The 56826-nt window shown below is 71.4% G+C and carries 50 protein-coding genes and 1 pseudogene (1 of these 51 only partly in view); 25 read left to right on the top strand and 26 right to left on the bottom strand.

Going from position 1 to position 56826, the window contains the following annotated elements; all coding sequences use genetic code 11:
- Positions 1-474, bottom strand: the 5' end (the start) of a protein-coding gene (locus tag ACFUNE_RS04915; protein ID WP_383562290.1) for an acetate/propionate family kinase. The gene continues 639 nt to the left of window position 1, outside the view; only the first 474 of its 1113 coding nucleotides appear in the window; it begins with the start codon at positions 472-474; the stop codon falls past the left edge of the window.
- 1098 nt (positions 475-1572) lie between these two features.
- Here ACFUNE_RS04915 and ACFUNE_RS04910 point away from each other — a divergent pair.
- Positions 1573-2706 (top strand): hypothetical protein, encoded by a 1134-nt coding sequence (locus tag ACFUNE_RS04910; protein WP_383562288.1) that lies wholly within the window; start codon positions 1573-1575, stop codon positions 2704-2706.
- Between the two features lie 56 nt (positions 2707-2762).
- On the opposite strand, the pseudogene ACFUNE_RS04905 reads toward ACFUNE_RS04910, so the two are convergent.
- A pseudogene (locus ACFUNE_RS04905) lies at positions 2763-3525 on the bottom strand (transposase).
- Between the two features lie 360 nt (positions 3526-3885).
- Here ACFUNE_RS04905 and ACFUNE_RS04900 point away from each other — a divergent pair.
- A complete protein-coding gene (locus ACFUNE_RS04900; protein WP_383562286.1) occupies positions 3886-5061 on the top strand; it encodes a glutathione-independent formaldehyde dehydrogenase in 1176 nt (391 codons plus the stop codon).
- 519 nt (positions 5062-5580) lie between these two features.
- Here the strand turns inward: ACFUNE_RS04900 and ACFUNE_RS04895 are convergent.
- A complete protein-coding gene (locus ACFUNE_RS04895; RefSeq protein ID WP_383562284.1) occupies positions 5581-6546 on the bottom strand; it encodes a pirin family protein in 966 nt (321 codons plus the stop codon).
- A 121-nt stretch (positions 6547-6667) separates the two neighbouring features.
- Here ACFUNE_RS04895 and ACFUNE_RS04890 point away from each other — a divergent pair, with 121 nt between their 5' ends.
- Entirely contained in the window at positions 6668-7090 is a 423-nt protein-coding gene (locus ACFUNE_RS04890) for a tetratricopeptide repeat protein (protein ID WP_383562282.1), read from the top strand.
- A 72-nt stretch (positions 7091-7162) separates the two neighbouring features.
- Here ACFUNE_RS04890 and ACFUNE_RS04885 read toward each other — a convergent pair whose 3' ends face one another.
- The 4 genes from ACFUNE_RS04885 to ACFUNE_RS04870 all read right to left on the bottom strand — a co-directional run bounded on the left by ACFUNE_RS04885 (position 7163) and on the right by ACFUNE_RS04870 (position 10562).
- Positions 7163-7858, bottom strand: coding sequence for a TetR/AcrR family transcriptional regulator (locus tag ACFUNE_RS04885; protein ID WP_383562280.1), 696 nt, complete (start codon positions 7856-7858; stop codon positions 7163-7165).
- Positions 7859-8023: 165 nt separating this feature from the next.
- Positions 8024-8773: an SDR family oxidoreductase gene (locus ACFUNE_RS04880; RefSeq protein WP_383562278.1), complete on the bottom strand. Its 750-nt coding sequence runs from the start codon at positions 8771-8773 to the stop codon at positions 8024-8026.
- Positions 8774-8994: 221 nt separating this feature from the next.
- Positions 8995-9666 carry a 4'-phosphopantetheinyl transferase gene (locus ACFUNE_RS04875; RefSeq protein WP_383562276.1) on the bottom strand — a complete coding sequence of 224 codons (672 nt, stop codon included), beginning with the start codon at positions 9664-9666 and terminating at the stop codon, positions 8995-8997.
- Positions 9663-10562 carry a metallophosphoesterase family protein gene (locus ACFUNE_RS04870; RefSeq protein WP_383562274.1) on the bottom strand — a complete coding sequence of 300 codons (900 nt, stop codon included), beginning with the start codon at positions 10560-10562 and terminating at the stop codon, positions 9663-9665. Before ACFUNE_RS04870 ends, ACFUNE_RS04875 begins: the two co-directional genes overlap by 4 nt.
- A 258-nt stretch (positions 10563-10820) precedes the next feature.
- Between ACFUNE_RS04870 and ACFUNE_RS04865 the strand changes: the two genes are divergently transcribed.
- The 3 genes from ACFUNE_RS04865 to ACFUNE_RS04855 all read left to right on the top strand — a co-directional run bounded on the left by ACFUNE_RS04865 (position 10821) and on the right by ACFUNE_RS04855 (position 13451).
- Positions 10821-11192: a VOC family protein gene (locus ACFUNE_RS04865; protein WP_383562272.1), complete on the top strand. Its 372-nt coding sequence runs from the start codon at positions 10821-10823 to the stop codon at positions 11190-11192.
- A gap of 118 nt (positions 11193-11310) precedes the next feature.
- Positions 11311-11862, top strand: coding sequence for a cysteine hydrolase family protein (locus ACFUNE_RS04860; RefSeq protein ID WP_383562270.1), 552 nt, complete (start codon positions 11311-11313; stop codon positions 11860-11862).
- A 212-nt stretch (positions 11863-12074) separates the two neighbouring features.
- Positions 12075-13451, top strand: a complete 1377-nt coding sequence (locus ACFUNE_RS04855; RefSeq protein ID WP_383562268.1) for an MFS transporter — start codon at positions 12075-12077, stop codon at positions 13449-13451.
- 12 nt (positions 13452-13463) lie between these two features.
- Here the strand turns inward: ACFUNE_RS04855 and ACFUNE_RS04850 are convergent, their stop codons facing one another.
- The 4 genes from ACFUNE_RS04850 to ACFUNE_RS04835 form a co-directional block, all read right to left on the bottom strand.
- Complete coding sequence (locus ACFUNE_RS04850) at positions 13464-13856, bottom strand: SgcJ/EcaC family oxidoreductase (protein WP_383562266.1); 393 nt, start codon at positions 13854-13856, stop codon at positions 13464-13466.
- A 164-nt stretch (positions 13857-14020) separates the two neighbouring features.
- Entirely contained in the window at positions 14021-14740 is a 720-nt protein-coding gene (locus ACFUNE_RS04845; RefSeq protein WP_383562264.1) for a sigma-70 family RNA polymerase sigma factor, read from the bottom strand.
- A gap of 135 nt (positions 14741-14875) precedes the next feature.
- On the bottom strand, positions 14876-15679 hold the full coding sequence (locus ACFUNE_RS04840) for a hypothetical protein (protein WP_383562262.1): 804 nt from the start codon (positions 15677-15679) through the stop codon (positions 14876-14878).
- Between the two features lie 158 nt (positions 15680-15837).
- Positions 15838-17253, bottom strand: coding sequence for a PepSY-associated TM helix domain-containing protein (locus tag ACFUNE_RS04835; RefSeq protein WP_383562260.1), 1416 nt, complete (start codon positions 17251-17253; stop codon positions 15838-15840).
- Positions 17254-17640: 387 nt separating this feature from the next.
- On the opposite strand from ACFUNE_RS04835, the gene ACFUNE_RS04830 reads away from it, so the two are divergent.
- Together ACFUNE_RS04830 and ACFUNE_RS04825 are read left to right on the top strand one after the other, a co-directional pair.
- Positions 17641-18801, top strand: a complete 1161-nt coding sequence (locus tag ACFUNE_RS04830) for a phosphatidylserine/phosphatidylglycerophosphate/cardiolipin synthase family protein (protein WP_383562258.1) — start codon at positions 17641-17643, stop codon at positions 18799-18801.
- A 139-nt stretch (positions 18802-18940) separates the two neighbouring features.
- The gene (locus tag ACFUNE_RS04825) at positions 18941-19369 is read left to right on the top strand and encodes a hypothetical protein (RefSeq protein ID WP_383562256.1); all 429 of its coding nucleotides are present in this window, start codon (positions 18941-18943) and stop codon (positions 19367-19369) included.
- 157 nt (positions 19370-19526) lie between these two features.
- Here the strand turns inward: ACFUNE_RS04825 and ACFUNE_RS04820 are convergent, their stop codons facing one another.
- Positions 19527-20492 carry a MerR family transcriptional regulator gene (locus tag ACFUNE_RS04820; protein ID WP_383562254.1) on the bottom strand — a complete coding sequence of 322 codons (966 nt, stop codon included), beginning with the start codon at positions 20490-20492 and terminating at the stop codon, positions 19527-19529.
- Between the two features lie 92 nt (positions 20493-20584).
- Here ACFUNE_RS04820 and ACFUNE_RS04815 point away from each other — a divergent pair, with 92 nt between their 5' ends.
- The 6 genes from ACFUNE_RS04815 (at position 20585) to ACFUNE_RS04790 (ending at position 27472) form a co-directional block, all read left to right on the top strand.
- Entirely contained in the window at positions 20585-22114 is a 1530-nt protein-coding gene (locus tag ACFUNE_RS04815) for an alpha/beta fold hydrolase (protein ID WP_383562252.1), read from the top strand.
- A 67-nt stretch (positions 22115-22181) separates the two neighbouring features.
- Complete coding sequence (locus tag ACFUNE_RS04810) at positions 22182-22544, top strand: hypothetical protein (protein ID WP_383562250.1); 363 nt, start codon at positions 22182-22184, stop codon at positions 22542-22544.
- Between the two features lie 137 nt (positions 22545-22681).
- Positions 22682-23947 carry an NAD(P)/FAD-dependent oxidoreductase gene (locus ACFUNE_RS04805; RefSeq protein WP_383562248.1) on the top strand — a complete coding sequence of 422 codons (1266 nt, stop codon included), beginning with the start codon at positions 22682-22684 and terminating at the stop codon, positions 23945-23947.
- Entirely contained in the window at positions 23944-25182 is a 1239-nt protein-coding gene (locus tag ACFUNE_RS04800; protein WP_383562246.1) for a lycopene cyclase family protein, read from the top strand. The genes ACFUNE_RS04805 and ACFUNE_RS04800 overlap by 4 nt, the downstream gene beginning before the upstream one ends.
- Complete coding sequence (locus tag ACFUNE_RS04795; protein WP_383562244.1) at positions 25179-25913, top strand: class I SAM-dependent methyltransferase; 735 nt, start codon at positions 25179-25181, stop codon at positions 25911-25913. The genes ACFUNE_RS04800 and ACFUNE_RS04795 overlap by 4 nt, the downstream gene beginning before the upstream one ends.
- Positions 25910-27472 (top strand): FAD-dependent oxidoreductase, encoded by a 1563-nt coding sequence (locus tag ACFUNE_RS04790; RefSeq protein ID WP_383562242.1) that lies wholly within the window; start codon positions 25910-25912, stop codon positions 27470-27472. The genes ACFUNE_RS04795 and ACFUNE_RS04790 overlap by 4 nt, the downstream gene beginning before the upstream one ends.
- Before the next feature lie 3 nt (positions 27473-27475).
- Here ACFUNE_RS04790 and ACFUNE_RS04785 read toward each other — a convergent pair whose 3' ends face one another.
- The 5 genes from ACFUNE_RS04785 to ACFUNE_RS04765 all read right to left on the bottom strand — a co-directional run bounded on the left by ACFUNE_RS04785 (position 27476) and on the right by ACFUNE_RS04765 (position 32916).
- The gene (locus tag ACFUNE_RS04785; RefSeq protein ID WP_383562240.1) at positions 27476-28483 is read right to left on the bottom strand and encodes a DUF5914 domain-containing protein; all 1008 of its coding nucleotides are present in this window, start codon (positions 28481-28483) and stop codon (positions 27476-27478) included.
- On the bottom strand, positions 28480-29466 hold the full coding sequence (locus ACFUNE_RS04780; RefSeq protein WP_383562238.1) for a phytoene/squalene synthase family protein: 987 nt from the start codon (positions 29464-29466) through the stop codon (positions 28480-28482). Before ACFUNE_RS04780 ends, ACFUNE_RS04785 begins: the two co-directional genes overlap by 4 nt.
- A complete protein-coding gene (gene crtI / locus ACFUNE_RS04775; RefSeq protein ID WP_383562236.1) occupies positions 29463-30998 on the bottom strand; it encodes a phytoene desaturase family protein in 1536 nt (511 codons plus the stop codon). Before crtI ends, ACFUNE_RS04780 begins: the two co-directional genes overlap by 4 nt.
- On the bottom strand, positions 30995-32137 hold the full coding sequence (locus ACFUNE_RS04770; protein ID WP_383562235.1) for a polyprenyl synthetase family protein: 1143 nt from the start codon (positions 32135-32137) through the stop codon (positions 30995-30997). Before ACFUNE_RS04770 ends, crtI begins: the two co-directional genes overlap by 4 nt.
- A 221-nt stretch (positions 32138-32358) precedes the next feature.
- Positions 32359-32916 carry a carboxymuconolactone decarboxylase family protein gene (locus ACFUNE_RS04765; protein WP_383562233.1) on the bottom strand — a complete coding sequence of 186 codons (558 nt, stop codon included), beginning with the start codon at positions 32914-32916 and terminating at the stop codon, positions 32359-32361.
- Positions 32917-32968: 52 nt separating this feature from the next.
- Here ACFUNE_RS04765 and ACFUNE_RS04760 point away from each other — a divergent pair, with 52 nt between their 5' ends.
- Together ACFUNE_RS04760 and ACFUNE_RS04755 are read left to right on the top strand one after the other, a co-directional pair.
- Positions 32969-33970 carry a pirin family protein gene (locus ACFUNE_RS04760; RefSeq protein WP_383562231.1) on the top strand — a complete coding sequence of 334 codons (1002 nt, stop codon included), beginning with the start codon at positions 32969-32971 and terminating at the stop codon, positions 33968-33970.
- A complete protein-coding gene (locus ACFUNE_RS04755) occupies positions 33967-34305 on the top strand; it encodes a GNAT family N-acetyltransferase (protein WP_383562229.1) in 339 nt (112 codons plus the stop codon). The genes ACFUNE_RS04760 and ACFUNE_RS04755 overlap by 4 nt, the downstream gene beginning before the upstream one ends.
- A gap of 56 nt (positions 34306-34361) precedes the next feature.
- Here the strand turns inward: ACFUNE_RS04755 and ACFUNE_RS04750 are convergent, their stop codons facing one another.
- Complete coding sequence (locus tag ACFUNE_RS04750) at positions 34362-35900, bottom strand: glycoside hydrolase family 43 protein (protein WP_383562227.1); 1539 nt, start codon at positions 35898-35900, stop codon at positions 34362-34364.
- Between the two features lie 443 nt (positions 35901-36343).
- Here ACFUNE_RS04750 and ACFUNE_RS04745 point away from each other — a divergent pair, with 443 nt between their 5' ends.
- On the top strand, positions 36344-38233 hold the full coding sequence (locus ACFUNE_RS04745) for an ATP-binding cassette domain-containing protein (RefSeq protein ID WP_383562225.1): 1890 nt from the start codon (positions 36344-36346) through the stop codon (positions 38231-38233).
- Positions 38234-38480: 247 nt separating this feature from the next.
- Here ACFUNE_RS04745 and ACFUNE_RS04740 read toward each other — a convergent pair whose 3' ends face one another.
- Positions 38481-38951, bottom strand: coding sequence for a GNAT family N-acetyltransferase (locus ACFUNE_RS04740; protein ID WP_383562223.1), 471 nt, complete (start codon positions 38949-38951; stop codon positions 38481-38483).
- A 148-nt stretch (positions 38952-39099) separates the two neighbouring features.
- On the opposite strand from ACFUNE_RS04740, the gene ACFUNE_RS04735 reads away from it, so the two are divergent.
- The 3 genes from ACFUNE_RS04735 to ACFUNE_RS04725 all read left to right on the top strand — a co-directional run bounded on the left by ACFUNE_RS04735 (position 39100) and on the right by ACFUNE_RS04725 (position 42606).
- Positions 39100-40041: a polysaccharide deacetylase family protein gene (locus tag ACFUNE_RS04735; RefSeq protein ID WP_383562221.1), complete on the top strand. Its 942-nt coding sequence runs from the start codon at positions 39100-39102 to the stop codon at positions 40039-40041.
- A 222-nt stretch (positions 40042-40263) separates the two neighbouring features.
- A complete protein-coding gene (locus tag ACFUNE_RS04730; RefSeq protein WP_383562219.1) occupies positions 40264-41679 on the top strand; it encodes an NAD-dependent succinate-semialdehyde dehydrogenase in 1416 nt (471 codons plus the stop codon).
- 99 nt (positions 41680-41778) lie between these two features.
- On the top strand, positions 41779-42606 hold the full coding sequence (locus ACFUNE_RS04725; RefSeq protein WP_383562217.1) for an aldo/keto reductase: 828 nt from the start codon (positions 41779-41781) through the stop codon (positions 42604-42606).
- Between the two features lie 81 nt (positions 42607-42687).
- Here ACFUNE_RS04725 and ACFUNE_RS04720 read toward each other — a convergent pair whose 3' ends face one another.
- A complete protein-coding gene (locus ACFUNE_RS04720) occupies positions 42688-45036 on the bottom strand; it encodes a GH92 family glycosyl hydrolase (protein WP_383562215.1) in 2349 nt (782 codons plus the stop codon).
- A 341-nt stretch (positions 45037-45377) separates the two neighbouring features.
- Between ACFUNE_RS04720 and ACFUNE_RS04715 the strand changes: the two genes are divergently transcribed.
- Entirely contained in the window at positions 45378-46553 is a 1176-nt protein-coding gene (locus ACFUNE_RS04715; protein WP_383562213.1) for a PP2C family protein-serine/threonine phosphatase, read from the top strand.
- 96 nt (positions 46554-46649) lie between these two features.
- On the opposite strand, the gene ACFUNE_RS04710 is transcribed toward ACFUNE_RS04715, so the two are convergent.
- The 5 genes from ACFUNE_RS04710 to ACFUNE_RS04690 all read right to left on the bottom strand — a co-directional run bounded on the left by ACFUNE_RS04710 (position 46650) and on the right by ACFUNE_RS04690 (position 51112).
- Positions 46650-47249, bottom strand: a complete 600-nt coding sequence (locus tag ACFUNE_RS04710; protein ID WP_383562211.1) for a class F sortase — start codon at positions 47247-47249, stop codon at positions 46650-46652.
- A gap of 97 nt (positions 47250-47346) precedes the next feature.
- The gene (locus ACFUNE_RS04705) at positions 47347-47745 is read right to left on the bottom strand and encodes a hypothetical protein (RefSeq protein ID WP_383562209.1); all 399 of its coding nucleotides are present in this window, start codon (positions 47743-47745) and stop codon (positions 47347-47349) included.
- A gap of 101 nt (positions 47746-47846) precedes the next feature.
- Entirely contained in the window at positions 47847-49865 is a 2019-nt protein-coding gene (locus ACFUNE_RS04700; protein ID WP_383562207.1) for a sensor histidine kinase, read from the bottom strand.
- On the bottom strand, positions 49849-50577 hold the full coding sequence (locus ACFUNE_RS04695; protein ID WP_383562205.1) for a response regulator transcription factor: 729 nt from the start codon (positions 50575-50577) through the stop codon (positions 49849-49851). The genes ACFUNE_RS04700 and ACFUNE_RS04695 overlap by 17 nt, the downstream gene beginning before the upstream one ends.
- A gap of 142 nt (positions 50578-50719) precedes the next feature.
- Positions 50720-51112, bottom strand: a complete 393-nt coding sequence (locus tag ACFUNE_RS04690; protein WP_383562203.1) for a hypothetical protein — start codon at positions 51110-51112, stop codon at positions 50720-50722.
- A 575-nt stretch (positions 51113-51687) separates the two neighbouring features.
- Here ACFUNE_RS04690 and ACFUNE_RS04685 point away from each other — a divergent pair.
- The 4 genes from ACFUNE_RS04685 to ACFUNE_RS04670 all read left to right on the top strand — a co-directional run bounded on the left by ACFUNE_RS04685 (position 51688) and on the right by ACFUNE_RS04670 (position 55005).
- On the top strand, positions 51688-51966 hold the full coding sequence (locus ACFUNE_RS04685; RefSeq protein ID WP_383562201.1) for a polyprenyl synthetase: 279 nt from the start codon (positions 51688-51690) through the stop codon (positions 51964-51966).
- The gene (locus tag ACFUNE_RS04680) at positions 51956-53011 is read left to right on the top strand and encodes a polyprenyl synthetase family protein (RefSeq protein WP_383562199.1); all 1056 of its coding nucleotides are present in this window, start codon (positions 51956-51958) and stop codon (positions 53009-53011) included. Before ACFUNE_RS04685 ends, ACFUNE_RS04680 begins: the two co-directional genes overlap by 11 nt.
- A 121-nt stretch (positions 53012-53132) precedes the next feature.
- Positions 53133-54293, top strand: a complete 1161-nt coding sequence (locus tag ACFUNE_RS04675; protein ID WP_383562197.1) for an oxygenase MpaB family protein — start codon at positions 53133-53135, stop codon at positions 54291-54293.
- A gap of 466 nt (positions 54294-54759) precedes the next feature.
- A complete protein-coding gene (locus tag ACFUNE_RS04670) occupies positions 54760-55005 on the top strand; it encodes a DUF2283 domain-containing protein (protein ID WP_383562195.1) in 246 nt (81 codons plus the stop codon).
- A 67-nt stretch (positions 55006-55072) separates the two neighbouring features.
- On the opposite strand, the gene ACFUNE_RS04665 is transcribed toward ACFUNE_RS04670, so the two are convergent.
- On the bottom strand, positions 55073-56476 hold the full coding sequence (locus tag ACFUNE_RS04665) for a glycoside hydrolase family 43 protein (RefSeq protein ID WP_383562193.1): 1404 nt from the start codon (positions 56474-56476) through the stop codon (positions 55073-55075).
- Positions 56477-56826: the final 350 nt, after the last annotated feature.

The raw sequence follows: 56826 nt of genomic DNA, 5'->3' as shown, positions 1-56826 counted from the left end.
CCAGGCGTAGGACAGGCCATGAAAGCCGTAGCGGCGCAGTCCGTACTTCTCGCGCCAGCTGGAAGGTACCGCGTACTCCCGTGCCGCAACGGGTAAGCCGGCGTGGAAGACGGTGTCGAAGCAGGCGACGTGCGGAACTCCCGGCAGTTGCTCCCGAGCCGCATCCAGAACGGTCAGTGCTTGGGGGACGTGCAACGGCGCGAGGTCTGCCACCCGGTCCAGGCGGGCACGCACGGCGTCGTCCAGCAGGGTGTGGCTGCGCAGCTCCGATCCGCCGTGGACGATGCGGTGACCTACAGCTGCAGGAGCCGGCCCTTCCTTCAGCAACTGCCGCAGCGAGCCGGTTACCCCCTCGCCTGGCGGAGAGTCACTGTGATGTTCGTTGAGGACTTGACCACCGCCCCCGAAGACCGTCAGACGCAAGCTCGATGACCCTGCGTCAGTCACCAGCACCGGGCTGGTTCGTGGGCGCACACACTGATCCTCTCTCTGGTTCCGCGAGCATCCCTCGAAAGAGGATTCATGGCTTTCCAAGCGGGCTTTCACGCCCCGGCGCTGAGTACCCGATCCGACCACACTGAAAACAGAACGGTCCGCTGAGCGAGCCCGGAAGACCAGCGCAATCGGCCTGGCGATCAACAGGCGCTCAGGATCACTGGCAACTTCCACTCGCCGCTACGGCCGAGGTAGGACAGCGAACCGGAGGGCAATCCACCCGGCCACGCCGTCGTCCAGGGAACGCCCACTCCGCGGTGCGGTCTTCGATCGAGGTGCCGAAGAGCGCGGCGGACGCGGGCTGGTGTGAGCCTGTCAGGGGCCGGTTACTTCCAAGGCCTGCGGAGGTCTGCCGCCAGGGGCGGGCAAAGCCGCAGCTGGGTGAAAACCGTCTCCGAGATGTCCCCTACCAAGCGAGGGTAGGTTCATCTGTCGTCGCCGCGGACTGGTAGGTAAATGGGCTGAGGCGGAGCTTCCAGGCCCCACACGGTGCGGCTGCGGAACCCCGTCTCCTCCAGCCTCACACCGGTCGACTCACCTAGGGCTGGGTGTCAGGCCCGGGGCCAGCCCCTCTGCGCATGTCGTGCTCCACGTCGGGGCGGGGCCTACCGGTCTCTTTCGCGTACTGGACGACTGCGCTCTGCATATCGCGTACCAGATCACGGCACGCCCGCAACGCTGTTTCCTGAGCCACAGCCTGCACCGGGGTCAACAACTCACCCGCAGGCGGACCAAACCGCTCCCGGAGCTCCTCGACGTGCCCTTGCGCCTCATCCACCGCGCGCTGCTTCTCGATCAACTCTTCCAAGGTGTATCCCACAGCGACGAACACTAGCCACGGCCCGCCGTACGACAGCGCTCATCGCCAGCGACAGCAAACGCGGCGCCCCGCTGACACAGAAGTGGAAAGACTGGCCCCGCGGCGATGCCTTGAAGCCTCCGCTTCCAGCCCACGGCTCAGAGAAGCAGCCGACTCGTAGATCCCCGTATGCCCGCACCCGCTGGCGGGGCACGTGCCTGCGGAGACATCCTGGGGACACCTGTGATCGAGGGGCAGTCGACGCGAAGGGTCCAGTCATGCGCGGATCGGCTCAGGACGTTACGGTGGTCGCCCTCCTGGCGGACCCGGAGGCTCCGACAGAGATTGCCCACCGCGCGGCCCGGGCCCTTCCTGATCGGCTCGCCGAGAAGGCGGGCCAGGGACACCGATTCGATGTGCAGGTGGTCAGTGAGCCCTTCACCGCGGAGACCGAGGACCTGCCCACGTTGATGCAGCGGATCGCCGACCGCAGAAGTTCGGAGAACTGGGACGTCGTCGTGGCCCTCACCGACCTCCCCCTGCATACGCACGGGCGCAAGCTCGCGGTGAATCTGAGTCACGAAGACGGCGCAGCACTGCTGTCCCTCCCCTCGCTGGGGGGCTTGCGCCTGCAGAGGAGAGCCCGGCAGGCCGTTGAAGAAGCCGTACTCAGCCTGTTGGCGGCCCCACAGGCGGCGGGAGGTGAGGGGGCTGGAGGGCGTCCGCGGAGTAAGCCACTGCGGGGGCCCTTCGCTGACCCTCTCACTCCCATCCATCCGGGCCAGGTCGGTGAGGAAGAGGCCGCTGATCGCCGGTATGTCGTCAGCGGGCCGCGCGGTTACCTGCGGGTCCTGGCCGGTATGGTACGCGCCAACCGGCCGTGGCGGCTGGTACCTGGCCTCTCGAAGGCGTTGGCGGCCGCCCTTGCCACCGGGGCCATCGCCACCGTGAACTCCACCGTCTGGAGCCTGGCCGCCTCCCTGAGCACCCCGCGCCTTGTGGTCGCCATGATCGGGTCCATCGCGCTCATGATCGGCTGGCTGATCGTGGACGCGAACCTGTGGCATCAAACGGCAGGGCACTCGCCGGAGGAGAGGAAGAGGACGGCCCTCTACAACGCCTCGACGGTCCTGACCGTGGGTATCGGGGTGCTCGTCTGCTACGTGGGTCTGCTGATCATCAACTTCGTATGGGCGCTGTTCATCCTGAACGATCAAGTGTTCGCTTCCATGACACGGAACTCGTTGAGCGCAACGGAATACTGGACGTTGTCCTGGTTCGTCGCTTCGACGGCCACCGTGGGAGGCGCATTGGGTTCGGGCCTGGAGAGCGACGAAGCGATCCGGGCATCCGCATACTCCAAGCGCGAACAGGAACGCCGCCAGATGCTCCAGGACGACCACGACGCCTAAAGGTTGTTGCAGAAGGGTGGGTGTGGGCAGGCCGGGAAGGCGTTTGACCTGCTGGTTCAGCCTGTCATGGCGAGGTTGTGCATGGTGGCGACGGCTTGGACGGCGTGGTGGAGGCCGTCTCCTTTCTGGCGGCAGTCGCGGAGGATTTTCCAGTTCTTCATGCGGGCGAAGGTGTGCTCGACGCGGGCGCGGACGCGTCGGTGTTCGGCGTTGTCCTCCTCCTGGCCGCGCAGGAGTGGGCGTCCGGCTCTTCTGCGGTGCGGGACGATCAAGCCGGTTCCCAGGTAGGCACCGTCTGCGATGACCGTTGTCCCGGCCGCGACGGCGGGCAGGTCCGATTCTCGCCAGGCGTGGGCGTCGGCCTTGTTCCCGGGGACGGGGCGGGCTGAGGCGATCACCAGGCGGCTGTCCGCGTCGATGATGACCTGCACGTTCGCCGAGGCCGATAGTTGCGGGAGGATGCGGCAACCGTGCGGTCGCGGACCGCGACCAGGGTTGCGTCCACGATCCACAACCGTTCGACATCCGCGACGGGCCGCGGCGCCGGCTCCAGCGCGATAAGCGGCCGCAGGCGATGGATGACCGGCAGATGGTGGCTGGGGAGATCCCGAAGAGCGGGGCAAGCTGGCGCATCGTGAGGTTGGTCCGGTAGTAGACGGCCGCCAGGAGGACCCGGTCCGCCAGCGGCGGGCACCACGGGCGCCCTCCACCGGGACCGTTTCCTCCCCGCTCCGTTATGCCTTCACCAACTTCGCGAACCGGCCCATGCGCAAGCAGTGAACGTCTCCACCCACAACAGATCAGCCCGCAACACCCCACCCATACAAGAGGAATGCCCTATCCCAGACGTTCTGCAACAACTTTTGGCAGGTGACCCGAACCGGCGAGGTGCGCCAGATGGCCGCCCGGACCCGCAGAATCCCCTGCGCTGACCGGCCGGCGCACAGTCGTTTAGCAAGGGTTTCTATGGGTATGGGAAAAATGTGCATGGCTAGGGTCGCCTGGGCTCCTTCTGTCGGCCCGGCCGTGGCGCCACCGCGCACCTGAACCGGGTGGACGGCCCGCCGAGGCGTGCCGGAGCCGAAGACTCCGTCGTACCACCGCGCGAGAGTCGGGCTGCGTGCTGCGCCTCCATCGCAGCCGCGCTGCGGTCATGCCGCGGCGCCGAAAGAAGCGATCATGAAAGCAGCGGTATATGAGAGCCCGCGTACGGTCACGGTGAAGGACGTGCCGGACGCGAAGATCGAGCACCCCTGCGACATCGTCGTCAAGATCACCGCCACCAACATCTGCGGCTCGGACCTGCACATGTACGAGGGCCGCACCTCGTTCGAGTCCGGCCGCACCCTGGGCCACGAGAACATGGGCCAGGTCGTCGAGGTCGGGTCGGCCGTGAGCAAGGTCCAGGTCGGCGAGTACGTGGTCCTGCCCTTCAACATCGCCTGCGGCTTCTGCAAGCAGTGCGAGCGGGGCCTGACGAACTACTGCCTGACCATGCAGCCGGAACCGGCCCTCGCCGGAGCCGCCTACGGATTCGCCGAGATGGGCCCCTACCAGGGCGGCCAGGCGGAACTGCTGCGCGTGCCCTACGGCGACTTCAACGCGCTGCGCCTGGGTGAGGACGCCGCCGAGCGGCAGAGCGACTACGTGATGCTCGCCGACATCTTCCCCACCGGCTACCACGCCACCGAGATGGCCCACGTCAAACCCGGCGACCAGACGGTCGTCTTCGGAGCCGGCCCGGTCGGCCTGATGGCGGCCTACTCCGCCCTCATCAAGGGCGCCGGCCGCGTCTGGGTAGCCGACCACCAGCCCGACCGGCTGAGCAAGGCCGAGGAGATCGGCGCCATCCCCATCAACACCGCCGAGCAGGACCCGGCAGAAGTCGTCAAGGAAGCCACCCTCGGCCTGGGCGCCGACAACGGCTGCGAATGCGTCGGCTACCAGGCACACGACCCCCAGGGACACGAGGACGCCAGCCTCACACTCAACGGCCTGATCGACTCCGTCAGGTTCACTGGCGACCTCGGCGTCGTGGGCGTGTTCCTGCCCGAGGACCCCGGCGGCGAAAAAGCCCAAGGGAAGCTGGAGGCACAGGGCAAGGTCCCCATCGACTTCGGCATGATGTGGTTCAAGGGCCAGCACATGGGGACCGGACAAGCACCCGTGAAGAGGTACAACCGGGCGCTGCGCGACCTCATCGCCGGCGACAAGGCAAAGCCGAGCTTCATCGTTTCCCACGAACTCGGCCTCGACGAAGCACCCACCGCCTACAAGCACTTCGACGCCCGGGACGAGGGCTGGACCAAGGTAGTCCTGCACCCCAACGGACACGGCAACGGTCACAAGCGGTAAGGCTCCCGGGGCTGCCATCCCGCCCGTATCCTCCGAACCGAACCGGCCGAGGCAGTTGTTCAGGGGGTAGGGAGGCGACAACCCCACGACGCAGGTTGGACGGCGCGAACGAGCGCGCGGTCCACACGCCGACGTCCCCTCTTCCCAGCCAAGTCAATTTGTGGGATTCCTTCAAACGAACCTCGCTCTCAACCTGGTTCCGGCCTGGCTCCCTGGCAGAGCGCAGGAAGCCGGCCGGACACAACTCATTGCCCCGACAAGTCTGCCGCTCCAGGACTGGTCGGTGTGGGGTCGGGAGCACGCCTGGACGAATGGCAATTAACTGACCACCCGTCAGCAAAGTCAGCATTGGGTCAGCATTGGCCCGACTAGACCTGCCCACACACGGCGACACCTCCGCCTGACAGCCAGCCCCGGGCGGTACCGCTGAGCAAACTTGCAGCAGCAAGTCACGCCTGACAGTCAGGTGCGATCCACGCCCCCACTTCCGCTAGCCCCCAGATCCCCATAAGTCCCTGCTCAGCGAATACGACCCCGCGACTTCAAGCGCCCCGGCGGTAGCTCCGGGGCGGAGAGCCGCGCCCCTGCGTACCCGTTCACATCCCCAAACCTCATCCCCTTCACCCAGTCCTCGCGCGCCCTGCTGATATCGTCGTGGGATCTAGCGATGAAGTTCCACCACATGATGATCTCCTCCTCGAACGGTTCGCCGCCGAGGAGCATCAGCCCCGCGTCGGAGGCAGCGCGCAGCGGCAGCTCGGTGCGGCCGCAGCCGAGGTAGAGCATCGAGCCCGCCTGGACCGGGACGCCGTCGACCTCCGCCTCGCCGGACATCGACAACACCGCGTACTCGAAGTCGGGATCCAGCGGCAGCCGGGCCTCGGCGCCGCCCGTCAGGGCCAGGTCCGCCCCGACGATCGGGGTGTAGGCCCTGCCGGGTGACGCGGCACCGTCGAGTTCGCCGAGGATCACGGTCGCCACGAGGCCGGGCGCCGTCACGACGGGCAGGTCGGTGTGGTGCTGGAAGTGCGGCTCGACATGCCGGTCGGCATCGGGGAGGGCCACCCAGAGCTGGGCGCCGTGCAGAATCCTCCCGTGCGGCTTCGGGCTCTCCTCGGAGTGGCTGATGGCCCTTCCGGAGGTCATCAGACCCAGCTCCCGCGGACGGATCCGCTGGAGGCTGCCCAGGCTGTCGCGGTGCAGGACTTCCCCGTCGTGCAGCCAGCTGACCGTCTGCAGGCCCATGTGAGGGTGCGGCGGCACCTGCATCCCGGGCTCGTCGGCGATGTCGTCGGGGCCGTAGTGGTCCACGAACGCCCAGGCACCGACCATGCGGCGCCCCAGGTTGGGCAGGAGCCTGCGCACCTCGGTGGACTCGCCGAGCTGGACGTGGCGCGGGGTGAGGAGTTCACGTACCGGTTCGGCGACGACGAACCCACGTCCGCCGCAGACGGAGGGAGCGGCATGGCGATCGAGATTGCTCATGGCGCACAACCTATTCCCGTGCGGTCGGTGAGCACCGGTCCCCACGCCCAAAATTTAGTGGAATGTTTAACTACCTCATTGTGTTGACGCGACTGCAAGACATTCCGGCCGAGGAGGAGAAGTGGACGACACCTACTACGAGTTCGGCACACCCGCCGACCGCTGGGACCGGGCTCAGATGTTCTTCGAGGCCAAGGAGTACGTGACGGCGGCCCGGATCCTGGGAGGCCTGGTGCAGGAGGTGCCGGAGCAGGTGGGACCGCGGTTGCTGCTGGCACGCGCCTACTACCACTCGGCCCGGCTCACCAAGGCCGAAACGGAGTTGCGCGAGGTGCTGGAGCGCGACCCTGTCGAGGACTACGCCCGGCTGATGCTCGGGCGCACCCTCGAACGCCAGGGGCGGCACGCGGAGGCGGCTCCCCATCTGCGCATGGCTCACACGATGGCAGGGGACGTCGCAGCTCCCGAGACTCTCGCGCAGGAGCAGCAGGAGCAGCAGGAGCAGCAGGAGCAGCAGGAGCAGCAGGAGCAGCAGCAGGGGTGACAACCACGCCGGCCGACGGCGCCGGGAGGGCGGAGCAGCAGCGCCGCTCCCCCGGCACCGGCCTGGGCCGGTTCACCGTTCCGCGTTCGACACCCGGTCGAGCCATTCCGTCATCAGTGCCGACTCGGCCGTACTCAGCCCGGATCCGTGCGACCGGCGCAGGAGAGCGCCCAGTCTGGCCGCGGCGGAGGGGATTCCGGATTCCGCCGGCTCACGCGCCTGCACGTCAGGGGTGAAGACCGCAGCGTGCACGGCGTCGCGGACGCGCGCCGACACTCCGGCGTCCACGAAGGTCGTGGGGCGGGAGACGAGCATCAGCGCGACGCCGGTCGTCGCCGACATGATCATCTGCGCGGCCAGTGCGGGTGCCACACGGAGCTTCCCCTGCTCGGCCGCCCGCTCGAGGTCCCGCGTCAGGATGCGGTGCGACTCGAGGGCGGCCTCCGGCGGCATGCGCATCGCCGGCGAGTTCATCAGCCGGTACAGGTTGGGGTTCCGGAGAGCGAAATCGACATGGCTGTCCCAGCCGTTGCGGAGGTCCTCGATGGGATCCGTGCTCTCGCCCCGCTCCCGCTTGGTCGCCAGGTAGGCGTCGAAGCCGTGATCGACCACTGCCGACAGCAGCCCTTCCTTGTCCCCGAAGTGCCGGTAGAGGGCCGGCGCCCCGACCTGTGCGGCCTCGCACACGGCCCGCGTGGAGATGTCCCCGTCCGGGGACTCCGCGACCAGCCGGGCCGCGACGTCGAGGATGCGCGCTCGTGTACTCATCGGACGGACGGTATCAAGGGGCACGCCCGGTGAATCCGAGCGCGGCAGCGGGAAGCTCCGCCCCGCGAAGGCCTCCCCCACGGCCGCCCGGTCCCACCACTCATGACGTCGCCCATGGCCATCACCCGCGTCGGCTGCGGAATCGGGGTGCCGGGGCGGCCGCGGTCAGACGATGCCGCCGTTGGCACGCAGCACCTGTCCGTTGACCCAGCGGGCGGGTCCGGCGAGGAAGGAGACGACCTCCGCGATGTCCTGGGGTGCCCCCAGCCGCTCCAGGGGCGGCTGGGCGGCCATCCGCGCGACGGTCTCCTCGTCCTTGCCGTCCAGGAACAGGGCGGTGGCGGTCGGCCCCGGCGCGACGGCGTTGACCGTGATGTCCCGGCCACGCAGCTCGCGGGCGAGGATCAGCGTCATCGCCTCGACGGCCCCCTTGGTCGCGGCGTACGCCGTGTACCCGGGGATGGCCAGCCCCAGCACCGAGCTCGAGAAGTTGATGATCGCCCCGCCGTCGCGAAGGCGACGGGCCGCCTGCTGGCCGACGACGAAGGTACCGCGGACGTTGGTGCGGAACATCCGGTCCAGGGCGTCCAGGTCGAGGTCCACCAGCGGGGAGAGCGACATGACCCCCGCGGCGTGAACGACCACGTCGATGCCGCCGAAGGCCTCCTCCGCGGCGTCGAAGAGTGCGGAGACCGCTACCTCGTCCGCGACATCCGCCTGGTGCGCGAAGGCCTTGCCGCCAGCGGCGACGACTGCCGCGACCGCCGCGTCGGCCTCGGTCCTGTTTCCCGCGTAGTTGACGACGACCGCGAACCCGTCCGCCGCCAGCCGTTCGGCGCTCTCACGGCCGATCCCTCGCGAGCCCCCGGTGACCAGAGCGACCCTGTGTGTGGCGGCGGTGTGCTGTTCGGTCATGACGCTGCTCCTGTGGCAATGGGACTGCCGACGGTTCCACGAACCCTGACGTGATCAACGCTAACATCTCGTCGTTAGCAACGCTACGAAAAAGTGGTAGCGGCGTTTCCGGCGCCGCTCCCCTCCGCGCCCCGACCGAGACGAACCCGACCGGACCGAACCGGCCATGGATGCGTCAGGAGCATGCAGAAGTCCGCCCGCATCGACACGCCCCGCCCGACTCAGGCGGGACGGCCTGCGGGGAGCGCGATCGCGGTCACCGCGAAGCCGTCGTCGACCAGCCATCTTCCCTCGTACGTGTCCGGCATCCCGGGCGCGGACTGCGAGAGCTCCGCGGTGAACGTGCCTTCGACGGCACTTCCCGGGCTCCGGTCGAATCTCACGTCCGCCTCGTCGAAGTCGAGTTCGATCCGCGTGAGCGGAAACCAGGTCTTGAAGACGCTCTCCTTGGCACTGAACAGCAGCCGGTCCCAGTGGACAGCCGTGTCGTGCGCGCCCGTGGACAGCCTCGCTCGTTCCGAAGGCAGCGAGATCATCTCCCACACGTCGGGCGGTAGGGGCTCGTTCGGCTCGGCGTCGATACCGACCGCGCGTATCTCGGATGCCCTGGCCAGGGCTGCCGCGCGGTACCCGTCGCAGTGCGTCATGCTGCCGACTGTGCCGTCGGGCCACAGCGGTATCCCCCGGTGGCCGCGCAGCACCGGCGCCGGGGGGAGCCCCAGGGCGCCCATGGCCCGTCTCGCGCAGGCGCGCACCGCCGCGAATTCGTGTCTGCGCCGGTCCACGCTGGCGGCCACGAGCCGTGCCTCCTCCGGATAGAGGCTGCCCGCCGGAGCATCGTCCTCATGGGTGTCCGCACACGCGACGTTCGGAGGAAGGATCCGTTCGATCACGAGGTGCCTCCCTCGGCCGGCTCGGGCTGCCGGCCCTCGTAGGGGAGGATCTGGCGCAACAGCCCGCGCGGGTGCCCTCTCTTGCGCCACTCCCTCGGATAACCGATCGAGACCTCCTCGAACCGGACGCCGTCGTGCCAGGTCGTCCGGGGGATGTGGAGGTGCCCGTAGACGACGGCCGCGACGTTGAACCGGCGGTGCCAGTCGGCGGTGAGTTCCGTGCCGCACCACTGGGCGAACTCCGGGTACCACATCACCGAGGTGGGCTCGCGCAGCAGGGGCCAGTGCCCGGCGACCACGAGCGGGATGTCCGGGTCGTGTGCCGCCAGGCGCTGCTCGGTGACTTCCACCCGGGCACGGCACCAGTCGTCCCGGGACGGATAGGGGTCGGGGTGCAGCAGGTACTCGTCGGTGCAGACGACGCCTGCCTCGTGGGCGCGGGCCAGGGACTCCTCCTTGGTCGCGGTTCCCGGGACCCTGAAGGTGTAGTCGTACAGAAGGAACACCGGGGCCACGGCCACCGGACCGTCCGCACCCTGCCACCGGGGGTAGGGGTCCTCGGGCGTGGTCACTCCGAGCTCACGGCACACCTGGACGAGGTGCTCGTACCGTGCGAGGCCACGAAGCCGTACGGGGTCCTTGTCCACGGTCCACAGCTCGTGGTTGCCGGGGGTCCAGACCACGTGGGCGAATCGCCCCGCGAGCAGTTCGAGCGCGCGCTCCACCTCCTCCGCCTGCTCCGCCACGTCCCCCGCGACGATGAGCCAGTCCTCGTCGGACGACGGGTGCAGCCCCTCGGCGATGGGACGGTTGTCGGCGATCCCGACGTGGAGATCACTGACTGCGAGGAGACGGCCGTTCGTCGGAGAAGCGGCAGATCCGGTCGTGGAACTCATTGTTCGAATTTAGCCTCTCCGAGGCGCGATCCGGGGCGCATCGCTCGACGTGCCCCGTCGTTCAGCTGCCAGGAACCGCTCCGGAGGTACGCGACGGCGGACGGCCGACGTGCCCGCAGCCGGCTGACGCGCTGTGCGTTCCAGATCCGGCGTGTCCATCCCCTGCGGACGGTCCGTGCCGGGGTGGACGGTGAGACCCTTGGGGCATGACCCGGGGGGTACGAGAACGTCGCACGGCACACGACGAGAGGACCGGACATGCCCGTCGCCACCTACAGCCTTGTCGCCCTCGACTGCCCCGATCCCCCGTCCCTGGCCGCTTTCTACCGGGCCGTCCTGGGCGGCGAGATCAAGCAGTACAACGAGGACTGGTACGACCTCTACGCCCCGGGCGGCGCACGCATCGCCTTCCAGAGGGCGGCGGACCACCGGCCGCCGGAGTGGCCCCGGGGGGACAGCAATTCCCAGCAGGCGCACCTGGACTTCGACGTGACGGACATCGAGCACGCGCAGGAGCAGGTGCTGACGCTCGGTGCGACACCTCTCGATCTCGACGACCGGGGCGGCGAGCGGGGATTCCGTGTGTACGCCGACCCGGCGGGCCACCCGTTCTGCCTCTGCTGGGAGTGACCTCCGCGGCCCGCGGTGAGGCCGCGCCCACCTGCCGGATGCGTCCTCCCTCGCGCGACGGATCCGACGGCCGTGCCGTCTCCGTGCCGCGCGAGGCAGGCGGGGAGAATGCGGATCCATGAGCAGAAGTGCCCTCATCGTCATCGACATGCTCAACACCTACGGCCATCCGGACGCGGAGATCCTCATTCCCTCCGTGCGCGAGGCACTCCCCCACGTCGTCGGGCTCATCGAACGGGCTCGCGATGGCGGTGTGCCGGTGATCCATGTGAACGACAACTTCGGTGAATGGCGATCCCATCACGGCGAGATCATCGAGAAGACGATGGCGGGGCCGCACAGCGACTTGGTGGAACCGGTCCTGCCGGACGCCGATTCGCTGTTCGTCGTGAAGGCCAGGCACTCGATCTTCTACGAGACACCGCTCAACTATCTCCTGTCGCAGCTGGACGTCGGTCATGTGGTCCTCTGCGGCCAGGTCACCGAGCAGTGCGTCCTGTACTCGGCCCTCGACGGGCATGTCCGCCACCTCCGGGTGACCGTTCCCGACGACGCCGTCGCCCACATCCACAAGGACTTGGCAGAGGCGTCCCTCGGGATGATGGAGCGCAACATGAACGCGTCCGTCCAACAGGCCCGGACCGTCGAGTTCACGCTCGGGGCGTCCTGACCATGGACAGATGCCTCCGGCAACGCTCCGAGGCCCGGGACCGAGACCGGGAAGCCTGGTCGTCGCTGCCGACTTGCGCGTAGTGTCGTCATCCTCTTCTCGTTCACGTTCCTCGATCTCAGCACTCAACGCATCTGCCGGCGCCGGAGCCGACACGGACGCGGGCTTCGGCTCCCGTCCGCGTCACCTTGGACGACTCCAGGCGGTTGGGCGTGGTGCCCGCCACGGGCATCGCGCTCCTGACCGTCCCACCGCGCAGCGGAAGGTTCGCCGTGACACCGCGGCACCTGTTCCGTCGTACCGCGCGGGGGTCCCGCAGCCCCCTTCCGGCCCGGACGGAGACCGGCTCCTACCGTTCAGCCCTGCGGACCCCCGGGGCGGCGGCCTTCTTCCTGGCCTCGGCCCCGGCCAGGATCGGAGTGGCCATGGCCGGCCTCGGCATCGTCTGGCTGGTCCATGCCGAGACCGGCTCCTTCGGGGTGGCCGGGCTGGTCACCGGCTCGTTCGCCGTCGCGGAGAGCGTGGTCGGCCCGCTGGTGGCCCGTCTCATGGACCGTTTCGGACAGCCGCGTGTCCTCGTCCCCCTCCTGTGCGCCCACGCCGGAGCGATCGCCTCCCTGATCGCGTCGGCACTGACGGGGGCGCACCCGGTGCCGCTGGTGGCGGCCGGGCTCGCCGCCGGGGCAACAGTCCCTCAGTTCGGCGCTCTCTCCTCGGCCCGCTGGTCAGCCCTGCTGCACGACAGGGCCGAGCTCACCCAGGCCTTCGCGCTCGAGACGATCAGCAATGAGATCGCCTTCCTCCTCGGGCCCGCCCTGGCGGTGCTGATGGCCGATCAGGTACACCCGGCCGCCGGGACGGCGCTGGCGGGAACGCTCGTCGTCGGGGCCGGACTGGTCTTCGCGGCACTGCGTCGTACGGCCCCGACGCCCGCCACGAGGCCCGTCCCGGACCGTGCGACCGCCCGGGGCGCACGGACTCTTCTGACCCGGGAGTTCGCCACCCTGCTGGCCGTCAATCTGGCACTGGGCGTCTTCTTCGGCTCCACACAGGTCTCGGTCAGCGCCTTCGCGGGCGCTCACCACGCCGCCGGCGCAGCCGGGTTCCTGTACGGACTGATGAGCGCGGCGAGCCTGTCGGCCGGACTGGCCTACGGGCGACTCCGCCGGCACACCCCGCCGGCCGTACAACTTCCTCTGATCCTGACCTTTCTGGCCTGCGCGTCGCTGCTGCCCCTGCTGGCCGAGTCGCCCTGGCAACTCGGCCTCGCCCTCCTGCTCCCCGGTGCGGGCATCGCTCCGTGCGTCATCGTCTCCTCGACGCTCGTCGAGTCGGTCGCGGACAGGTCGGTCCTGACCCAGGCCTTCACCTGGACGAACTCCGCGACCGCGGCGGGCATCGCCGCCTCCGCCGCCGCGGTCGGCCGGCTCGTGGACGGTCCGGACGGCGCCCGCGCCGGCTTCGCCGTCCCGCTCCTCGTCCTGACCGCGACGGCGGCCCTGGCCTGGTCGAGCCGTCACACCCCCCGTACGGGCACCACGGCATCCGGGTCACCGCGGGAGGCCGAGCCGAGCGAGCGCCGCCCCTGACCCCCGGCCGCGTCAGGCGGCCCGGACCTCGGTGTTCTGGCAGGCGTGGAGCAGCCATGCCCCGTCGTCGCGTTTCGTCATGACGTAGAGCGGGGCGCCCTCCGATTCACCCTCTGGGGAGCGGTAAACCTGACGGACCTTGACTGCCGCCACGTCAGGACGCAGGAGTTGTGTGTGAACGACCTCGTAGGTGACGTCTCCGTCCCAGTCGGAGCGGGGCAGGACGGCGCGGGTGAACTCGGCGATCGCGTCGAAGCCGATCAGGACCTTGCCGTGAGCAGTCGTCCAGAGGGCATCGGGGTGGAAGAGTGCGAGGAATCCTTCGGCGTCCTTGGCTCGCTGGCTGCGCTCCACGGTGGCGACCACCTGTTCGATGGCCTTGATGTCTGCGGCTTCGGTGTTCATGGGCACCACTCTGATAGCTCAAGCACGCTTGAGGTCAAGGCCTTGTCCGGGACCACGGGCCCGGACTGGTTCACCCGCCGGGTTCGGAGGCGGTGCCCGCCCCGTCCGGCATCTGTGGACGGGGCGGGGATCCGGTGCCTCGTGGGGCGTCCGCCGTCACGGACTCACGCGGGTACCAGCCTGATCCGGACGGGCGGGCCGGACGGCCGGTCCTGCCGGGCCGGTGGCTGCACGGTTTCCGCGTCCGCGTCCACGGCCATGAGCAGGGCCATCAGTGAATGGCGTGCGCGTGCCACGCGTGAACGCACGGTCCCGACGGGACAGCCGATGGCCGTGGCGGCTTCGGCGTAGGGAAGACCGAGGAACTGGGTGAGCACGAACGCCTCACGGCGTTCCGCGGGGATCACCGACAACAGTTCGGCGAGGGCGACTCCTTCCTCGAAGCCGGGGAGGCCGTGGGGCTGGCGCTGTTCCGCCGCGCGCTGCCAGTCGTCCCGGTCCGCGAGCCTGGGACGGGCCGCGGCGTGCCGGAGGCTGTCCGCCACGGTGCGGCGGGCGATGGAGAGGAGCCATGTACGCGCGGACGAGCGGCCTTCGAATCCGGGCAGCCCGGTGAGCGCCCGGAGGAAGACGTCCTGCGTGAGGTCGTCGGCCGCCTGGGGGTCCGCGCCGAGAAAGGCGACGTACCGCCAGACGTCACGGTGGAGCGCGCGCACGAAGCGGTCCGCCTTCGCGGGGTCTCCGTCCCGTGCCGCCAACGCGAGCCGTGTCACCGCCTCGTCGGCCGCCGGGGAGTGGCCTCTCGGTTTTCTCGTGCCGCCGGGAGACGGATGGTGGGCGTGGAACGGGGTCTGGGCATGAATCGGCTGCAGGGCGTGAGTCATCGCCACAAGGTCCTTACGGGCGCGTGGGATCCGGCGACGCGCGAAGCGTCCCGGTGGGGGAACGGCCTGCCGCGAGGCAGCGCCGGTGCCCGAGCCGCCACGGAGTGTTCCGCACGCTCGGGGAAGCCGCTGTCGCTACGCGACAGCCGTCCCCGTCGGCGGACCCCGCGAGGTGATGCTGTGAACGAGAAGGAGCCGCACGGGCGCGCGACCGGGGCGCCCGCGCCGCACGCGCGGGCGTGGACGCCGTGGGCGCGCGGTGAGACCGAGCAGGAGCTGCAACGGCGTCCAGAGTCGCACCGCGAGGGCGCGCAGCACGCGGAAGAGCGCTCGTTCCCCGTACGCGAGCCACAGCCCGCACAGCACGGCGGCCAGCAGGTGTGCCGCGAGCATCCCGGCCGACGACGCGGAGGCCATGCCATGGCCGCCGTGCACGGCCGGTTCCACGTGGGAGGCGGCCTCCGCGGTCATCCCGTGCACCACGTGGGTGCTGTGACCGCCCGCCTCCGCCGACGCGGTGGCGAGAGTGCCCGGAGGCGGTCGGGAGATCAGGTCGCCCAGCCCGGCGTCCGTGACGATTCGGGCCGCTTCCCGGTCGGAGAGTGCGGCTGCCCCGTCCCCGCAGAGCAGCTTTCCGGCCCACTGGCGGGCGTAGGAGACCGGTGTGGGCGGGGAAGACCGGGCGAAGGACTGCGCGAGCGTGAATCCCGTGTGCAGCGCGGTCTGCGCCACGACGGCAGCCGAAGTGACGGTGAGCAGTCCCCTCTCGCGGCCTGCGAGCGCCCAGGCCGCGGCAGCCGTGGCGACGAGCGCCAGGGACATCGCCCGCCCGGAGACCGGCGTTCCCGACATGAGGACGTGGCCCGTCGCCGCGAGCAGCACGCAGACGACTGCGAAGAGCGCAGCCCGCACAGCTCGGGAACACCGGCCTGGAATCATGGCGGCCCATCCTCGCACCGACGGTCGGCCCGGCGCAGGCGAGTACGCGGGAGGACCGGAGGGCGGGCGCCGCCCTCCGGTCCTCCCACGCGGACGGTCTCGCGACCACCCCAGGACTCCTGACGCCTCCTCGCTCCGAGGACGGCCGGGATGTCCTGTCAGCCGACGGGAGCGTACGTGCGCCGCCCTCGACGGTGGGCGACCTCGCCCAGCACGATGTCCACGGCGATGAAGGCTGCCAGGGGGATGCCGAGGAGCGGTACGAAGTACCCCACGACCGCGACGCCCGCCATCAGCGGTACCAGGACGTGGGGCGGTACCTTCTGCCACGCCCCGCGCTGCATCGGGCGGCCGAACGCGGAACCGCGGCCGCGCCGCCACCACATGCGGTAGCCCAGGACGATCAGCGCGATGAGGGCGGCGGTGAGGACGGCGAGCACGAGCTGGTTGGCAAGCCCGAACAGGACGCCGGTGTGTGCGTCGATGCCCCAGCGGGACAGCTTGGCGAGCAGCGGGTAGTCGGCGAACCTCACCACGTCGGTCACCGCGCCGGTGGACGGATCGACGGCGACCGCGTCCTGCTTCTCCGGCCAGCTCCGCTGGATCTGGCGCACGACGTAGGCGGAGGCCGGGTCGGCCGGAGGCACGATCTCCACCGGGTCCGAGAGGCGCTCGGCGCGGGCCGCACCGAGCACGGCGTCCAGGCCGACGCCCGGACCGGGTGCGCCGTCCTGCCCGCCCGACCGCGCGTGCTCGGCGTGCTCGCCCCCGGACACGATTCCCGCGGAGACGGCCGGCGTCGTCTGGCCGACGGCCTCACGCAGGTCGGAGACGTTCTGTCCGGCGTACGTCGACCAGGTCAGACCTGTCGCGGCCAGGAAGAAGAGCCCGATCGCCGCCCACACGCCCACCGTGCCGTGCAGGGAGAGCGTGCGCCGTCGGCCCGTGGTTCCACGGACCCTCCTGCGGGCCCTCCGGCGGCCGAACCACAGCACGAGGCCTCCCCCGGCTATCACCCACAGCCAGCTGGCGGCGAGCTCGCTGTAGAGGCGCCCTGTCTGGCCGAGATGGAGATCGCGGTGGAGCTCGTCGATCCAGGTGCGCAGCGGCAACGCGCCCGTGGAGCCGTACTGTTCCAGCGTTCCGGTCAGCTCACCGGTGTACGGGTTCACGAACACGGCGAGCGTGTGGTCCGGGTCCACCCCGGGCACGCCGGAGAGCAGCACCCGCGTCGTCGCGCCGTCCTCCGGCGACGGCCTGACGGCGCTGACGGTTCCCTCGGGATGTGCCTCGCGGGCTGCCGCGACCTGCCGTGAGACCGGCAGTTCGTCCGCGCCGACGGGGACGCGCAGCTCATCCGCGTACACGATCTTCTCGGCCTGGTACGAACCGGCGTAGAGGAGACCCGTCGTGGCCGCGACCAACAGGAACGGGGCGATCAGCACGCCGGCGTAGAAGTGCAGTCTCAGCACCAGCGGCCGGAGCGACGCCCATGCGGTGCGCGCGCCGGGTGGTTCGGGCTGCCGGGTCTCCCGCGCATCATCGGAAGCGCGTACCGCTGGCTCGACGGACATGGCTGGTCTCCTCATGCGCGGGACAGGGGCGGGCAGACCGTGGTCGGCCGGTCGAGTAGTCGGAGCGGGGTGCGTGGGAGTTCCCCGCGTTCCGTGTGCTCTACGTCACTTCCGTCCGGGAGGGCCCCCGTCCACCCGGCGCGTCAGGGCCGCACCGCCGCCGTCGGCGTCACGGAGTCCGCGGCACCTGCCGTGTCCTACGGGGGCGCCGGCCGGCGGACGGGCGCCCCCGGCCACCTCGCCCGGGCCGGAGCCATACCGGCGGCTCCTGGGGGTAGAGGGCCACGAGAGTAGGGTCGCCATGCCCGTCTGCCCACAAGTCACCAGGTGAGAAATTTGTCCAGCCACATAGATGAGAGATCCACGCTCGACAGACCCGAGGAAGCCTTGCACGAGAAGCGCGCGAAGCGGCTGCGGCGGCGGCTGGAGCGCCTGATCGGCATCGCCGCGACCGAGGGCAACAAGCTCGTCCCGCTCCGCAACGGGGACGAGATCTTCCCCGCGATGCTGGCCTCCATCCGTGGTGCCGAACACACCGTGGACATGATGACGTTCGTCTACTGGCGCGGGGACATCGCCTCCGAGTTCGCCGAGGCACTGGCCGAGCGGGCTCGCGCCGGAGTACGGGTGCGACTGCTGCTGGACGGCTTCGGGTCCCGGCTGATCGAGAAGGACCAGCTGGCGCTGATGGACGAGGCCGGGGTGGAGGTCGCGTGGTTCCGGAAGCCGCTGTACCTCTCTCCGCTCAAGCAGAACCACCGCTGCCACCGCAAGGTCCTGATCACCGACGAGGAGACCGCGTACACCGGCGGGGTGGGGATCGCCGAGGAGTGGTGCGGCGACGCCCGTAACAAGAACGAGTGGCGGGACACCCATGTGCGGGTGCAGGGCCCCGCGGTGGACGGTCTGGCCGCCGCGTTCGCACAGAACTGGGCCGAGTGCCACGACGAGCTCTTCACCGACCGCGACAGGTTCGTGGACGCCACACGGCAGGGCGACTCGGTCGTCCAGGTGGTGCGCGGATCGTCCAGCTTCGGCTGGCAGGACATGCAGACCCTGCTCCGCGTCGTGCTGGAGTCCGCGGAGGAGCGGGTCCGGCTCACCACGGCGTACTTCTCGCCCGATGCCTACTTCGTCGAGGTGCTGTGCGCCGCCGCCCGCCGGGGTGTGTCGGTGGAGATACTGCTCCCCGGGCCGCACACGGACAAGCGGGTGTGCCAGCTGGCAGGCCAGAACTTCTACGAGGACCTGACCGCTTGCGGCGTGAAGATCTACCAGTACCAGCCGACCATGATGCACACCAAGGTGCTGACGGTGGACGGTATCGGCTCGCTGATCGGATCGACGAACTTCAACCGCCGCTCGCTGGAGCACGACGAGGAAGTGATGCTCGCGGTGCTGGACCCGGAGTTCACCGCCACGCTGGACGGCCACTTCGAAGAGGACATGAAGAAGAGCACCCTGATCGACGGGAGCCGGTGGAGGCGCCGCTCAGTCGTGCAGCGGGCGCGCGAAGCAGCGGTCGTGCCGATCCGGCGCTGGCTGTGACACCCGTGTTCGTGTGTGCGGTGAGTCAAGGGGCCGCCCTCGCCCATCTCCCCGTCACTCGGTTGTCCGGGGGTGTGACGGCCCCGGCAGGGGGCATACGGGCTGTCACCTGCCGCTTGTCAGACGAAGGGAGTGGTCCATGAGCGAGTCTGTCGGGACACCGCCGGAAACGACCGCGGTGATGACGGAGCCCGTGCCCGATCTCCAGCTGCAGTTGCTGATCCAGCTGCTGGACAGAGAGCTGCGCTCCAGTCTGCCGATCACCCTCGCCATGGCCGGTGGCGTTCTGCACGGAGACGTGATCGGCCACGAGGCGTGGAAGGCGGACTGGGCACGAAGCCTCCGCCAGGTGGAGGGCGAGGGCGCGAACCTGATCGCGGAGTTCCCGGAGACGGTGGACCAGGGCATCAGGGAGCTGGGGGCCGGCGAGGACGTCGCGCACCTTCCGCGCTGGATCCACCTCAGAGACGCCACACTGGTCTTCGGCGGTACGGGATCGCTGCGGCTGCCCCTGTGGCGTGGACGCCTGGCCGATGTGTCGGGATGGGCGCTGGGACGCCCGCAATGACGTAGGGACGTACGGGAGAGCCGACGGGCGCGGATTGCCGGCCCGTCGGCTCCCTGCTGTCCGCCCGCGGTCCGAGGCGGGCGGACAGCCGGTCGAAGCGTTTCCACCGACGTCCTGGCGTGCGGGTGAACGGAGGTGCGGCGGCGCCGGCACCGTCCTACGCGGGCAGCGACGCTCCCGACTCGGCGTCCAGCGCGGCGAGAAGCCAGTCGTGCGCCGACCCGGGAGTCGGCTGGGGCGGACCGGCCGGCGGGCGGGTCAGCTCGGACGTGAGCTCCCAGTACCGGTCGATGCGCGGGTCAGCCGTGAGCTGACGGGCCAGCGCCCGGCGGAAGCCGGGCGTGTCCGCGGTGTTGCGGGCGCTCGCGTACGCGTCCACGAAGCCGTCCAGCGCCTCCCCCGGACACGGCTCCCTGTCCCGGCGCATCTCGGTCGCCGCCAGGTCGTACGCCTCGGCCAGACCCGCGTAGAGCACGGCCGAGTCCCGGGGTCCCGCAGCCCTGTGCGCATGGGGCTGGGTGGGCCCGGCAGACGCGTCGCAGGTGCGGGACACCATGGCGCACAGATGAGCGAACGCGAGCACCTGGTTCGGCTCGGGATCCTCGGGTGGCTGCGGCACGGCGATCTCGAGGAACGCGGTGACCGACCGGGCGGGCATGCGCGGCGGCAGCCAGCCGCGCCAGAACCGGGCCAGGGGCGCGGTGTCGGGCGGCGCGGTCACCGCGCCGATCAGGCGCAGCCGGCCGGGGCGTTCGGCCGCCGGACACTCCTGGACCGAGCGGAGCGCCGCCTCTCTCCAGCGCAGCGCGCGCAGTTGGGATCCGAGCGTGCGCAACTGCCCGGCGACGGCCTCCTCCAGAGCACCGCCCGCACGCCCCGCCGTGTCCTCCTCCTCGTCGAGGACGCGGCGCACCGCGGCGACCGGCAGGTCCATGGAGCGCAGGGAGCGGATCATCCGCAGCCGATCGAGGGATCCGGGGCCGTATCTGCGGTGCCCGCCGGCGCTGCGGGCCGCTTCGGGCAGCAGGCCGCTGTCGGAGTAGAAGCGGACCGTCTTGACGCTGACCGCCGCACGCTCGGCGAGCTCACCGATGCCCCACAGACCGTCGTACGACGAGGACACTTGAACCTCCCTCAGGGGGAGTTCCTACGGTACCCGCGCAGGGACCGGGTGTCCGGTCCCGTCCGCGGTCGACGGCGTATCGAGGAGAGACCATGAGCACGTTCATCCTGGTGTCCGGAATGTTCACCGGCCCACACGTCTGGGACGAGACAGCCGCGCGGCTCACCGCGACGGGTGCCGACGTCCACGCGGTGACCCTGACCGGACTCGGAGGAACCCGCCCTCCCGCCGGTACGGACATCGGCCTGGAGACACACGTCGCGGACGTCCTCGCGGTGATCGACTCGGTCCAACGGACCGCGGGTGAGGGGATCGTGCTGGTCGGCCACGACTACGGCATCCACCCGGCCGTCGGCGCCGCCGACCGGCGGGTGGAGTCGGTCGCCCGGATCATCCACCTGGACTCCGGACTGCCCCAGGACGGTGTCCCGGCCCTGGCGGCGGTGGCCGACCGGGGCCTGCGCGAGGAGGCGGTGCGTGCCGCCGGAGGCGGGGCGCAGGGGGCGGGCGCGTCGCTGCCGCCCCCGGCCCGCGACGGGTGGCGGCTCTGGGGCAGCACCGCGGACGTCCCCGGCGCCGCGCTCGACCGGCTCACCGCCCTCGCCTCGCCGCAGCCGCTGGGCACGCTGCTCCAGCCGCTGCGACTGACCGGTGCGGTGGCCGCGGTGCCCAGGACGGGAGTGCTGTGCACCGGTAACGGGGCGAGCATCGCGATGGTCCAGGCCCGTGCTGACCTGGGCGAACCCACGCTCCGGGCGCTGGCCGACGCCCGGGTGGCCTTCTTCGAGCTGCCCACGGGGCACTGGCCGATGCTGTCCAGCCCCACCGCTCTCGCCGTGACGCTGCTGAAGGCCTCGGCGGGCGAAGGACACCGGCTGGCCCCGGTGGACGCGGCCCAGCCGCCGGCCCATCTGCGGCCGTTCCTGCTGGACGTGCCCGACATCCCCCGCGAGCGGGCCGGCGACGTCGACCTGTACGTGCCGTCCTCCGCCCAGGAGCCCTCCCCTGCCGTGGTCTTCGTCCATGGCGGTCCTGTTCCCGCCGGGGCCCGCCCGACCCCCCGGGACTGGCCGCTGCTGACCGGTTACGCCAGGTTCGCCGCCGCCCACGGCGTGGTGGGCGTGACTCTCGACCACGGTCTGCACTCCGTGGACGACTACGAGCAGGCCGCCGCCGACGTGGCGGACGCGGTGGAACAGGTCCGGGCCCATCCGCGGGTGGACGCGGACCGCGTCGCCCTGTGGTTCTTCTCCGGCAGTGGCCCGCTCACCGCGGACTGGATGGGAGAGCCCCCGCCGTGGCTGCGCTGTCTGGCGGCCAACTACCCGATCATGGCGCCGCTGCCGAACTGGGGCCGGCTCGGCAGCCGCTTCAGCCCGGCGGAGGCGGTCGCCCGGGCGGGTTCCCTGCCGCTCGTGCTGGTCCGGGCCGGGCTGGAGACGGCCGACATCTCGGCCACCGTGGAGGATTTCCTGACCGCGGCACACGCCTGCGGGGCGGACGTCGAGGTGGTCGACGTGCCGGACGGCCACCACACGTTCGAGGCGGTCGACCCGACCGACGCGTCGCGTGACGCCGTTCACCGTGCGATGCGTATCGTGCTGGGCCATCTCACGAACTGAGCGGCTCCGGCCGTACGCCTCGTGGGAACGCCTCGCGGGGCTCGCCTTCCCACGGCACAATGGCCGCATGAAGCAGCGTCCCTCCCGTGCGGCCTCGGGCTCCTCGTATTCCCTGTGGTCGCGGGACTCACTCCTGTCGATCGGCTCCGTGGGCTCCGTGCTGTCCATCGGTTCGGTGGGCAGCGCGCTGTCCGTCGGCTCCATCGGGTCCTCGTTGTCCGTGGGCTCGATCGGCTCCGGCATGTCCGTGCTGTCGGCCGGGTCCCTGCAGAGCACCGGGAGCGTCCTGTCCGTACAGTCACGGTGGTCCCTGATGGCCGCGGGCCCGTACCGGCCGTTCTCCTCGCGCGGGACGCTCACGGCGCTCGGTCTGGGCGCCCTCGCCGTGGCCGGGGCATTCGCCCTGCGCACGCGGGGCTCCGGACGCTGACCCGGCCGGAGCGGACGGCGTGGGTCCGTACGGGGCACCCGAAGGGGCGGTCCTGGGGGCGGCTGCTGGCTTCGGCGCCCGGAACGTGATCGGGTTGACAGCCCGTCAGTCGTACGGGACCGAGCCGAGGGACACGGATGACGAACCGACAGCACCCGCCGGCGCCGGACGTCGTGGTCGTGGGCGCGGGCCTGGCTGGACTGGCCTGCGCACTCGACCTCAGCGGCGCCGGCCTCCGCGTCGAACTGCTGGAGGCCTCCGACGGGGTGGGCGGCCGGATGCGCACGGACCGCAAGGACGGCTTCCTCCTGGACCGCGGCTTCCAGGTCTTCAACACCTCCTACCCGCAGGTGAAGAAGCGCGTCGACCTGCGCGCGCTGCGCCTGCGGCCGTTCACCCCGGGCCTGATCGCCCGGACGGCCTCGGGCCGCGTGCGCGTCACCGACCCCACCAGGCGCCCGGAGGACGCGGCCCAGCTGCTTCCGGGACGTGTACTCTCCGCACGCGACCTCGCCGCCGTCGCCGCACTGACCGCCCGCGACGTCCTGCTCCCGGCGAAGCGACTGGGGCGCATGCCCGACCGCACCGCGTCGGACGCGCTCGTCCGCGCCGGGCTGTCACCACGCGCGGTCGAGGACCTCATGCGGCCGTTCCTGTCCGGGGTGTTCCTCGAGGAAGGACTGGAGACCTCGGCACGCTTCCTGCATCTGGTGTGGCGGAGCATGGCGCGCGGCACGCTCTGTCTGCCAGCCCTCGGCATCGGCGCCGTGCCGGCGCAGCTCGCCGCCCGGCTCCCGGACGGCGCCCTCCGCCTCGGTTCTCCCGTCGCCGAGGTCACGGACGCGGGGGTGCTCCTGGCCGACGGCGCGGAGCGGCCCGCCGCCTCCGTGGTCGTGGCCACGGACGCCGTCACGGCCGCCCGCCTGCTGCCGGGTCTGGCGGTTCCGGACAGCCGCACGGTGACGACGTATTACCACGCGGCCGCACGGTCACCGCTGACCGAGCCGACCCTGGTCGTGGACAGCGGGCTCGCCGTCCTGAACAGCTGTGTGCTCACCGAGGTCGTGCCCGGCTACGCTCCCCCGGGCACGGCCCTGGTGTCGACGTCCGTACTCGGCGAAGGCCCGCCCGACGGGGAGAGGACGGTCCGGGCACGCCTGGCGGAGCTCTACGACACGGACACGGACACCTGGGAGCCGGTCGCCGCCTACACCGTGAAGGGAGCCCTGCCCGCCATGCGGCCCCCCTGGCCGCTGAGCCGTACGACCCGCTTCGCCCGGGGCCGTTACGTCTGCGGGGACCACCGGGCGACCGGATCGGTGCAGGGCGCGCTCGCCTCCGGCAGCAGGGCCGCACGCGAGGTGCTGGCCGACCGCGCGGCCGCGCGGACCCCCAGGACGTGACGGGACGGCGCGCGACGGGGCAGGCCGCGGCCGACGGCGCGCGGGGGCGGGCGGAGGACGCCGTGATCGTGGGCGGCGGCGCGGCCGGACTCTGCCTGGCCCACTGGCTCACCAGGACCGGCACGGGTGTGACGCTGGTCGAGGCCCCCGACGGCCCGTTGCGCCCTGCGGAGCGCACCTGGTGCTACTGGGAGGCGGGCGACGGCGTGTTCGAGGAGGCCGTCACCGCCACGTGGCAGCGGCTGCGCGTGCGCGGGCCGGACGGATTCGTGATCGAGTCGGACCCCGCGCCGCTGCGTTACCGCATGGTGCGTTCGGGCCCCTTCGAACAGCTGGTCCACTCCCGCCTGGCGGCTTCCCCCGCCGGCCGCCTGGTGCGCGCCACGGCCCACGAGGTGCGCGAAGCGCCGTACGGCGGCGAGGTGCGCTGCACGACGCCCGACGGACGACCACTCGTGCTGCGCGGCAGATACGTCTTCGACTCGCGTCCCGTGCGGGACACCCCGCCGCACCGCACGCTGCTGCTGCAGCACTTCCGGGGCTGGTTCGTCCGCACCGCCTCCCCCGCCTTCGATCCCGGGGTGGCCGACCTCATGGACTTCCGGGTCCCGCAGCCCCGCCACGGGCTCGCGTTCGGCTACGTCCTGCCGCTCGCACCGGACCGGGCTCTGGTGGAGTACACCGAGTTCTCCCGTGCCCCCCTGACGACGGCCGCGTACGAAACCGCCCTGCGGCAGTACACGGGGAACGTCCTGCGGCTCGGCGGGTTCGCCGTGGAGTCGGCCGAGCAGGGCGTCATCCCCATGACCGACGCGCGGTTCCCCCGCAGGACGGGCCGCAGCGTCTTCCGTATCGGGGCTGCCGGGGGTGCCACCCGCCCGGCGACCGGTTACACCTTCGCGGCCGTACAGCGCCAGAGCCGCGCCATCGCGGCGGCACTCCACCGGGGCCGCCCGGGCGTGCCGCCGCCGCACGGCCGCCGTGCTCTCGCCATGGACGCCGTGCTGCTGCGTGCCCTGGACACCGGGCGGGTGGACGGCCCGCGCTTCTTCACCGACCTCTTCCGACGCGTTCCCATGGAACGGATGCTGCGCTTCCTCGACGGCGGGAGCACGCCGTGGGAGGAGTTCGGCATCGGCCTGCGGACGCCAGTGGGCCCGATGCTGCGCACCGCGGCCGAACTCCCCTTCCTCGCCCGCCGGGCCACCGGCCGATCCGAAGAGAGCCCCCGATGACCCTGCTGCGGGACCACGACCTGGCACGCGCCTTCGATCAGGCGTCGCACAGCTACGACCGGCTCACGGCGCTGAACCCGGGCTACCGCTCGGACCTGTTCCGCTCGGCGCACCGCCTCCGGCTGCCCCGCGGAGGAAGAGGGCTGAGGGTGCTCGATCTCGGCTGCGGGACGGGTGCGTCGACGCGGGCGCTGCTGCGGGCGGCCCCGTACGCGAGGATCACGGCGGTCGACGCCTCCGCGGGGATGCTGGCGCGGGCGCGCGCGAAGCGCTGGCCACCGAACGTGCGCTTCCTGCACCGGTCCGCCGAGGATCTCGCCACCACCGACGACGACGGATCGTACGACGCCGTCTTCGCCGCCTACCTCTTCCGCAACGTCGCAGACCCCGGTGAGGTCCTCGAAGCCGTGCGCGCCCTCCTGCGCCCCGGCGGCCGTCTGCTGGTCCACGAGTACAGCCTCAGTGGTTCCCCCGTGCACCGGGCCGTGTGGAACACGGTCTGCAGGGGTGTCATCGTCCCGGCGGGCACCCTGACCGGTGACCGTGAGCTGTACCGGCATCTGTGGCGCAGCGTCCTGGCGTTCGACACCGCTCCCGCCTTCGCCGAGCGGATCACCCGGGCCGGGTTCCCGTTCGTGCGGACCGTCCCCGTGGGCGGCTGGCAGACCGGCATCGTCCATGTCTTCCTGGCCCGGAACGGCGCGGGGCACGCCGGGGCGGGGTCGTCATGAGTGCCCGCGGGCTCCGCCCGGATGCCGGCCGCCACGGGCGCGACGGCCGGGCGGAGGTCCTCATGCCGGAACCGGGACGGGAGCGCTTCACCGGCGACGCCCCCTCGGCCGCGGTGGTCGGTGGCGGCATCGCCGGCATCGCGGCTGCGACAGCACTGGCCGAACGCGGTGTCCGCGTCACCCTGTACGAGCAGGGGGAGAGCCTCGGCGGCCGCCTCGCCGGGTGGCCCGTCAGCCTCGCCGACGGGTCGGGGGCGACGATGAGCCGCGGGTTCCACGCCTTCTTCCGCCAGTACTACAACCTGCGCGGCCTCCTGCGGCGTACGGACCCCGGGCTGGTGTCGCTCACCCCGCTGCCGGACTACCCCCTGCGGCACCGCAATGGCCTGACGGACAGCTTCGCCCGCGTCCCGAGGACCCCGCCGTGGAGCGCGCTCGGATTCGTCGCGCTCAGCCCGGCGTTCGGCTGGCGCGACCTCGCCGCGATGAACCCCCGGGAAGCTCTTCCCCTCCTCGACGTCCGGGTCCCCGAGGTGTACGAGCGGTACGACGGGGTCAGCGCTGAGGACTTCCTCCGCCGGATCAACTTCCCCGAGGCGGCCCGGCACCTGGCCTTCGAGGTGTTCTCCCGCAGCTTCTTCGCCGACCCGCGAGAACTGTCCGCCGCCGAACTCCTGCTGATGTTCCACATCTACTTCCTCGGGTCCTCCGAGGGCCTCCTCTTCGACGTGCCGGCCGAGCCGTTCCCGCAGGCGCTCTGGGATCCGCTGGACGGTTATCTGCGGCAGCTCGGCGCCCAGGTGCGTACCGGCACGCCCGTCCTGCGTGTCAGCCCCGCCGCCGGCGGTGACCTGACGGTGGAGACCGAGGGGGCGGCCGACCTCCACCAGGCGGTGGTCCTGGCTCTGGACACCGACGGACTGCGTCATGTCGTGGGCGCGTCGCCGCAGTTGGGAGAGGCGTCCTGGCGCGCGGACATCGCGGCCCTGCGCACAGCGCCTCCGTTCCTCGTGTCCCGGCTGTGGCTCGACCGACCGGTGCGCGAGGACCGACCGGGGTTCCTGGGGACCAGCGGGTACGACGGCCTCGACAATGTCAGCGTCCTCGACCGCTGGGAGGGCGAATCGGCCCGCTGGGCCGCGCGGACGGGTGGATCCGTGGTCGAACTCCACGCCTACGCCGTCGACGGGCGGGAGGAACGGAAGAAGGTCCGGCGCCGGATGCTCGACCGGCTGCACGAGATCTATCCCGAGACGGCGGACGCGCGCGTCGTCGACGCACGGCACGAATGGCGCGCCGACTGCCCCGTCTTCTCCGTGGGCGGCTACCGGCGGCGGCCGGGCGTGCGCACCTCCCATCCCCGCGTCACGCTGGCGGGCGACCTGGTGCGCACGGGGCTTCCCGTCGCCCTGATGGAGCGCGCGGCGACCTCGGGGTTCCTGGCCGCCAACGCGCTCCTCGCCGGATGGGGCATCCGGGGGCAGGTGCTGTGGACCGTCCCCCGGGCCGGCCGGTCGCGGGTCCTGCGCGCCCTCGCGGGTCCGGCAGGCCGGCGCTGAGGATCAGCCGGGGTGGCGCCCGGTGCCCCGCAGGGACCAGCGGCGCTCGGCGTAGGCGAGATCGTCACGCCAGAGCCGGCCCGCCGTCCGGCGCATCAGGGGCCGCAGGGCCGGCGCGGCGGCGCGCGCGAGGGCGAAGCCCCGCCGGTCCGAGGAGGCGACGACGGCCTCGACCACCGCCGTCCGCGGATCCGTGGCGCCGGGCGCGGTGAGCGGGGTCGCGTGGGTCTCCACCACCGAACCGGCACCCTCGCCGTCCGTGATGTGCATGACCACCGTGCGCGGTTCGGGCGCGGTGAACACCGCCCGCACCGGGACCACCAGCCGGCCCGCGACCTTGAACGACACATCGACCGCGAACGCGTCGTCCCCGCCGTCCTCGGGGGTGGCTGCCACGTCCAGGCCGACGAACGCGTACGGATGGAACCAGGATCCGTGCCACGGGTCGAGCCGGTTGGCGACCACGTCCTCGGGCTCGCAGCGCCCCGCAGCCGTGAACACCGCGTCCACCCCGCCCTCCTGCGCCGGCCGCTCCGGCACGACCGGCCGCTCCAGCGGGCGTTCGCCCCCGGCGGAGTCGAGCCTGACCCAGACCAGCACCCCGTCGTCGTGCACCGGGTAGGGCTCCCACCCGGCGAACGGCCCGCCGTCGAGGGCGAGCCCGTGCCAGTGGCACCGGAGCGTTCCGCACGTCACCCTGCTGTCACGCAGTGGTGCTCCCAGGTGCGGGCACTCCCCCGGGCCGGCGCGCAGCGTGCCGTCCTGGGCCCTCCACAGGACGACTTCCGCCCCGGCGACCCTCCGCCCGTACGGACGGTCCCGCGCCGCCATCCCGCGCGAGGCCCCGACGACGTACCAGTTGCCCGACGGCCGTGCCGCGGCACGCTTCAGTGCTTCGGCGATCACGGCCGGCTTCGCCTGGCGCCAGGTCGGTGCCTGCCCCTCCCAGCGAGGGGCCCGCCGTACCCGCAGGGGCGGGGTCCACACCGTCCTTCTCCGTCGGCCGCTCATCGCAGGGAGCCTTCCGCCCCGGCGGCCGCCTCCGGCACCGCGACGGGCGGGCCGGACCGCAGGCGCGCGCCCAGGATCCGTACGAGCCCTCCGGCGGCGATCGCGGTCCGCCGCCGGCGCGGCACCACGGCGCGGCGGTGCAGCACCCGGTAGTCGTCGGCGGCGATCGCGTCCAGGATCCCCCGGTACAGGACGAACGCCGTGCGGATGCAGGGCCGCGCCCTCGGTTCCAGCATGGCGATGCCGGGTTCCGCCTCCCGGTACACGGCGCGGATCATCGTGTCGGCCTCGGCGAACGCGGCCCGGATGCGGCGGTCGTGGCGTCCGCTGCGACGGCTCCACTCCAGCAGGGGCCGCTCCACTCCGTGGGCGGCGAGCAGGTCCGCCGGCAGGTAGACGCGTCCGCGGTCCAGGTCCTCGCCGACGTCCCGCAGGAAGTTGGTCAGCTGGAAGGCCACTCCGAGAGCGGCCGCGTGCGGTGCGGCGGCCTCGCGGGCCACGACCGTCCCGAGCACGGGCAGCATCTGGAGCCCGATCACCGCTGCCGAGCCGTGCATGTAGCCCCGCAGGTCCTCGTACGTCGGGTAGTCGGTGACCGTCAGGTCGCTGCGCATGGACGCGAGGAAGTCGGCGAAGAGTCCGTGGTCGATGGCATAGCGCCCGGCGGTGTCCGCGACGGCCCTGACCACCGGCTCCTCGCCGCCTCCCGTACGGAGGCCGTCGGCCAGGTCGCTCTCCAGCAGGCGCAGCAGCCGGTCGCGCTCCTGCGGCGGCTGCCGGCGGTCCAGGTCGTCCACGATGTCGTCGGCCCACCGGGCGAAGCCGTACAGCGCGTGCACGGCGGCCCGGCGTTCGACCGGCAACAGCCGGGTGGCCAGGAAGTACGTCCGCCCGTGCTGGGCGTTGAGCCGCCGGCACCGGGCGTACGCGGCGCGCAGGGCAGGCCCGGTGATCCCGGCGGCGTCCAGTTCACGGCGGTTCATCTGCTCTGCCTCTCGAGGACGGGGGGACCGCGGCGCACGCGCGGCGCGCGCGGCAGGCCGGTGACGCGGGCCGCGGCGAGCTTGCCGCTGACGAGGACGGTCGGCACGCCCACACCGGGTGTGGTCCCGCATCCGGCGAGGACGACGTTGTCGTAGCCCCGTACGAGGTTGCGGGGCCGGAAGGGGCCGGTCTGCGCGAACGTGTGCGCCGCGGAGAACGGGGTGCCGGCCGCGTGCCCCTGGGCCGTCCAGTCCACCGGGGTGACCAGCAGCTCCTGCTCCATGGACGCTTCGAAGCCGTCGAGTCCCCGGCGCTCGAGCTCGGCGCACAGGCTGTCCCGGTAGCGGGGGCCCAGGTCGCGCCAGGTGGCCGCCGACGGGCCGGTCGTGGTGTTGGGGCACGGGGCGAGGACGTAGTGCAGGTGCCTGCCCTTCGGCGCGAGTGACGGGTCGTGGGTCGTCGGCCGGGTGATGAGCAGTGACGGGTCGCTCATCAGGCGTCCGGTGCGGGTGAGTTCGTCGAAGGTGCCCTCCCAGGCGGCCCCGAAGGAGAGCGTGTGGTGCGCCAGTTCGGGCCAGGTGCGGTCCGTGCCGGCGTGCAGGACCACGGCCGAGGGCGCGTGGCGCAGCGGCACGGGGCGGCGTGGTGCCCGGCCCAGGAGGCGGTGGGCCGTGGGCAGATCCGGTGTCAGGACGACGGCGTCACAGGTGATCCGTTCGCCCGACGCCAGCCTGACGGCCCGTACGCGGCCGGCCGACCTCTCCAGCGCGCTCACCTCGGAGGACCACCGGAACCGGCCCCCGGCGTCGGCCGCCGCGTCCGCCATCGCCCGGGGAAGCGCGTGCATGCCGCCCTTCGGGAACCAGACGCCCGCGACGGTGTCCATGTACGCGATGACGGCGTAGGCGGCGAGGGCGCGGGCCGGGGCGACACCCGCGTACAGCGCCTGGAAGGAGAACACCCTGCGCAGCCGCGGGTCCGACAGGAACCTGCCGATCTGCGGATCGAGCCGGCCGAAGCCCCCCAGGGCGGCCAGCCGTGCCAGGTCCGGGTGCAGCAGTTGGAAGGGGGAGTCGAAGTTGGTGTCGATGAACCGGTGCATCTGTGCCTGGTACAGCCGCTCCAGCCACGTCCTCATCCGGCGGTATCCCGCGGCCTCCGTGGCCCCGGCGAACCGCCGCACCTCGGCCTCCATGGCGTCGCCGTCCGTGTGGACGTCCAGTCGGCTGCCGTCCGCGAAACGGGCCCGGTAGGCCGGGTGCAGCGGGATCAGCTCCACCCTGCGGTGGAGGCTGTCCCCGACGGCGGCGAACGCCTCGTCGGCCAGGTGCGGCATGGTGAGCACCGTCGGCCCGGTGTCGATCCGGTACCCGCTGATCTCCACTCGTCCCGCCCGGCCCCCCGGCCCGGTGTCCCGTTCGACCACGGTCACCCGGCGGCCCGCCCCGAGCAGGTGGAGGGCGGCGGCGAGGCCGGACAGACCGGCGCCGACCACCACCACGTGGTCGGTACGGCCGGGCACGGTCTTCATGCGTCCTCCCCGCTCCGGGCGGGCACGGCGCCCACGGCACGGGCCACGAGCGAGGCGAACTCGCTCCGGGCCCTCTCGTCGGCCCCGGAGGACGCGAAGTGGCGCAGCCCCGAAGCCGACAGCCCCGCGATCTCCTCCTCCACCGCGGCCCGCGCGCCCGTACGTTCCAGAGCCGCCCGCATGCGGTGCACCCTCTCGCCACCGGGTGCGGCGCCCTCGGGGCCGAGGACGGCCAGGGCGTCGGTGTCGCCCGACTCGGTGGCGAGCCTGAGTGCGACCGCGAGGAGGTAGGTGAGCTTGCGTGCCCGCAGGTCCTCGTCCGTGGGCTTTCCCGTGACGTCGGGGTCGCCGAACGCGCCCAGCAGGTCGTCACGGAGCTGGAAGGCGAGTCCCACGGACTGCCCGGCGGACCGCAGCGCGTCCATGGTGCGGGCGTCGGCCCCGGCGAGGGAGGCTCCCAGGGCGAGCGGCCGCTCCACGGTGTAGAGCGCGCTCTTGAGCGTCGCGATGTGCCTGGCCTGGGCGAGGTCGGAGGACCCCGTCGCCTGTGCCCGCACGTCCAGGTACTGACCGGCGGCCATCTCGACGCGCATCGCCTGCCACTCGCGGTGCAGCCGCTCGCCGTACGGGGAGTTCAGCGCGGTCTCGGTGAGCAGGTCGTCGGCCCATGCCAGGGCCAGGTCTCCGGCGAGCACCGCCGCGTTGGCCGACCAGGACGCGGCGGAGCCGCGCATCCGGCCCGCCCGGTGCATACGGGCGAAGTCCATGTGCACGGCCGGCGCGCTCCGGCGTACCGGCGATTCGTCCATGACGTCGTCGTGGACCAGTGCACAGGCCTGAAGCAGTTCGAGGGCGGCTCCGATGCGCAGGGGCGTCCCGGCGTCACCGGATCCGCCGGCGGCCATCCATCCGCACCGCACGAAGGCCGTCCGCAGCCGCTTTCCCCCGTTCAGGACGAAAGCGGCCACCCTCGACGCCACCTCGTCGGCGAACACGCTGTCCACCTGCCGGGCTTCCCGCAGCCTCGTGCCGAGGTGCTCTGCGAGGAGTGCGTCGACGGCCGCCGTGCTCGATTCCCTGTCGGAGCCGGTACGTCCGCCGGGGCCGGTCCCGGCCCGCGTCGCCCGTGGACCGAGCATGGAGATCCCCTTTCGCCCGCTTGTCCGCTACCGCGTACACCGGTGCTTCCGGCCGCGAGAACCGCGGATGCCCCTATCCCTGCCCGGCGTGGGGCCCGGTCGGAGCGGAGTTCACCCGGACGGCGGACGGACGGTACGGCGAGGGCAGGCGGGCGGGGACAGCTCATCGCCCGGAAGGCGCGGTCCCCACCGTCGCCGGGGAGGAGCGCCGCCCGGTCACGTCACTGCTGGGGGACTCCGCGCACGGGGTGCTTGCTCATGATGGAGACCCGGTTGAAGGCGTTGATGGTGACGGCGGTCCAGATCACGGCCGAGATCTCGTCGTCGGAGAGGGTCAGGCGGGCCGTGACGTAGGCGTCCTCCTGCAGAGCGGCGTCGGCGGGCGTCGTCGTCGCCTCGGCGAGGGCGAGGGCGGCGCGCTCCTGCGCGGTGAACACCTCGGTGTCGCGCCAGGCCGGCAGGACCCCCAGCCGCCGGGTCGTCTCGCCCGCGCGCAGGGCCGCCCGGGTGTGGACGTCCAGGCAGTAGGCGCAGCCGTTGATCTGTGAGACCCGGAGGTTGACCAGCTCGACCAGGGTCCGGGACAGTCCTGCCTCCTGGGCGACCGTGCGCACCGCTTCGGCCGTGGCGACCAGAGCGTGGTAGGCCTTCGGGCTCTGCTTGTCGACGTAGACCCGTTTCTCCACATGTCCTGTCTCCGTGCCGTTCACCCTGGACTCCTCACCGGGGCGTCCCGCCCCTGGTCGCACCGTGCGCCCCGATGGACCACGGCTTATCATCGAGCATGATTGTTGAACATAAAAGCACCTTTGTCGCGCAGGAGGGCCCGCGGTGAGCGGCGTCGGAGCAGGCCGGGCCGCTCCCCGGGCGGACGACGACGGCAGTGGGGAGCCGTCGCCGGACGCCGGCGTCGAGGTACTGACGGCGCGGGACGTACCTCTGGGCGGCCCGAGGGCGATGACGGTGCGGCGCACACTTCCGCAGAGGGCCCGCACGCTGATCGGGGCCTGGTGCTTCATCGACCATTACGGCCCGGACGATGTCGCCGGGACGGGCGGGATGGACGTGGCCCCGCACCCGCACATCGGCCTGCAGACCGTCAGCTGGCTGTTCAGTGGGGAGATCGAGCACCGCGACAGCCTGGGCAGCCACGCTTTCGTGCGCCCCGGAGAGCTGAACCTGATGACCGGCGGCCACGGAATCAGCCACACGGAGGTCTCCACCCCCGGCACCACGGTCCTGCACGGCGTCCAACTGTGGGTGGCTCTCCCCGAGGAGCACCGCGGCACCGGGCGCGACTTCCGGCACCACGCGCCGAGCCCCGTCCACCGGGACGGCGCCACGATCAGGGTGTTCCTCGGCTCGCTCGCCGAGGAGACCTCACCGGTCCCCACCTTCACCCCTCTGCTCGGAGCCGAGATCGTCATCGGCCCGCGTGCCACGACGACACTCGACACGGACACCGCCTTCGAGCACGGGCTCCTGGTCGACCAGGGGAGCATCCGCGTGGAAGGAACGCTGCTGAACGGCGCGGAACTGGGCTACCTCGGCCCCGGCCGGGACTCGGTGACCCTGACCAACGAGACGGACGCACCCGCCCGGGCGGTACTGGTGGGCGGGACTCCGTTCGAGGAACAGATCGTCATGTGGTGGAATTTCGTCGGCCGCAGCCATCAGGACATCGCCGAGGCACGTGAGGACTGGGCCGCGGCCTCCGACCGCTTCGGCCACGTCGACGGCTACCCCGGCGACCGCATCCCCGCCCCCGCGCTTCCCAACGCCGTCCTCGCCCCCCGGGGCAATCCGACCCGCCCGAAAGGCAGTACCCGATGACCCAGGCCGCCGATCCGACCGTCCGGAACGTGGACGCCCGGCACCGCTACGAGATCCTGGTGGACGAGGTGTCCGCCGGGTTCACCGCCTATCGCGACCGCGACGGGCAGCGCGTCTTCTTCCACACCGAGATCGATGACGCCTTCGCGGGCCGGGGACTGGCATCCGTCCTCGTGCGGGAGGCACTGAGCCACGTGCGCGCCTCGGGCAAGCGGATCGTGCCGGTCTGCCCCTACGTGGCGAAGTTCCTCAAGAAGCACGAGGAGTTCGCCGACATCACCGACCCGGTCACACCCGAGATCCTGCAATGGCTGGAGACCGCCCTGCCTCGCTGACGCCGCACCCGCGACCCTGCCGAGGCACGGCGGCAGGGTCGCGGTCCGCGGCGCCGTCAGGCAGCCCGCAGTTCGAACCGGTCGAAGGCGAGGGAGCCCCGAGTCGCGTACATGCCGATGACCCGGCCGGTGAAACCCCCCGCGACCTCCGTGGTGAGGTAGCGGCCGTCGAGTTCGGCGAGGACCTCGAAGACTCCGTCGTCGGTCTCGTACACCAGGCGCAGGGTGTCGGGTCCGCCGACGCGGAGCCCGGACACCGCCGCGTCCCCGGCGTCCTCGGGACGTACGGTGACGGTGGGCGGCAGGACGTCCGTGGTGGTCACGTCGATCCGCAGCGTCACAGCGCCCGGCGGCACGGCCCTCTCGGCCACCGTCCGGCACAGCGGGCCGATCCGGGCGACCGCACGCACCAGGCCGCCCTCCGTCTCCATCTGGTAGTGGTGCGCCTCGTCGAGCCGGACGGCGAGGCCGCCCCGCCCGCTCTCACCGGCGTCGACCCGCGTGCGCGCCGCGCAGTCGGGGTCGGACTGCCGCTGTCCCACGAATACCGCGCCGGGCTTGTCCAAGCCGTCCGCGCGGGCGTGCAGCACCAGATGGCCGGGCCGCTCGTCGAGGCGCACGGCGGCCGGGTCGTGCCGTCGCGGCGAGACCCAGCGCGGGGCGAGCTCGGGGGCGTCGAAGTCGTCGAGGTCCGGCTCGGCGGGCCAGGGGTGCGGAGCCAGCTCCGGTGCCTGCGCGCGGAGTTCCAGCGGGCCAGGCAGCGGCCACTCGTCCTCCCACCGCACCGGCACCAGGAACGTCTCCCGGCCCATGCCGTGGAACTTCGGCGTGTCACCGCGCGGCCGGGTGCCCAGCAGAACCATCCACCACGTGCCGTCGTGGGCCTGCACCAGATCGCCGTGGCCGGTGTTCTGCACCGGGTGACCCGTGCTGCGGTGCGAGAGAACGGGATTGTCCGGGTGCGGCTCGTAGGGGCCGGTCAGGGTACGGGCCCTGGCCACCGACATCGCGTGCCCGCGTTCGGTCCCGCCCTCCGACAGCAGCAGGTACCACCAGTCGCCGATCCGGTAGAGGTGCGGGCCCTCGGGATACTGCAGGCCGCTCCCGGACCACATGTCCACCGGTTCGCCGAGCACTTCGCCCGTCTCCGGCTCGATGCGCACGGCGCGGATCCCGTCGTGGGAGAACACGCACCAGCAGTCCCCCTCGTCGTCCCAGGTCAGGTCGGGGTCGATGCCCGGGATTCCGACCGGTACGGGGTCGGACCACGGGCCGGCGGGGTCCTCGGCAGTCACCAGGATGTTGCCCTCGCCGGCGACCACCGTCGTGATCAGCCAGAAGCGACCGTCGTGGTGCCGCAGCGTCGGGGCGTACACCCCGCACGAGGACGGGGCCGTGTCGGGCAGCGTCAACTGCGACGGCCGGTCCAGAGCGTGACCGATGAGCCTCCAGTTCACGAGGTCCCGGCTGTGCCACAGCGGCACCCCGGGCACGTACTCGAAACTGGACGTCGCGACGTAGTAGTCCTCGCCCACGCGGCAGATGCTCGGATCCGGGCTGAAGCCGGGGATCACCGGGTTGTCGAAGAACGCCATGGTCTGTCCTCAGAGTTCGGGGGCCACGGCCGGGTCCTTCGGCCATGGTCGTTGAAGCGCTTCGACGATGGCACCGGGGTGCGGGGGTGTCAATAGATCCTGCCGGACCCATGGCCCGCACATGCTCGGGTCATCACCTGGAGTGCAGCCCTCGAGGTCGAGGAGCAGGAAGAGCAGGCGAATCGAAGCGCTTCAACTCCCTCGTCATGCCTGGACTCCGCCGCCGGAAACCTCGTACGCCCCATGCGTTTCAGGCACCGGCGTTTCGGCCAACTCGCGCCGCCCGACGACGGCTCAGGCGCGGCGAACAGGCACCTGGGGCCTTGCCCTTCAAGGGGCCACCGACGTCCGGAATCGAGTGCGTTCGAATCCCGTGGCACGTCGTTAGGCCGTGCACCGCCGAGCCGGCCAGGCGCGGCACGTACCTCCAGGAGAGATGCAGAGTGACCGTGACCGATCCCCCGGCCGCAAGCGCCGAAACGCCTCCCCCTCCGCCGCCGGCCACCATCACCTTCGAGGGCAAGCACGGTAAGAACCCCCTGGCAGGAGCCAGTTTCGGGGCGATGTGCAGGCGACTGCCCGCCATCCTCGTGCACGCCGGACGCAGGACCTGGAGCGTCGACAGGACAGGCGCCGCGCTCCTTCTCGGCTGCCAGCTCCTCACGGGGGCCGCGGCCGCCGTCGTGCTCGCGTTCACCGCGCGGGCCATGACGCACATCCTTGCCTCCGGACCCGTCTCCGAACGCCTGCATGCCTCGCTGCCCGCCCTGATCGTGGTAGCGGCGGCCGCCGGCGTGGGCCGCGTCAGCGGCGCCCTGTCGTCCTACGCCGACGCCCGGATCACGCCACTGCTGACGACCGAGGCGGACATCGCGCTCGTCTCCGCCGTGTGCCGCGTCGAATCGTCCGCGTACGGGGAGGACGGGTTCGCCGACCGGCAGGAGGCCGCCGAGGTCGGCGTGACCCGGACGCGGTCGATGGTGCAGGACGCCCAGCGGTTCATGGCCGCCCTCGTCCGCATGACCGCGGCGACCGGAGTCATCACGGCGCTGCACTGGATGATGCTGCCGCTGCTCCTGCTCGCCGTGCTTCCCGCCGGATTCGGTGCCGTACTGACGGCCAGGGTGGACTACGAGACGCACTACACCAACGTCGCCGACCGCAACGTGCGCTCCATGATGCGCTGGTGGGCCACCTACTCACGTCACGGGGACGAGGTCCGCGCCAACGGCATGACCGGCTACCTCGTCCACTGGTATCGCGCCCTGTCCGACCGGATCGACCGGCGCACCCTCGCCGCGGCTCCCCGCATGCTGCGCATCGTCCTGGCGACCAGCTCCCTGGGCGGTGTCTTCCTGCTGGGCACCTGGGCCACCCTCGCGTGGCTTGCCGTCTCCGGGCGTGTCGCCCTGCCCGTCGCGGCCACCGCGGTCGTCGCCGTCCAGACCGCGCTGGCCGCGCTCTCACAGTTCGTCATCCATGGCGCGGCGCTCTTCCACACGTCCCTGTATCTCGCGGACATGGAGACCTTCCTGGACATGGCGGCCCGACTCGCTCCTGAGCGCGGCGGTGCGGTGATTCCCGACCGGGTGGACGAGATCCGGCTCGACGAAGTCGTCTACCGGTACCCCGGCAAGGACGTGCCCGCCGTGGCGGGCGTCTCGCTCACCCTGCGCCGCGGCGAGATCCTGGCGGTCGTCGGCGAGAACGGCTCGGGAAAATCGACCCTGGCCAAGCTGATCACCGGCATCCTCCTGGCCGACAAGGGACGCGTCCTGTGGGACGGCACCGACCTCGCCGGCGCCGATCCCGAGGCCGTGTGGAAGCGCACCGCCCTCGTCCCCCAGAACTTCGCCTGCTGGCCGCTGCGTACGCGCGAGAACATCACGCTCGGCCAGCCCAGGACGTACGACGACGGACCCGTGTGGAAGGCCGTCGACGCCGTCGGCATGCGCGAGGTGGTGGAGGAGCTGCCTCAGCAGCTCGACACCCTCCTCGCGAGGGAGCTCTGGGGCGGGGCCGAGCTGTCCGGTGGCCAGTGGCAGAGGCTCGCGTGCGCACGGGCGCTGTACCGGAGGACCCCCTTGCTGATCCTCGACGAGCCGACGTCGCAGATGGACCCGCGCGGGGAGCACCAGATCTTCCTCGAGATCAAGCGCATCGCCGCAGAGTGCATGACCATCGTCGTCACCCACCAGCTCGAGAACACCCGGCTGGCCGACCGCATCGTCGTCCTGCGCGAGGGCCGCGTGGTCGAGCAGGGCACCTACGACGACCTCGCACACGCCGGTGGCCTGTTCGCCGAGCTCGTCGCCCTGGCCAAGGACCGGTAGGAGCTGCCCGCCCCGTGGCCCCAGCGGCAGAGCAGCGGACGCGCGGCGCGTCCCTTGTTCCGGTGGCCGGGGCCGTGGTGCGGTCGGCGGCGCTGCTGGAGTCCGGCATCCGGGTCGGCAGCGGCGGATCCGTCGGGGGCCCCGCGCTCCAGGACAGGTCCGCGCCGTTCGTGGCGGAGGACGTTCCGCCGGCCGGGCGCCCCGCCGCCGAGGCCGGGCGCCCCGGCCGGGCTGCGGGGAACGGTCCTCAGCGCAGCTCCAGTTCCCCGACGGTCTGGTCCCCGCTGGTCTCCCCCGTCGGCCGGAATCCGAGACCCAGGTAGAAGCCCTCGGGGCCGTCCGCGCCGGGGTGCCAGGTAGTGGTCAGACGGGTGCCGCCGCGGCGGCGGATCTCGGCGGCCACGGTCTCGACCGCGAAGCGGCCGTAGCCGCGGCCCTGCTCGCCGGCGGCGATGTTGAGCCGCCACAGCCCGGAGCGGATGTCGGTGCCCGTACCGTCGCCGGCGAAGTCGATGTCGAGGAAGGCCATGAGGAAACCGACGGGCCGGTCTCCGTCGAGGATGAGACGGGGCCAGGCGATGTCCGGGTACACGTAGGCCTCGGCGAGGGATTTCACCACCGGCGCAACCAAGTGGTCCTGGTCGGGGCGGACCTTCAGGCCGATCGCCACATCGATATTGGTGGTAGAAATCTCTTCCAACCGGAGCGAAGTCGTCATGCGGAAAACCTAAGTCCGAGGTCAAGTCGTTTTCCTCCGGCTCGGCCACTCCCCTCCACGACGCCCGGCCCGGCCGCTCCCTCCACGACGCCCGGCCCGCACGCGAATCCGGGTGCGGGATCGTCGTGCTGGCCCTCAGACTGCGGGGATGGACGGACAAGCAGTCGAATTCCCAGCCGTGACGGCACCGGTGGCGGCGAACGCGATCACGGGGTTCCCGCCCGATGCCCGCCTCCTGATCGTCAACTGCGACGACTTCGGAATGTACCCCGCGGTCAACGCGGCGGTGATCGAGTCGATCGAGGAGGGGATCGCCGCCTCGTGCAGCCTCATGACCGTGTGTCCGGCGGCAGCGGATGCCATGCGGCTGCTCGGGCAGCGGCCCGGCATTCCGTTCGGGATCCACCTGACACTCGTGTGCGAGATGCCCCTCATGCCCTGGGGGCCCCTGACAGCGAGGGAAAAGGTGCCCTCCCTGCTGGACCCCTCCGGCAATCTCTTCGCGCCGACCCCGGCCGGGAGGGCCGCGCTGCTCCGCCGGGCCCGGCCGGACGAGATCGAGACCGAGTTCCGCGCGCAGATCGATGCCGTGGCCGACACGGGACTCGCACCGACCCACCTGGACTTCCACTGTCTGGCGGACGGGGGGCGCGACGACATCCTGGACCTGACCGTGGGACTGGCCGCGGAGTACGGCCTCGCCGTTCGCGTCTGGCTGGAGCCCGGCCTGAGCGCGATGCGCCGGCGGGGGCTGCCCGTCATCGACCACGCCTTCCTGGACAGCTTCTCCCTCGGTACCGAGGACAAGCCGGCCAGTTACGCCCGGCTTCTGCACGACCTGCCGGCCGGGCTCAGCGAGTGGGCCGTCCATCCCGCGCTCAACACCCGGGAGGCGCGGAGCCTCGACAGCGGCTGGCGCGTGCGGCACACGGACCACGCGTTCCTGACCTCGCCGGAGGCCAGGGAGGCCGTGGCCCGGGAGGGCATCACGGTGCTCGACCACCGGGCCCTTCAGCGCGTCTGGGCCCGGCGCGCCCCGGCTCCGGGTTTCGTACGGGGGAAGGGCGGACACGCGCCGGAGGGGCGATGATCCCGGGCGCCCCGGCCGAGATCGCCTCCCCCGGGGTGCGCCCGCCCCCGTCCGGCAGCGCATCCGGAGTGTATGGGGGCGCGCACACTCCGGATACGGATGACCATTAAGGCATATCGTCCTGTTTGCCTACTTTGATGCCGGGTACGCCGCTTGGAGGGCGGAATGCAGTACTCCGCCGTGTGACCCATGTGTCACCCCCCACGTCGTCCTGGAGATTTCATGTCGGACCAGCGCAGGAGCACGTTCGCCACCGTCGACCCGGCCACAGGAGAGACCGTCGCGGAGTTCCCTTCGATCGAGGGGGAGCAGGTCGACGCCGTCCTCGACACGGCGGACCGCGCGTTCGACGCGTGGCGCAAGCGTCCGATCGAGGACCGTGCGGACGTGGTCGGACGGGCGGCCGAGCTGATGAGGGAGCGCAAGGAGCCACTGGCCCGGATCATCACACTCGAGATGGGCAAGCTGATCTCCGAGGCGCGCGGTGAGGTCGATCTGGCCGCGTCGATCCTCACGTACTACGCGGAACACGGCCCGGGCTTCGCGGCGGACGAGCCGCTGGACGTCGCGGAGGGCGAGGCGTATCTCGTCAACGAGCCGCTCGGTGTGCTGCTGGGCGTGATGCCGTGGAACTTCCCCTTGTACCAGGTGGTGCGCTTCGCCGGGCCCAACCTGGTGCTGGGCAACACCGTGCTGGTCAAGCACGCGGGAATCTGCCCGCAGTCCGCGCTCGCCCTGGAGTCACTGTTCCGCGACGCGGGAGCCCCGGTCGGCGTCTACACCAATCTGTTCGTGAGCCACGACGAGATCTCGCGCATCATCGACAGCCCGGTCGTACGCGGGGCCTCCCTGACCGGCAGCGAGAAGGCGGGGGCGCAGGTCGCCGAACGCGCCGGACGGAACATGAAGCCCAGCCTGCTGGAGCTCGGCGGCAGCGATGTCTTCATCGTGCTCGACGGCGAAGCGCTGGACCGCACGGTCGGCGCCGCAGTGGCCGGCCGGATGGGCAACACCGGGCAGAGCTGCGTGGCGTCGAAGCGGTTCATCGTCGTGGCGGACGTGTACGACGAGTTCGTGGAGGGCATGCGCCGGGGCTTCGAGGCTCTCGAAGCCGGCGATCCCTCGGACGACTCGACGACACTGGGACCGCTCTCGTCGGAGCAGGCGGCGTCCGATCTGGTCGACCAGATCCGCGAGACCGTGGCCCAGGGCGCCGAGCTCGTCATCGGCGGCGACCGCGTCGACCGCCCGGGCGCGTACGTCGAGCCGACGATCCTCACCAGCGTCAAACCCGGAATGCGCGCCTACGCCGAGGAGCTGTTCGGACCGGCCGCGGTGATCCACCGGGTCGCGGACGAGGACGAGGCGATCGCCCTCGCCAACGACAGCCAGTACGGGCTGGGCGGCTCCGTCTTCTGCGCGGACGTGGAGCGGGCCCGCCGGGTGGCCGAGCGGGTGGAGACCGGCATGGTCTGGGTCAACCACCCCACGTCCACCCAGGCGGATCTGCCCTTCGGCGGTATCAAGCGTTCCGGATACGGACGGGAGCTGTCGAAGCTCGGCATGCAGGAGTTCGTCAACCGCAAGCTGGTCCGGATCCTGCCGCCGGACGCCGAGCTGCGCGGAATCGCCGGCTGAGCCGCCGGCGGCGTCCCGGCGGGGTGTCCTCGTCCTCGGCCCGGAGCACCTGTCCCTGACCCCACTGACCACCCCGAACATCCACGCAAGGAGTCGCTCGTGCCCTCCGTACCCTCCCTCACGCTCAACAACGGTGTGGAAATCCCGCAGCTCGGCTTCGGGACCTTCCAGATCCCTCCGGAAGACACCCGCGAGACCACTCTGGCGGCCCTGGAGGCCGGCTACCGGCACATCGACACGGCGCAGATGTACGGCAACGAGAAGGAGGTCGGCCAGGCGGTCCTCGACTCCGGCCTCGACCGGGCCGACGTCTTCGTCACCAGCAAGCTGGACAACGGCGCCCACGCCTACGACGACGCCCTCCAGGCGTTCGAGGGCACCATGGAGAAGGTACGGCTGGAGTACCTGGACCTCTTCCTCATCCACTGGCCGCTGCCCGACAGGGGCGACTTCGTGGAGACCTGGAAGGCCATGGAGGAGATCTACCGCTCGGGACGTGTCAAGGCGATCGGGGTCTCCAACTTCCAACCCAGCCACTTGCGCCGCCTGATGGACAACAGCGTGGTGGTGCCGGCCGTCAACCAGATCGAGGTGCACCCGTACCTCACCCAGGACGCCGTCAGGTCCTTCGGCGCCGAACACGGCATCGCCACCGAGGCCTGGTCCCCCATCGCGCAGGGCAAGGTGCTCGACGATCCGGCGCTCACCCGCATCGCGGAGCGGGTCGGCAAGTCGACGGCCCAGGTCACCCTGCGCTGGCACCTGCAGCGCGGTGACATCGTGTTCCCCAAGTCGGTGACGCAGCGGCGCATCGAGGAGAACTTCGACCTCTTCGACTTCCAGCTCACCGAAGGGGACATCGGCGAGATCAACGCCCTGAACCGCGACGAGCGCACCGGGTTCGACCCCGACCGGTTCAACGGCTGAGCATCCTCGCGGCCGGACGCGCCACAGGACCCGCCCCTCGGTGAGGGGCGGGTCCTGTGGCGTACGGACCGCAGCGGCGCCCTACTTCAGGGCGGGCGGTGCTGCGTCCGCCGAGGTGCCCCACTTCGAGGGCTGCGAGCCGACGTCGAAGGTCAGGTCGCGCGTACCGCGGATGTCCTCGGTGGTGAGGTAGGTCTTCCCGTACGCCGCCCCGTCCGTCTTCGCGGACTGGATGTAGCGCGCCGAGTCGGACGTCCCCCGCGCCTTCACGGTCAGCTTCCCCTTGGGGTAGTAGCGCCGGTCCAGGGTCAGGTCGACCCGCTCGAAGACCGGGGTCGACAGGCCCCAGGTGTCGGTGCCCGGCTGGACCGGGAAGATCCCGATCGAGGACAGGACGTTCCAGGCGGACATCGTGCCCAGGTCGTCGTTGCCCGTCATGCCGGTCGGCGCGTCCGTGAAGAGGGTCAGCGCGGCGTGCACCACGTCCGTCGTCTTCCAGGGCTGACCGGTGGAGAGGTACGTGTAGGGAGCGATCAGGTCGGGCTCGTTCTGCGGGTTGTACTTGTCCGCGTTGTAGTAGTCGTACGGCCCGTTCACCCACACCTCTCGGGCGGTCTTCGCCGGGTCCTGGAGCAGCTGCTCGTAGGCGAAGAACGAGTCGAGGCGTTCGTTGGCGGACGCGGTGCCGCCGATCAGGGAGACCATGCCGGGCAGGTCCTGAGGGACGAGCCACTGGTACTGCCAGGACGTGCCCTCGTGGAAGCCCTCGCTCTGAGCCGGGTCGACGGGACCGGTGAAGTCCCCGTTCACGTCCCGCGCACGGAAGAAGCCGGTCGAACTGTCGAAGATCTTCCGGTAGTTCTGCGCACGCTCCGCGTACCGGGCGGCGTCGTCCTCGTGTCCCAGCTCCTTCGCCATCTGTCCGAGCATCGCGTCGGACAGCGCGTACTCCAGGGTCGCGGAGGCGCCGTGGTCGTAGTCGGAGTCACCCGGCTTCACATGGGCGCGGTCCTTGATGTACGGCGCGAAACCGTCGGCAAGGTACTCCTTGTTGGCCTCGCGGCCCACGGGGGCGGAGTCGGCCGGGGGCACACCGTCGGCGTTCTTCTTCAACGCCCGGTAGGCCTGCTCCTCGTATCCCTTGAGGAGACCCTGCTGGTAGGCGTTGGTGAGGAACGGCGTGACGGGGTCGCCCGTCATGATGTTCGTCTCGACCGTGCCGTAGCCCCACTTGGGCAGCCAGCCGCTGTCCTGGTCGATCTTGAGCACGGAGATCGCCATGTCACGGGACTCGTGGGGTGCGAGCAGTGACAGGAGCTGGGCCTGGGTGCGGTAGGTGTCCCAGAGCGACCAGTTCTGGTAGTAGGTGAAGCCCTTGGCCCGGTGGGTCTTCTGGTCCCAGCCGGTGTAGCGGCCGTCCACGTCACTGCCGATGTTCGGCGCGAGGAACGAGCGGTAGAGGGACGAGTAGAAGGTCCGGCGCAGGGTCTCACTGCCGCCCTTCGCCTCGACGTCGTCGAGCCGGTCCTCCCACGCGGCCTGCGCGGCGCGGGCGACTCGGTCGTAGGAACGGCCGCCTTCGGCACGGAGGTTGAAGGCCGCGCCCTTGGCGTCCACGTACGAGATCGCGGTCGTCGCCTCGACGGTGCGGTCCTTGGTGGTGTCGAAGCGCAGGAAGGCACCGTTGCGCTCGGCGGCCGCCGACGAGGACTTCGACCCCTCGGTGACCGCGTCACCCTTCCAGGTGCCGGACGTGGTGAACGGCCGGTCGAAGCGGGTGATCGTGTACACGGTGTACGGCTTGGTGTCCTGGCAGAAGCCGCTGCCGGTGATGGCGGTGCGCACGGTCCGGTTGTCGAGGATCTCGACGTCGGTGCTCAGCGTCTTGTGCAGTGACTGCCCCGCATTGATGAGGACGTTGGCCTTGTCCGTGGCGGGGAAGGTGTAACGCTGCACGCCGGTGCGCTCGGTGGCGCTCAGCTCTGCCCGGATGCCCGTCTTGAGGCCGACCTCGTAGGTGCCGGGGCTCGCCTTCTCGTCGTCATGGCTGAATTCGGCCGCGTACGTGGCGTTGTCCGTCGACGTGATGTCGCCGGTCGTCGGAAGCACCGGGAGATCTCCGCCGAGACCGCAGCCCACGCCGGAGATGTGCACGGTGGAGAAGCCCCGGATGTGGTTCTCGGAGTAGTCGTAGCCGGTGTTGTGTCCCGTGTCGGGCGAGAACTGCACCATGCCGAACGGCACCGCGGCACCCGGATACGTGTTGCCCTCGTTCTCGGTTCCGATGAACGGGTTGACGAGATCGGTGAGGCGACCGCGCTCGGCGTGGCCCCCTCCGTCCGCCGCGGCGGGTGCGGCGACGGCGCCGCCGAGGAGGGCTGCCGTGGCGGCAGCCGCCCCCGCACCGCGAATCCAGTGGGTCCATCTCATGAAAAGAGCGCCTCTCGAGACGTAGACAACGTTGTCATGCGCACTGCGCGCTCATTCTTGGCCCGCGTACGTGTACTCGTCAAGGGTTGCGGCACAGCTCAGCTGCCGCGGCAACCCTCCGCCACACGTCGCCGAGTGCCCACCACGATGCGCGTGTGCCGAGCCGGGCGACCCGCTGTCCGCATGCCGGAGAACCCGGACGGAGTACGCCGCGGACGTGGCCGGTCCGCTCGCCGAGGGCCGCTCCCGCGTGCGGGGCGGGGCTTCCGGCGCCAAGGTCGTAGAGGACGCGGAGCCTGCCCGGCGGAGGCTCGCCCGCCGCACCTCGGAGGCGATGCAGTGTGAGCCCGAACCGCAGCACGACGGGGCTGGTGTCGCACGCGCCGCAGAACGAGAGCGACCTGCTCCCGACGTGGACTCGGCTCGCGCCGCTGGCCCTGGTGGTTCTGGCGCTGGCGGTCGACCTGCCCTGGCCGGGGAGATTCAGCGGGGACGTGTTCCTGATCCTCAGCTCCATGATGGCGGCCTGTGTGTACTCGCTGCGGGCCGTGGTCGGGGTGGCCGTCCTCAACAGTCTCGCCGGGCTGGTCCTGCTGCTCGCGAGCCACCTGTCGTCCGAGGGCAGTCACGCGGTGGTCGACTACTTCGCCATGGTGGTCCTCGCCTGGGCGTCCGTGCCTCTGTGCCGGCTGCGGCTCTCCCTGCGGCGCAGACTCCAGGGCGCCGAGCGGGTGGCGGAGAGCGCCCAGCGCGCCGTCCTGCCGCCGGTACGGGCCTGGTGGGGGAACACCTGGATCGCGGTGCGCTACGAAGCCGCCTCCGCCGCGGCCGCTGTCGGGGGTGACCTCTACGCGGCGGAGCACACCCCCTACGGCGTGCGCCTGCTCATCGGTGACGTGCGCGGCAAGGGGCTGAACTCCATCCCCAGCGTCGCCGCGCTCGTGGGCAGCTTCCACGAGGCCGCTCACCACACTCCGACCCTGCCGGAGCTGGCCCGCCATCTCGACGAGGCGGTGACCCGCCACACCCGGGAGACCGAGGCGGTGGGCGGTGGCACCACCGTGAGCAGCGAGCACTTCATCACGGCTGCCATCGCGCAGATCCCGGACGACGGCACGGAGGTCCGGCTCATCAACCGGGGCCACTGCCCGGCCTATCTCGTGGACGGGAGCACCCTGCTCGCCTGGGAGCCGGAGCATCCGGGGCTGCCTCTGGGGCTCGGTGAGTTCGACCCCGGCCCGTGGACCGACGAGGCCCGCCCCTTCGGCCCCGGACACCTGCTCCTGCTGTGCACGGACGGGCTCCTGGAGGCCCGCGACGCCGACGGACGCTTCTACACACCGGAGCAGGAGCTCCGGCAGTCCTGGCGCCAGGGTCCGCCGGCCGTGGTGGAGAAGCTCGCCCGGGCGGTCCACCGTCACACGGGTGGGGTCCTGACCGACGACCTGGCCCTGGTCGCCGTCACCCGGGCGGAGCACGCTCCCCCACAGGGCGGAGCAGGGACGCGTGTGCCCTGATCCCCTGCGGGTGCGTCCGAGGCTCGTACGGGTTCTGCCGGTTCTGCGGGAGTCGTGCACGGACCCCGCGTCCGTCCGGACCTGGACGGTTCTCCGTCAGCGCAGCGTCGCGTAGACGATGAGGTTGTCCACGGGGTGTCCGTCCTCGTCGAAGGCTCCGTCGCAGGTGACGAGGCGGAGCACCCGCTCGTCGGTGGCTCCGTACACCTTCTCGGTGGGGAAGGCCTTCTTGCTCACGCTCTCCGTTCCGGTGACCGTGAAGTGTGCTTCTTCGCCGCTCCCGTCGGACACGGCGATGTCCGCACCCTTGGCGACGCCGTGCAGGTCGTGGAAGACGGCCTTGCCGAAGCGGGTGTCGTTGTGACCGATGAGCACGGCGGCACCGGGCTCGCCGGGCACGGCCCCGCCCGCGTACCAGCCGGCCGTCATGCCCTTGTCCGCGGGCGGGACTTCGACCGTGCCGTCGTCGTTGAGTCCCAGCCGCATCAGCGTGGTGTCTATCCCGAGCGACGGGACCTCCAGCCGCGTCGGCGCCGGCGCCTTGGGCGCGTCCCGGACCTCGGGGGCGTGTGAGGCGACGTCGACGGTGGGTTCGGGTGTGACGGACGCGCCGCAACCGGTGACAGGGGCAAGGAGAAGGCAGGCTGCCGCCAGGGACACGACTGTCCGTGTCGACGTCTTCGGTGTGCAGGGCATGAGTGCTCCGGTGCGGTGGGCAGAGGCTGACGGATGGGCAATCAGGGAACGGGGGGTGGCGCCGCCCCCTGTGCGGGGAGCGGCGCCACCGTGCGGATCAGCGCTGCGCGGCGGACCGGCGGCGCAGGACGAGGACGCCGGCGCCCGCGAGCAGTGCGATGCCGGCAGCGGAACCGTAGAGCGCGGTGTCAGCGGTGTCGCCGCTGTTTCCGGTCGGAAGCTCCCCGGCGGCCACACCGCCCCGCGGCATCGTGCCCGGGCGCACGGAGTCGGCGGGGACCGGAGCAGCGGAGGGCCGTTCGGCGCCGCCGGACGCGGGAGCCGGCGTCGCGGCCGTCGGCCTGCCGGCGTCCCCGGACGCGGGGGTGGGGGTGGCGGCCTCGGCGGGGGCCGCCGTCGGCGTGCTGTCGGCGACGGCCGCGGCGGACGGGACCAGGACGGCGCCGATGGCGGCGGCGACGAGGACCGCGGTTCGCAGGGTCGGGCGAAGGGACATGAAGAACTCCGATTCCAGCTCGGCTCTGTTGGTGCCCTCGCACGGATGTGCGCCGGGCGCCGGGCATGCCCTCAGACTGGAGTGAAGTTGTGAGGAATCTGTCAGACCACCGTGTCCATCGGATCAGGGCCGGCCGGTGGCAGCCGCAGAGTGAACACCGAGCCCCGGTCCACAGTGCTGACCACCCCGGTCGTGCCACCGTGCGCCTCGACGAGCTTGCGGACGATCGCCAGCCCCAGGCCGCTTCCGCCGGTGCGTCGGCTGCGTGACTTCTCCGCGCGCCAGAAACGGTCGAAGACGTACGGCAGGTCCTCCGGCGCTATGCCGCTTCCGGTGTCGGCCACCTCCACCACCACCTCGTCGTCCGCTCCCCCGGTGGCGTGGGCGCGCAGCGTCACCTGCCCTCCGGCCGGGGTGTGGCGTACGGCGTTGGAGACCAGGTTGCCGATCGCCTGCCTGAGCCGCACCGGGTCGGCGGCGAGGTCGGGGACGGGTACGCCTCCTTCGGGCACCGCCACGCGGAGGCCGACCCCCGCGGCATCGGCCTCCGCCCGGTGGGCCGCGACGACGTAGGCGAGCAACTCCTCGATCCTCAGGGGCTCGGGGTGAAGACGCAGGACACCGGCGTCCGCCGCCGACAGGTCCTGGAGGTCGTCGATGATGTGCTGCAACTGCACCGCTTCCTCGAGCAGCGAGGACACGAACGGCCCGTCCACGTCGGCGATGCCGTCCTGGGCACCCTCCAGCCATCCGCGGATGTTGCTCAGCGGGGTGCGCAGCTCGTGCGCCACGTCGCTGACCATCGCCTTGCGCTGTTCCTCCAGCCGTGCCCGGTGCTCCGCCATGTCGTTGAAGGCGGCGGCCAGCCGGCCGATCTCGTTGTCCGCGGCGACCACCACGTGTGAGGGGTCCTCTCCGTCCCGCATGCGCTGGGCCGCTCCTGTGAGGGCGTGCAGCGGGCGCACGAGCCGGACCCCGGCGAGCACCGAGGCCCCGACGGTGAGTGCGAGGACGAGCGCCGCGACACCGGTGATCTTCGCGGTGTTCCCGGAGGACAGTTCGAAGCCGGGGACGGCACCCCCGCCGGGGTCGCTGATGAACAGCAGCGCGGGTGAGGCGACGTACGAACTGAGCTGCTCCTGGCGGGCGATGCCGACGCAGGAGGCGATGTCGCGGTCGTTCTCGCTGTCCAGGGGCGCGGCGGTGGGAACGGGGGTCGGGGCCTCCTGCGGAACGGCGGTACCCGGCACCCGCGCCGGCTCGGGCACGGCCGCCGCGCCCGAGGACCCGGGTTCCCCCTCCGTGTTCCACGAGAGGTCGAGATCGAGCCGTACGGCCTCACGTCCCTGACGGTCGAGGCACGCGTTGACGAGCTCGTTCAGCGCGGTGAGCGCCTTCGCCTCGGTTCCGGTGGGACTGTCCAGGTCGTCCGTCGAGCACCGGCTGTTCTGCATACGGGCCGGATCGTTGCCCACCACCTGGATACGGGGCCGGCCGCTCGGGCTGTCGACGACGTCCGAGGCGATCCCTGACCGGCCGAGGCACTCCACCGTCTCCTCGGCGGTCCGCCTCAACGACGCGCGCTCGGCCTCGGGGAGCCGGAACGGCCCGACGGCACGCGGGTCGACCCGGTCGTTCCCGGTGCGCTGCTCCCCGTCGGTGCCGGGTGCCGCGACGGTCACGGATCCGGCTCCCGCCTCCGTACCGGAGGACACGGCGGCCACCGACAAGGGGTCCACGACCGCCGACGCCTGCGGCGGCAGGGCGGGAGGGGGCGGGGACGAGCCGGCGGAGTCAGCGAGGATCTCCCGGCTCTGCGTCGTCAGCGTGATCCGCCGGTCGGACTCGTCCGCGAGCTCGTCGACGGTGGCCCCCACGCCGCCCCAGGTGGGGTGTTCCGCCGCGTAGGCGAGAAGACCGTCGAGGACGCGGGTGTCGGCGGCGAGGTTGCGGCCCTGCTCCTGCTCGATCGCGCCGGACGTGGTCTGCACGGCCAGCCACGCCGTCGCGGCGACCGAACAGGCCGCGACGAGCGCCGACACCGCCAGAAGCCTGCCGAGCAGACTCTTGCGCAGCGGCAGACGCAGCCGCTGCCCGCCGCGCTCAGCGCGCCGAGGCACGCGGGGCACCCTTCAGCGGGTCCATGAGCTTGTAGCCGACTCCGAAGACGGTGAGCAGCCGGGCCGGGCGCCGGGGAGCGCGCTCGATCTTCTTGCGGAGGTTCATGATGTGCACATCGACCGTACGGCTGCTGATGTACCGGTCGAACCCGTGCAGTTCGGCCAGCAGCTGCTCGCGGGTGAAGACCCTCTCGGGTTCGGCGGCCATCGCCGCGAGGAGACGGAACTCCCCGGGTGTGCACTCGACCCCGACACCGTCGACCGCCACCTCGTGCCGCACGGGATCGACGGCGAGGGTTCCTACCCGCAGCACACGGCCCTCCTCGCGCCCCGCGTCACGCGGGCTCCGGGTGCGCCGCAGGAGGGTACGCACCCGTGCCATGAGCTCCCGAGGGCTGTAGGGCTTGGTCATGTAGTCGTCCGCGCCGAGGTCGAGCCCGAGCAGCAGGTCGTCCTCCGTGGCCCGTGCGGTGAGCATGAGGACCGCCACCTCCCGCTCCTCGGCGCGCAGAATGCGCACCACGTCGAGGCCGTCCGCCCTCGGCATCATCACGTCGAGGACGAGGAGGTCCGGTGCCCCCTGCCGGGCCTGTTCGAGGGCGGAGAGCCCGTCCGCCACCACCGTGACCGCATGGCCTTCGCGTTCGAGGTACCGGCGGACCAGCTCGGCCTGTTTCGCGTCGTCTTCGGCGACTATGACGTTTGCGCACACGGGGACGATCGTAGGCGAGTCCCACGCCGCGGCGGTCCGCCAGGGCGCCGGCCGGTCTCCCCGAGGGCGTGATCACGGCGCCCCGGGGCGAAGGCTCGGTGCCCTCCGCCCCGACCCCGTCCCCGCCGTCAGCGGCGGCGGGTCACCGGCTCCCCTCCTCGCCCCGGACCGCCCGGGCCAACTCCTCACTCACCGAACGGGCTTGCTCCGTCCGCCCCAGCACGGTCAGTTCCTGCTCGCACGCCTCCAGCGCCTTTCGAAGCAGCGCCGCGCGCCTCGGCTCGGCCGGCTCCATCCGCCGAGCCGCCGCGGCGGCCTCGGTCACGACGGTCAGGCGGGTCTCCGGGTTCCGGGGGTCCGCCGTCCCGAACTCCAGGAGCGCCTGGGCCAGGCGCGGCAGATACACCGCCGGGCTCACCTCGGCGAGCAGGCGATAGGCGTCGACAGCCTCGTGGATGTTGATGGTGCCGGATCCGAGCAGAAGAGTCCGTGCCCGCAGTACCGCATTCTGATCGACGCTTTCCGAGTGATTCATGACGGTGATTCTGAGAGGTGCGACAGGTCCTCAACAAGGCTTTGAAAGCGTGCTGTTCGTCCTACGAAAATGCCCTCTGACCTGTCATGATGGGTGTGTCATCACCCCTGCGGGGAAGATCGGGGCCGGAGCGGCCGGCGGGTCGAGCGCCTACGCCCTCACCATCGACAGGCCGAACGCCTCCCCCTCACCGTCGTCGGGTCGCACGTCTCCCGCCCACGGCCGGCGGGTCGTACGCCTCCTGCCCACGGTCGGCGGGTGTGCCGATCTCCGGTACCGCTTCACCGCGGGCGCCCCCTGTGCCCGGCCTCGCGTCCGACCGCGTGACCGACCCGATCGAGCCCAGCCGCCGAATCTGCCGCGCGGGCCCCGTGCGGACGCCCACCGGAAACGGATGGCCGACAGCCGACGTTTGAGCCGCAAAGGGGTGTGACCTGCGCGATCCGTACGGCCGGGCGACGCCCTCACTCGATCGTGACTTCCTCCGCCCGCCTCCTCCGCGCGCCGGGACCCTGTGGAGAGCGGCGCGTGACCGGCGCCGTCCGGATGTGCGGGACGTGAGGGGAGACGGAGCGATGACCAAGGACGCGGGGCGGGGTGCGGGCCCGGAAGGGCAGGCGGTGCTGCTGGTGGCGGGACTGGCGGACCTGGCGGTGAGCACGGTCGGTTCGGTCCTGGGGACGGTGCGGGGGCTGCTCCGCCGTTCGGACGGCGTGGAGTTGGTGGCGGACGCGGAGCACGATCTGAGGGCGCGAGGTCGCCTGGTACTGGACAGGTACGCCGCCACGCCACCGGCCCATCTGGAGATCCTCGCCAGGGAAGCCCTCGCGCGGAAGGCCGTCGATGGTGGCTGACCGCTGGGAGCCGGCCGCCTTCAAGGCCCGCGTCGACGACGTACTCCGGCGCTTCGTCGCCGAGGAGGCGGAGCGGTTCGCGGACGTCGATCCGGACCTGGGGCCCGTGGCCGATCAGCTGGAGGCGTCGGTCGCGGACGGGAAGCGGCTGCGGGCGGCGTTCTGCTACTGGGGCTGGCGAGCCGTGGGACAGCCGGACAACGACGCGCTGGTGCGGGCCGCGGCCTCGATGGAACTGGTGCACGCCGCCGCCGTCGTCCACGACGACCTCATCGACGACAGCCCGCTGCGCCACGGCCGGCCCACCGCACAGATCGCCCTGCGTGGTGCGGTGCGCCACCGGCCGCGTTCCGTCTCCGCGGGCAGGTCGCTGGCGATGCTGGTGGGAGACCTGCTGATGGGACTGGCCGGGCAGCTGTTCACCACCAGCGGCCTGCCGGCGGCGTATCTCGCCCGGGCCCGCCCCTTGTGGTCGGTGCTGGCCCGGGACCTGATCGCCGGTGAGTGCCTGGAGATCCTCCGTACCGGAGCGCCCCCGGACACCGTGGACTCGCTCAAGGTGATCCGGTACAAGACCGCCAAGTACACCGTCGAGCAGCCCCTGCTGATCGGCGGCGCCCTGGCCGGGGCCGGCGAACGGATACGTGTGGGCTTCTCGGCGTACGGACTCCCGCTGGGCGAGGCGTTCCAGCTCCGGGACGACCTGCTCGGTCTGTTCGGAAGCCCCGAGCGGACGGGCAAGTCCAACGCCGACGATCTGCGCGGCCACCGGCCCACGGCCCTGCTGGCGGAGACCTGGCGCGTCGCCGACGATGCCGAGCGGCAACAGCTGCGCGCCCTCCTGGGCCGACGCGATCCGGGTGCGGAGGGTCTGCACGCGGTGCGTGAGCTGATGTGCCGGCTCGACGCGCCTGCCCGTATCGAGAAGATGATCACCGTGCGGGTGGAGGAGGCGCTCGGCGTCCTGGCCGAGCTCGGTGTGCCCTCCCCTGCCGCCTCGGCCCTGACCGCGCTGGCGGAATCGGTGACCGTCCGCGTGTCCTGACGGCACGCGCATGCCGACCGGCACGAACGCGCGGGCCGGGGATCCTCCCGAAGGCCGCGCGGCCGGACTCTCCGTGGACCGCCTCGTGCGGAACAACCCGTACCGAAGAAGGAGCCCTGCCTTGAGCTACACCGAGTCGTCGTTGAACGCCCTGCGTCTGGCCGGGGACGAACTCGCCGACGCCACCGTCGCCGCGCTCTTCGACCGAGGGGAGGTCGGAAAGTTCAACTCACTGATGCGTTACGTCTCCACTGCCGGCTCACCCCTGCCGGACGGACTGCCCGATGTCGCCCGCGAGTACCTCGAGGCCACCGGAGCGCCACCGGCCTGGGTCGACTGGGGCGAGATGGAGAAGGCGCGTCTGTTCTTCGCCGACAACAACGTGCACATCTCCACCGCCCTGTCCTTCGCCTCCATGCCCGCCTGCTACGTCGTCCCCCACGTGGCGAAGCTGCTGTCGGCCACCCACGGGCTCGACTACCCCTCCAAACGGATGGCGGAGACGGGGCAGTTCACCGTCTACCTGATGCAGCCGGGGGCGTTCGAGGCGGGCAGCCCCTTCATCCCCGCAGCCCAGAAGGTCCGCCTCCTCCATGCCTCCATCCGCCACCACCTGAAGCGGGAGAACCGCTGGGACACCGCCGCGCTCGGGACGCCGATCTGCCAGGAGGACATGATCGGCGGGCAGATGTTCTTCTCCCTGCTCGTCCTCGACAGCCTGCACCGCCTCGGCATCCACATGTCGACGGACGGCGCGGAGTCGTACTACTACGCCTGGCGCGTGGTCGGCGCGATGCTCGGAGTCGACCAGGAGGCCGTGCCCCGGACGCTCGACGACGCCCGCCGCTTCCTCGACCTGTACATGGTCCGGCACATGGGGCCTTCGCTGGAGGGAGCGCATCTGACACGACAGCTCATCGACCTGTACGAGGAGGTCGTGCCGGGGACCTTCTTCGACCCTGTCGTCTCCGCCCTCATCCGCCACCTGGCCGGCGACACCTGCGCGGACTGGCTCGGCGTGCCCCGCACCTCGTGGGACACCGTGGTCAGGACCCTGCCCCACCTCCTCGGCGTGCTGGAGAGCATCGAGGACCGCTCACCCCTCGGCGCCTGGGCATTGGACCGCCTCGGCCATCTGACGACCGTTCTCGAGCTGTCCTCCCTGACCCGTGGACGCGTCATGCACTACGCCATCCCGGAACAGCTCAAGAAGGACTACGACGTCTCCGGCTCGGTCCCCCGCAGCAAGCGGTGGACCCCACCGGCTGCCACGGTGTCCTGACGGGTTGTACGCGGCGGCAAGCAAGCGTGTTCGTGTGTCATGCGCCTGAGGGCCCGAACTCAGCACCGTCGAACGCCGGTCGTGGGATTCCTTCGCCCGGGGCGGCACTGTCGACGCGCGCGACGGCTCGTCAGCAGAGGGCTTCACCGTACGGGCCGAGGTCGTCGCGGCGCTGCTGCTGGGGGGGCGGCGCCGAATCCGCTCCGGGTCACCGCCCGGCACTGCGCCTGACCGGCATCTCGCGGGCGATCAGCCGTCAGTGAGGCACCGGCAGCCACGACGTCGAGCCGCGGCGCCCCGGACACCGACCGGGCCTGCGCAAACTCCGTTGCGGCGCCGCCCGCATCACCGACATCATCGAGGCCGCCACGGCCGTGCAGCTCACAGCGTGAGCACGAGACCGACACGGCCGTGGCGTGGGCCGACGAAGTCACGCCATCGACCACACCCAGGGAGCCGGCTCACCGTGGCAGAGGTCGAAGTCACCTATGACGAGTCCGTGGACGCAGCGTACGTCTACTTCACCGAACCCCAGGTCCTCGTCAGGTCCGCACACACGTATCCCTGCGATCCGGTGGACGTCGACGGCATGATCAACCTCGACTTCGACGAGCAGCGCCGTCTCATCGGCGTCGAGGTGCTGGCGGCCAGTTCGAAACTGCCCGAGTACCTGCTCAGGTCCGCGCGGCGGCTGGACACCGACGGCGCATGAGGCAGGCCGGATGAACGCCGTGCATCTCACCGGTCTCTCCCCGCGCGCGCCGGAGCGGCCCGCCCGTTCAGTGGCCCACCGAGAAGGTGGCATCGGCCTTGTCCGTGGCGGTGGTGACGGGATCGATCCGCAGGACGTAGCCGGAGTGCCTGATGTAGCGCGTCGGGTTGTTGTACGAGCGGAAGGACGTCCAGGTCGTGTCGGCCAGCCCGGCGACCTTCTGGAAGGTGGCGTCCTGGGCGAACCGCGCGGTGTCGTCGCTCGGGGCCAGCCGGAGTTCGTAGTCGGAGTGCCTCAGATAACGCGCGGGGTAGTTGACCGACTGGAAGGACACCCCCGCGGAGTCGGCCAGTCCGGGCACGAGCTTCCACTGCGAGTCGGCGTACGGGTCGAACGGGTAGGCGTCGATCCGTGCGACGAGGTCGGCGTGGCGCACGTAGCGGTCAGGGAAGTTGTACGACTTGAGCCTGTTCCAGGCGGGGGCGCCCCAGCGGGAGACGAGGTTGCCGTACTCGGCGGAGGTGATGGGCGCTATCGAGCAGTGCTTGGCGTTGACCGGGTGCGTGTAGTCCCGCTGGTTCAGGGCGGTCCAGGTCCCCGCGGCGAGATCGGTCGTCTGCCAGGCGTAGAAGACCCCGTTGGGGGTGTAGGTGTCACCCCACAGATACCAGGTGCTCGATGACAGGGACTTCACCACTGTGGGCGCCTCGGTGCCTCCGTGGGCGACCGTCGTGCTGAAGGGCGTGAAGCTGCCGGGGGTCAGCGAGGTGGACCGCGCACCGACGAGGCCGCCCGCCGCGCTGCTCTTGAAGTACAGGTAGTTGACGCCGTTGACGCCCAGGGTCATGTTGCCGTCGATGACGTCGTAGCCCGGGTCGAAGAAGACCTGGGGTGCGGAGACGGTCGTGAAGTCGGCGGTGTAGTTGACCATGAGGACGTTGTGGCCGCTGGAGTTCACGGCCGAGTACAGCAGGGCGTACTGCCCGCGGCCGGCGTCCCAGAAGGCCTCCGGCGCCCAGCTGTGGGTGGCCATGTCGTGCAGTTCGGGGCGGCGGTAGTTGGTGAAGCCGCGCAGGTCCGTCGAGTCCCAGACATGGACGTACCGGCTGTTGTAGCCCCAGTCGGTTCCCTTGAGGTCGGTGGCCAGCACCACGAACGTGCCGTCCCGCTTGCGCATGACGAACGGGTCCCGCAAGCCACCCGCGCCCGCGGTGGGGGTGACCACCGGGGCGTTCTGGTTCAGCGGCATCCAGTGGCGCGAGTCCGTGCTGACGGCCAGGTGCAGCCCGTAGTCGGTCCCGGTCCCTGCCGGAGACTCGGCGAAGTAGCCCATGACGTAGGCCGCGTCGGCGGCGTGGGCGGGTGGCGCTCCGAACGTGAGGTCGGCGACGACGGACGCCGCCGTCGCCGCGGCGGCACCGAGGACCAGTCGGCGGGAGGGCGCGGGAAGGGGGCGTGACTGTGCGCTCATCAGCTCTCCGAGGGCGGACGGACAGGGACGACCGGGCCACGGCGGGCAGGCGGACGCAACGAGGGGTACGGCGCCCAGGGTGCCCGAGTGGCCGATATTTCGAACACAGTTCGGTTTACCGGTCAGAAAGTAGAGCCCGCTCAGGGCTGAGTCAACGCCTCCGGCAGATCTTTCGACTCCGGCGTCGCCGGGTGCCGACGGCCCCTGACGCTTCGTCCGACGCGAAGGACGCCTCCGTGGCGGGCCCTGAGGCCCCCCCCCGGTGGGGGTGGGGGGGGGGGGGGGGCCGGGGGGGGGCGCCCGGGGCGGGCCCCGGGACCTGAGGGGGCGCGACCCCACGGGGGCCCGAG

It is taken from the genome of Streptomyces sp. NPDC057287, from assembly GCF_042667905.1.
GTDB lineage: Bacteria > Actinomycetota > Actinomycetes > Streptomycetales > Streptomycetaceae > Streptomyces.
The sequence above is the reverse complement of the archived record's forward strand: the minus strand, read 5'-3'. Positions and strand labels throughout refer to the sequence as shown.

Bases quoted from the DNA above. Each gene is read 5' to 3' on its own strand.
- ACFUNE_RS04910 (WP_383562288.1), top strand. From the start codon at position 1,573: ATGCGCGGATCGGCTCAGGACGTTACGGTGGTCGCCCTCCTGGCGGAC.
- ACFUNE_RS04900 (WP_383562286.1), top strand. From the start codon at position 3,886: ATGAAAGCAGCGGTATATGAGAGCCCGCGTACGGTCACGGTGAAGGAC.
- ACFUNE_RS04895 (WP_383562284.1), bottom strand. From the start codon at position 6,546: ATGAGCAATCTCGATCGCCATGCCGCTCCCTCCGTCTGCGGCGGACGT.
- ACFUNE_RS04885 (WP_383562280.1), bottom strand. From the start codon at position 7,858: ATGAGTACACGAGCGCGCATCCTCGACGTCGCGGCCCGGCTGGTCGCG.
- ACFUNE_RS04880 (WP_383562278.1), bottom strand. From the start codon at position 8,773: ATGACCGAACAGCACACCGCCGCCACACACAGGGTCGCTCTGGTCACC.
- ACFUNE_RS04870 (WP_383562274.1), bottom strand. From the start codon at position 10,562: ATGAGTTCCACGACCGGATCTGCCGCTTCTCCGACGAACGGCCGTCTC.
- ACFUNE_RS04865 (WP_383562272.1), top strand. From the start codon at position 10,821: ATGCCCGTCGCCACCTACAGCCTTGTCGCCCTCGACTGCCCCGATCCC.
- ACFUNE_RS04860 (WP_383562270.1), top strand. From the start codon at position 11,311: ATGAGCAGAAGTGCCCTCATCGTCATCGACATGCTCAACACCTACGGC.
- ACFUNE_RS04850 (WP_383562266.1), bottom strand. From the start codon at position 13,856: ATGAACACCGAAGCCGCAGACATCAAGGCCATCGAACAGGTGGTCGCC.
- ACFUNE_RS04845 (WP_383562264.1), bottom strand. From the start codon at position 14,740: ATGACTCACGCCCTGCAGCCGATTCATGCCCAGACCCCGTTCCACGCC.
- ACFUNE_RS04840 (WP_383562262.1), bottom strand. From the start codon at position 15,679: ATGATTCCAGGCCGGTGTTCCCGAGCTGTGCGGGCTGCGCTCTTCGCA.
- ACFUNE_RS04835 (WP_383562260.1), bottom strand. From the start codon at position 17,253: ATGTCCGTCGAGCCAGCGGTACGCGCTTCCGATGATGCGCGGGAGACC.
- ACFUNE_RS04825 (WP_383562256.1), top strand. From the start codon at position 18,941: ATGAGCGAGTCTGTCGGGACACCGCCGGAAACGACCGCGGTGATGACG.
- ACFUNE_RS04815 (WP_383562252.1), top strand. From the start codon at position 20,585: ATGAGCACGTTCATCCTGGTGTCCGGAATGTTCACCGGCCCACACGTC.
- ACFUNE_RS04810 (WP_383562250.1), top strand. From the start codon at position 22,182: ATGAAGCAGCGTCCCTCCCGTGCGGCCTCGGGCTCCTCGTATTCCCTG.
- ACFUNE_RS04805 (WP_383562248.1), top strand. From the start codon at position 22,682: ATGACGAACCGACAGCACCCGCCGGCGCCGGACGTCGTGGTCGTGGGC.
- ACFUNE_RS04795 (WP_383562244.1), top strand. From the start codon at position 25,179: ATGACCCTGCTGCGGGACCACGACCTGGCACGCGCCTTCGATCAGGCG.
- ACFUNE_RS04790 (WP_383562242.1), top strand. From the start codon at position 25,910: ATGAGTGCCCGCGGGCTCCGCCCGGATGCCGGCCGCCACGGGCGCGAC.
- ACFUNE_RS04785 (WP_383562240.1), bottom strand. From the start codon at position 28,483: ATGAGCGGCCGACGGAGAAGGACGGTGTGGACCCCGCCCCTGCGGGTA.
- ACFUNE_RS04780 (WP_383562238.1), bottom strand. From the start codon at position 29,466: ATGAACCGCCGTGAACTGGACGCCGCCGGGATCACCGGGCCTGCCCTG.
- crtI (WP_383562236.1), bottom strand. From the start codon at position 30,998: ATGAAGACCGTGCCCGGCCGTACCGACCACGTGGTGGTGGTCGGCGCC.
- ACFUNE_RS04770 (WP_383562235.1), bottom strand. From the start codon at position 32,137: ATGCTCGGTCCACGGGCGACGCGGGCCGGGACCGGCCCCGGCGGACGT.
- ACFUNE_RS04765 (WP_383562233.1), bottom strand. From the start codon at position 32,916: ATGATAAGCCGTGGTCCATCGGGGCGCACGGTGCGACCAGGGGCGGGA.
- ACFUNE_RS04755 (WP_383562229.1), top strand. From the start codon at position 33,967: ATGACCCAGGCCGCCGATCCGACCGTCCGGAACGTGGACGCCCGGCAC.
- ACFUNE_RS04750 (WP_383562227.1), bottom strand. From the start codon at position 35,900: ATGGCGTTCTTCGACAACCCGGTGATCCCCGGCTTCAGCCCGGATCCG.
- ACFUNE_RS04740 (WP_383562223.1), bottom strand. From the start codon at position 38,951: ATGACGACTTCGCTCCGGTTGGAAGAGATTTCTACCACCAATATCGAT.
- ACFUNE_RS04735 (WP_383562221.1), top strand. From the start codon at position 39,100: ATGGACGGACAAGCAGTCGAATTCCCAGCCGTGACGGCACCGGTGGCG.
- ACFUNE_RS04730 (WP_383562219.1), top strand. From the start codon at position 40,264: ATGTCGGACCAGCGCAGGAGCACGTTCGCCACCGTCGACCCGGCCACA.
- ACFUNE_RS04720 (WP_383562215.1), bottom strand. From the start codon at position 45,036: ATGAGATGGACCCACTGGATTCGCGGTGCGGGGGCGGCTGCCGCCACG.
- ACFUNE_RS04710 (WP_383562211.1), bottom strand. From the start codon at position 47,249: ATGCCCTGCACACCGAAGACGTCGACACGGACAGTCGTGTCCCTGGCG.
- ACFUNE_RS04705 (WP_383562209.1), bottom strand. From the start codon at position 47,745: ATGTCCCTTCGCCCGACCCTGCGAACCGCGGTCCTCGTCGCCGCCGCC.
- ACFUNE_RS04690 (WP_383562203.1), bottom strand. From the start codon at position 51,112: ATGAATCACTCGGAAAGCGTCGATCAGAATGCGGTACTGCGGGCACGG.
- ACFUNE_RS04685 (WP_383562201.1), top strand. From the start codon at position 51,688: ATGACCAAGGACGCGGGGCGGGGTGCGGGCCCGGAAGGGCAGGCGGTG.
- ACFUNE_RS04680 (WP_383562199.1), top strand. From the start codon at position 51,956: ATGGTGGCTGACCGCTGGGAGCCGGCCGCCTTCAAGGCCCGCGTCGAC.
- ACFUNE_RS04665 (WP_383562193.1), bottom strand. From the start codon at position 56,476: ATGAGCGCACAGTCACGCCCCCTTCCCGCGCCCTCCCGCCGACTGGTC.